Origin of the sequence: Desulfovibrio sp., assembly GCA_016208105.1 — a bacterium.
Lineage (GTDB): Bacteria > Desulfobacterota > Desulfovibrionia > Desulfovibrionales > Desulfovibrionaceae > Fundidesulfovibrio.
Window position 1 is genome coordinate 57,672 of the sequence record JACQYS010000013.1, and the last position, 57,671, is coordinate 115,342.

Genomic DNA, 57,671 nt, shown 5'->3' on the forward strand with positions numbered 1-57,671 from the left:
CTCAAAGTCGAAAAGGGGCAGATCATTTTCTTCGAAGGGGTCGATGCCAAGGGTCTTTACGTGCTTCTTTCCGGTCAGGTGAAAATCTACAAATCATCACCTGAGGGCAAAGAGCAGATACTTCATGTTCTTGGTCCGGGAGAGCCCTTCGCGGAAGTACCCATGTTCCAGGGGTCAAAATTCCCGGCCAATGCCATGGCCATCCAGCCCAGTAGTGTTTTGTATATCGAGAAATCGGTACTTACCCGCCTGATGGAGCGCGATGCGGGTCTGGCCATGGCCATGCTGGCCGCGCTTTCACAGCGCCTGCGGCAGATGTCCACCATGATCGGCCAGCTCACTCTGCGTGAGGTACCGGCTCGTTTAGCTGCCTATCTGTTGCATCAGGCCTCGGAGAAGGAGGCCGACACGTTCATGCTGGATATGAGCAAGGGCCATCTGGCCGGTTTTCTGGGTGCTACGCGCGAAGCCCTTTCCAGGGCTCTGGCCAAACTGGAAGACCAGGGGTTCATCTCCATGGACAACCGGACCATCACCATCACCGACCGCGACCGCCTCGAGGACTTGTCCGAGGGCGACACCAAGCTCAAATAGACGCCTATCCGGGCTTCAGCCACTCCGTCCCGGAAGAGGTAGAGTATTCCCAATCTCGCGCGTTCGAATACAACGAAACCCTGCCTCTTCCCCTCCCACTATGTGGCCCGGTTGTTGCTAACCACGTCTTGTCATGCCCAGAGCGTTCCGCTTCAACCTGCAGAAGGTTCTCGACTACCGGTCCCAGCTGGAAGACCAGGCCAAGCTCGCCCTGACCAAGGCCCAGCAGGCGCACCAGCAGCAGATTACACTGATAGCGGAGATCAACCGGAATCTGGTGGAGCACCTGGAAAGCATGGCTCACGCCACTGATCTGACAGCGGCCGACATCTGGCTGAGCCGCAATTATGCCAACAGGCTAGCGGGTGATCTGTTCCAAGCCCGACAGAGGGAGGCCCAACTGGCCCAGGATGTGCAAACGCGTAGGCTGGAGCTGGTGGAGAAGGCCAAGGAACGCAAGCTCTTAGAAAAACTCAAGGAAACACAGGCCATACGTCATGAACGAGAAGAGAACCGCAAGGAACAGGCTGAATTCGACGAAATGGCAACACTTCGCTACCAGGCTCCGGCTTTCTAAGCTGGCCATTGGCGTCGCCATTCTGGCGGGCGCGAAGCTTGCGGTTCTTTTGGTCATGGGTTTTGGCACCCCTGCCCCTTCGATGAACCAAGCCAAAACGACGAACAGCCTTCAGCCGCAAACCGTGGTCTCCCAGGCCCCGGGCAGGGCCGCCGAAGCGGTCAAGGCCGCGATTTTAGACACTCCGGCCCAGGCCGCCCAACAAGCTCCGGCTCCGGCCCCGGAGAAGAAAGCCGCGCCGCAGTCTCAGCCGGAGTCCGTGCTTTCCATCCAGCAGCTCAAGACTCGCGCCGAAGCCCTGGACCGCCAGGAGCAGGCCCTGAAGACCATGGAAGCTGACTTGAACGCGAGGGTAGCCAAGCTCCAGGAATTGGAAACCATACTCAAAGGGATGCTGAGCGAAGCCAAGTCCATCAAAGAAGAGAAGATGCGCCACCTGATCGACGTGTACACCAACATGAAACCAAAGCAGGCCGCATCTGTGCTGGAGACCCTGGACGAGACCATTGCCGTCAAGATTCTGGCGGGAATGAAGGGTCGTCAGGCTGGCGAGATCCTCACCGGGGTCACTGCCAAAAAGGCGGCCAAGCTTTCAGAAGAACTTACAAAGCTTCAGATCGGACCAGAGCTTCCCGAGAAACCCTGACACGCCGGGTTCGCTTATCCCAGGCGCACCTGCTACAACACCACAAGACTCTTCTCCCCGGGCTCTCCGTTGAGCCCGGGGATTTTCTAGTTCGTAGTATTATCGGCCAGGTCGCACCAGATGGTCTTCCCTCCCGGCCCGCCCCGGTGTAGATGGCGGCCCATGAAAGACACCGTCCGTCTGAAAATCACCCTGGCCTACCAGGGAACGGACTTTGCCGGCTGGCAGATACAGGCCAAGGGTCGCGGCCGCAGCGTCCAGGCCTGCCTGGAAGAGGCTTTAACCGAACTGGCTGGGACCTTCGTACGCGCCCATGGAGCCTCGCGCACCGACTCCGGGGTTCACGCGCTCCATCAGGTGGCCCACGCGGACGTACCGGCTTCCCGGGCCCACCTTCCCTGGCACCGGGCCTTGAACGCCATCCTCCCCCGAGACATCACCGTTATCCAGGTGGAAAAGGTGTCCCGCGATTTCCACGCCCGCATCTCAGCCTCATCCAAGACATACACATACTGTCTCTGGCACGAGAACACCTTTCTGCTACCGCAGCGCCGGCCGTTCGTCTGGGCCGTGGGTCCGCTCGACATTGAAGCCATGGAGGAAGCGTCCCAGGAATTCGTGGGGACTCATGATTTCGCAGCTTTTCAGAACACCGGGACTCACGTGAAAGGGACGATACGCACCGTGGACTCCATCTTCCTGCGCGAACGTCCCTCTCCTGAGGAAACTCTCTGGGCGGTTACCGGCGAGGGGTTCCTCAAGCAGATGGTGCGCAATATCATGGGCTGCCTGGTGGAGGTGGGCAGGGGTAAAGCAAATGCCCAAACCATCCGATCACTCCTTTCGACGAAGGACAGGACCCTTGCTCCGGCAACCGCGCCGGCAAGCGGACTGTGCCTCGAAAAGATGGAGTTCGGCGCGCGTGAGCAACGACCCGGTAAAACCGGTCCAGACCGAGGGCCTTCAGGCAACCGTCCAGGCAAAGAGGAACTGGGCGGCGCAGGAGGTATTGGGCAGGACTGAAGAAGCCCTCAACCGCCAGTTACGCAACAACTGGTCCACGCCCGTACTGGAGGGGCTCGACCGCAAACTCGCCGCTTTCGAAAGCGCCTTGGGTTCCTTCTCCTGGCCTACGGATCCGCCTCCCTGGTTCCAGGCCCGGTTGGTGACCGGATCTTCCGAGACTCAAGGAAAGGTGAGCGGCACTGTACGCAGCGCCGCCCGCTCCACTCCGGAAGTGAAGATCGTGTCCGGAGGGTTCGACGCTTCCTCGCCCACAAGCATCTCAGCCGGAGACTACACGTTCAATCTCTCCAACGGTGGCTACACCGAAGCCCTGTCCGTGAACGTCTCCTCGAGCGATTCCTGGGGTGACGTTCTGGGCAAGGTGAAAAACGCGGTCAATGCCGCACCGCTGGCTGTCAGGGCTGACGTGGTCTACCAGAACGCCGCCTTCCAGTTGAATCCGGACATGGCAGGCACGGGCTCGGTTCTGGCCCTTTCGGTGAACCCGAATCGTCCGGCCCAAGACTTAAGCATTAAGGACACCTCAGGCTCGCTTCTTTCACAGCTGCGGCTGAGGGCCGCCGGGAACCCCATAGGCCCGGCCGAAGAAACCGGTTACCAGGTGACAGGGCTCCAACAGGCCCGGCCTACCATGTTCTCTTCCACCCCCGTGGACCCGCGCGCCGCGACCTCTCTCGCCCTGGGCCGCCACGATCTGGCCTACAGCGTAGGCAATTCTGATCAGCCTTCCACGTACATCTCAAAAGTTTACGATCCGTCCCAGGCCACCACCTTGGCCGCCGGCACCTACAGCTTCACCTCTACATATGCCGGAGAGCAACGGGCCCATAGTGTGACCATAGGCACAGGCTGGACCTGGGGTGATGTGCTGCGCACAGTGGGTGCCGAGGTGAACGCCCATAATTCGTGGGTGAACACGTCCAGCCCGACCTTGGCCGGACCGTCCACCACCTATTCGCAACCTGGAGTTGAGGCGTCCGTGGGGAATTGGCCGATTCCCTCCACCACCCAGCCTGGGGTGAACACCGACGGCCAGTCCCTTACCATCACCGGAGCGGCAGGCCAGGAGTTTTCCTTGTCGGACACCTCGGGCGGGCTGCTTAACGCGTTGGGACTCACCACTAAGCTCACAGGCACTCCCGTGAGTTTCAATGTGAATTCCGGCGACACATGGCAGGACGTCTACGACAGCATGTCCACTTCGATAAACGGCTCCCAGCTCTCCTTCAGCGCCAAAACGATAGACAAGCGCATCCCCTCCACCGTGACTCCGGGGAAGAACCTCTGGCACCAGGGAGTCTCCCTGGCGCTCATCCAGGAGAATCAACGCATCGGTGAGAGAGTAAGCCTCTCTGATGGCCGTACCGGGGCATTGGACTCCATTGGCATACTCAGTAGGGAACGCCCCGGCCAGGATGGAAAGCTCATAGTGAACGGGCGCGAACAGGTCTCAGAGAACGGCACTTTCAGCCAGGGCCAGGGACGGGTACTCTTGAACCTGGAGCAGAATTTCGGAGAGACGCTGCCGCTTTCCGTCACCTCGGGCATGGACGAGGTGGAAAAGGGATGGGGCAGGATAACGGATGCCTGGAACGGTCTGGCAAAATATCTCAGCAACAATTCCGACATGTTGGACCATTCGCTCGGCGCGAAACTGGAAGCGCCTCTGGCAGCCCAGAAGCAGAACCTGGGTTGGCTGGGGGTTTCCTCGGCAGGCAAACAAGGACAATTGTGGACCAACCTGGACAGCTTCTGGAAGTCGCTCTACGCCGACACGGACCGGGCCAAAACCACGCTGTGGGAGTACCCTGACGGGCTTGTTCCGGCATGGCAGGACGCGATGAAATCCGTCCGCTCAGCCGGGCTCGACTCCTGGCTCAAGCCCAAGACCGCCTTCGACGAGTACCGTCCGAACATCACAAGCGAGTTCGAGTTGGAGCAGAAACACCGGCTGGTAAAACTGCTGGGATAGACAGTCCAGGACCCGCGGGGTAGAAAGCCTTTCACTACTTTTGTACGGGAATACCATGCAAATCATCACTTCTCCCAAAGAATTCCAATCCTTGTGCTGGTCCTGGCGCGCCCAGGCAATAACAAGCTCCTTCGTGCCCACCATGGGTTCGCTCCACCAGGGCCATCTTTCCCTCATGGAATGGGGACGTTCCAACGCGCAGAAACTCGCGGTGAGCATCTTCGTCAATCCCACCCAGTTCGGCCCAAACGAGGACCTGGCCCGCTATCCCCGCGACCCCAAGGGCGACGCAGCCAAGGCCGAAGCGGCCGGAGCGGATGTGCTGTTTATGCCCGAGCCCGGCGACATGTATCCTGACGGATTCGCCACCTCCGTGCGCGTTTCCGGGTTGACGGGCGGGCTGTGCGGACGCTCACGGCCCGGACATTTCGACGGAGTGGCCGTGGTTGTCACCAAGCTCCTCATGCTCTCCATGCCCACCGTTGCGGTTTTTGGCCAAAAGGACTGGCAACAACTGGCCGTGATCCGGCGCATGGTCCGCGACCTGGACATCCCCGTGGCCATCGAAGGACTCCCCATCCACCGGGAGCCGGACGGATTGGCCATGAGCTCGCGCAACATCTATCTTTCGCCAGGGGAGCGGGCCCAGGCTCCGCACATCCACAAGGGGCTGCTCTTGGCCCGCGACATGGTAACCGCAGGCGAACGATCGCCCCATAAAGTCCTGGCGGCCGTGTCCGATTATTTCCGGAAGAACATCCCCGACGCGAGCGTGGACTATATCGAATGCGTCCACCCCGAGACCACTCAGCCCGTGGGCGACGTGAGCGGCCCGGCCCTGCTGGCTGTGGCGGTGCAGTTCCCAAAAGCCAGGCTCATCGACAACATGCTTTTGGGCTAACTGGCTTCACCTCCCGGAAATGACCTGCGGCTGTTTGAGGCTCACAGACTACGAAATGTGTTGTTTATACAATTCCAGCCGCGAATCCGCATGCCGCGGCTTACAAAAACCAGGAGTCGGTGTTTGACAACCCTTCCCGACTTGTGACACATGGCCTAGCGGCCTTTATCGGCCGCAAATCGCATTTGCATCAATCGCCGGATCGGCGAATTTTCTTCCCTGGGAGGAACCTTCATGGTCGCTGCTTCTAAAGGCAAGTATCTCTTCACTTCCGAATCCGTCACCGAGGGACACCCCGACAAGGTCGCGGACCAGATTTCCGACGCCGTCCTGGACGCCATCTTCAAGCAGGATCCCAATGCCCGCGTTGCCTGCGAAACCCTGGTCACCACGGGTCTGGCCTTCATCGCCGGTGAGATCACCACCTCCGCCTTCGCCGATTTCGCCGGCATCGTGCGCGAGACCGTGAAGAACGTAGGCTACAACAGCTCGCAGATGGGTTTCGACTGGGAGACCTGCGCCGTCATTTCCTCCGTGGACAAGCAGTCCGCGGACATCGCCCAGGGCGTTGACCGGACCAAGCCCGAAGAGCAGGGCGCTGGCGACCAGGGCATGATGTTCGGCTTCGCGGTCAACGAGACCGACACCCTCATGCCCGCCCCTGTCTACTACGCCCACAAGCTGTCGCGCCGCCTGGCCTACGTGCGCAAGGAAGGCATCCTCGATTTCCTTCGCCCCGACGGCAAGACCCAGGTCTGCGTCGAGTACGAGGCTGGCAAGCCCATTCGCATCGACAACATCGTGGTTTCCTCTCAGCACGACGAGCATGTGGCCTATGACGACCTTGTGGACTCCATCAAGGCCGAGGTCATTCACAAGGCTCTGCCCGAGAACCTGGTGGACAAAAACACCAAGATCTACATCAACCCCACCGGCCGTTTCGTGATCGGCGGTCCTCTGGGCGACTGCGGCCTGACCGGACGCAAGATCATCCAGGACACCTACGGCGGCATGGGACACCACGGCGGCGGTGCCTTCTCCGGCAAGGACCCCTCCAAAGTGGACCGCTCCGCGGCCTACTTCGCCCGCTATGTGGCCAAGAACGTGGTTGCCTCCGGAGCCGCCCACCGCTGTGAAGTGCAGCTGGCCTACGCCATCGGCGTGGCCGAGCCGGTCTCGGTGCTGGTCAGCTCCGCCGGGACCTCCGATTTCTCGGACGAGGCCCTGACCCAGGCCGTGCGTGCCGTCTTCGACATGCGCCCCTACTTCATCACCAAGCGCCTGGACCTGAAGCGCCCCATCTACGGGCTGACCTCCTGCTACGGCCACTTCGGCCGCGAGCTGCCCGAGTTCACCTGGGAAAAGACCGACGCCGTGGCCGACTTGAAGACCGCGCTGAAGATCTAGTTTATTGCTACAAGCTACCAAAGGGGGGCATTTGCCCCCCTTTTTATTTGTGCACTCAGACTGTTTGGCGCTGACAGCGCTGCCAGATGCGACCCCGTGTTTTCGTCTTCTATTCCCGCGCGCTCTCGACTGATTAAGCATCGCAACCGTCACTTCGAGTCTTGTTTCTGACTTTCCACTCTCACAAGGTGACTCCCGGGCGCCCGACCCTCAGCTTTGACTTTTCCGCCAAACCGTCTAGTTCTTCCCCATGCAGCCCAAAGTGGTCATCCGTGAACGCTACGACGTACTGGAAGAGGACAAATCCCTGACCTTCAGCCACGATGTGGCCCACGCACCCATTGGCGGAGCTTCGGGCAACCTCTTCTTCATCGGCATGGAGGGCAGTGGGCGAAGGACACTGGCCCGGCTTAGCGCCGAACGCCTTGGCCTCACCCTGGCCGAGGCCGATAACTCTGAAGCTCTTGGGAGCATCCTGGCGGGATCGAACCAGGCCGTTGCCGTCACCGGAAAAGACCTGAACGACCCGGATATCCTTTCGTCTCTTCGCGCCTCGGGCAAGGTGTTCTATCTCATGAGCCTGGCCCCCCTCCTGGCCGAGCGGTTGGGAGCCCCCTCCAGGCTGGACGAGCTGGCTGAATCCATTGTTCGCCTCGAGCCCCACTTCATGAGCGCCTCCCATTTCATTCTGCCCATTGACGCCACTTTGGATGATATGCTCCTGGACATTGCGGAAAAGGCCAGACTCTGATGCGGCCCCTGGGCGAGTTGATCATAGGCTTCGCCAGCCGATCTGACGCGGCCATGGGCTTTCGCCTGGCCATGTTGTGGCCTCGCTGGCGCGAGCTTCTGGGCGACATCGCCCCCTATGCCCACCCTATGGGCCATCGCCGCAGCACGCTGCTCTTGGCCGTGGACGACCCCATCGCCATGCAGGAAAGCCATTACGACGCCCCGCTCGTGCTGGAACAGGTCAATGCCTTTCTCGGCCAACAAGTCTTTGACAAGGTCCAATTCGATCTGCTACAGGGCAAAACCCCACTGGACACCACGACCGGCGAGGCCCCCACGTATTGGCGGCCCCCACCGCCGCGGATAGCCAGCCTGGGTGGCCTGAACCTGGACCCGAACACCGCCGTGGGGCGCTCGTATGCGGCCTACATCCGCCAGTTTGGCCCCGGCAGGTGATATCAATTCCCCTTTGGAGGCGGACACAATGGCCGAAGAGATCACTATCGAACTGAAAAAGCCCCTGGACAAGATGACCGCCAAGGAACTGCGCGATCTTGTCATCAACCAGCTCCCCATGATTCAGGGCGCTTCCGGCATGGACAAAGACCAGCTGGTCGCCGCGATCAAGGAAGTTCTGGGCATCACAGAGGAAAAGGACAGCGTGAGCCCCTACAAGGCTCAGATTCTGACCATGAAGGCTCAGATGAAGGAGCTGCGCGCCAAGAAGGCCGCCGAAGGCACCTCCCGCAAGGAAAAGGACATCATCCGCCGCAAGGTGAACCGCCTGAAGAAGCGCAGCCGCAACCTGGCCCAGGCTTCTTAAGCTGGCAAAACGGACGTTTTTTTCAAGCCCGGGTGAATCGATTCGCTCGGGCTTTTCGTATTACATGCCGACAGGCTCACTCCGTAGCTTGTCGAAAGCGTCAGGCTCGCCCTGAGTGCTACGGCAGAAGCCCCTCCCCCTTAAGCACCGCCATCATCACGTCCTTGCGGGCCTTGGCCTGCTCGGGACCAGCCATGTCGATGTTCAATGCGAAGAACCACGCCTCGCCCTTGCGCTCAAGCCACCCAACCCACCAACCAACGTTAGGCTCGACCCTGGCCGCCCAGCCGGTCTTGGACCTGATGACCCAGTCCTGCCCTTTGTCCTGGGCCATCATCTCCTTCACCACGTCCATGGACTTCTTTGAGAACGGCAGCCGCTCCTCATAAAGACGCTGCAGAAAATCGACCTGCTCCATCGCGCTAATCCGGAGATTCCCCTCCAGCCAGAACGTGTCCACTTCAATGCCTATGTCCGCATTGCCGTACTTCGCCGCCTCAACGTAGTGTGCCATCCGCTCCTTGCCCAACGCCCTGGCGATGTGCTGGTAAACAGGCACGCTGGAAGCCGCAAAGGCTTCGCTCAAAGTGAGGTCCTTGTTCCAGGCGGCCAAAGAGCGCTGCTTGCCATCCCAGGGAAAAACGGTTTCCGGCCCGGTGGCCACCCCGGTTCCAAGGCAATCAGGCTGTTCAGTATCTTGAAGGTGGACGCTGGCAAATACCCTGTGCGTGCCCGGGCTGTATTGTAAACCTCCATTTTGCCGGCCCCTTGCTTCATGAGCACCAGAGTCCCGTCCACCCCGGCCGCCTGAAAATTGCGACCCCAGTCCTCCCGGACGGACACGAAGGGCTGACTGTTGGCGGGGATGGCGCTGACGCAGGCAAGAAACAAGAAGGCAAGGAACAGAAGCAAACGAAATGGCATGGACATCCTCCAAAAAATTATCGCCCCGAATGGAGCGCTTTCCACAGGCAACCTCGATGCCAATCTAAAAAATTCTGTAGATTCAGATTTATAGACAGACGACCTTGATTGTCAGTGAGCCAAACGTCTTTGAAATATTGGCATTTCCATGCGATATCAGCACCAATTTTCGTCTGCTCTTTTATTCCACCATGTATCGGATTGAATCCGAACGTCCCCGGCTGTCCACCACCATAAGCCGGTGCTGCCCCGGCGTAAGTTCCAGGAAGTACGGCTCCCCAGCCTCCTTGGAAGCCACAAGAACCCCGTCCTGAAACCAGTGCAGCTCGCCCGCGTCCTGCCCGGCCTGAGCCGCAATCCCAACCCGCTGGAACTGGTCCGGGCTGCCCGGACGAAGCTTATAGACCGCCTGAGCCTTGGGAGAGGTGATGCGTGGCCCCATACCAGCCATAGCTTCCGGACAATCCGGGCTTGGTTCCGGCATCTCCGGCACGGGCATCCCCCCCAGGCGCCACCAGGCGGTGAGTTCCGCTGGATATTCGATGACCGTTTCCTGGCGGACCTTGCGCCCGTCCAGACACGCCCCGGCCACTCGCCGGCCGGTGACCGCGTCCACCAGTATGCGCTTGTGCACCGCGCACTCCCCAATCACCGTCACCCCGGGTATCACAGTCATCTTCACTCGTTGGTGGCAGTCCGGACCCGGCAGCTGTCTGGACAGGGCGCACACCTGCGTTTCAGCCAAGTTGAGCCCCTCTGTACGCGGCAAGCCAGAACCATCCGGCTCTATGGCCCTGAAGATGTCGAAAAGAAGCGGTGCGGCTTGGCGGGCCCCGGAGATCCCCTTCACCGGTTTGCCGTCCACGTTGCCAGCCCAGACCCCCACTGCATAGCGGGCCGAGAATCCCACGGCAAAGGCGTCGCGGTGGCCAAAGGAGGTGCCTGTCTTCCAGGCCACCACGGGCAAGCCCGAGGCCCGATCCGCCCCGCCCGGCAGATCCGGGCGCTCCAGACGTGAAAGAATGTCCGTGACCAAGGCGCACGATTCAGGCGAAAGTAGCCGTCTCTCCCCGCCACGGATGCGGTCTAAAATCGAGGATGGACCGTGCATGCCTCCGCGCGCCACGGTGGCGTACAGGTTGGTCAGATCCAGAAGGCTCACTTCGCCTCCTCCCAATATGAGGGAGAGGCCGTAATGGGTTGTTGGCTTGCTCAGGCTCTTGAGACCTCCGTCCAGGAGCAGCTTGTGGAACCGATCCGGTCCAGCCTGGGCCAATAGACGCACTGCCGGCGTGTTGAAGGAATATATGAGCGCTTCCTGGGCCTCCACACGGCCCCGGTATGAGCCGTCGTAGTTGTGCGGATCGTAGGCACCCAGGGTAATCGGAATGTCCAGGAGAAGGCTCTCCGGGGCGACCAAACCGTCCTGGAACGCCAGGGCGTACAGGAAGGGCTTGAGCGCCGAGCCTGGAGAACGGGGGGCTGTGGCCGCGTTCACCTTGCCCCGGCGCGATTCGTCCAGGAAATCAACTGAACCCACCAGGGCCAGTACGTCCCGGGTCTTCACGTCCAGTACAACCACGGCCGCGTTCCCGACTCCCTGGGTTCGCAGTTCCACCAGCCGGGACCGGGCCGCCTGCCGGGCCAACTCCTGAATGCGAGAGTCCACGGTGGTGCGGACATATGGGGCGCGCCCAACCTGAGCCAAAGCCATCTGAGCCAGGTGTGGCGCCACCAGCGGAGGACGCATGAATTTTTCGGGCAAGGGCTGGCCCGCAGCTTCCAGAGCCTGTTCCCTGGTTGCAGCCTTGGAAGAAACCATGGCCGCGAGCACCCCAGCCCGGGCCTGACGCGCTTCCTGGGGATGGCGTACCGGCTGGAAGCGGCGTGGAGAACGGGGGATGGCGGCAAGCAATGCCGATTCTCCCAGGGAGAGCTTGTCAGGCGACTTGCCGAAGTAGAACCAGCTGGCAGCGCCCACTCCCACTATGTTGCCCCCGAACGGGGCCAGATTGACGTAAAAACAGAGAATCTCCCGCTTGGAATAGCGCAGCTCGAGCTGCAACGCCCTGAAGCACTCGATTGCCTTGGAGGTGAAGGTGCGGGCCTTGGGTTCGGCCAAACGGGCCGTCTGCATGGTGATGGTGGAACCGCCCCGGACGATCCTGCCGGCAGCCACGTTGGCCGCCGCCGCCTTGATAAGCGAAAAAACATTCACCCCGGGATGGCTGAAGAAATGCCGGTCCTCGCTGGCCAGCACAGCATCAAGGTAGATGTCGGCTATATCCGTAAGATTCGCTGGAAAGCGCCAGTATTGGTCCCTGGCCAGAAAGAAGCGGATTGGTTCGCCCTTGGAACCAGTTACCACAGTGGCATGGGGTGGCGACAGACGCTCCACAGGGAAGGGATACAGCCGGTCCAACAGGAAAAAGACGCCCGCTGACGCACAGACCGCCAGACACGCCGCGCCGCACAGACGCGTCATGATTCTCTTGGCCTTGGAGTGCGATTGCCTCCCTTCCGGCTGGAGCTTGCCTCCAAAACCAAGGGGCTTAAGGGAAACAGACCCGGCCCCTCCCTCATGGTCAGCGGAGAGGCCGGGCCGAATATCACGCGACAAGCCGCCGTCTCCTTACTCGCCCCCGCCCTCCACGGCGAGGGTTCCAAGCCCGGTCGAGGCCTTTATCTCGGGATAGTACATGGCCTCGGCCTGAACCGGCGGCAGGGCGTAGTTGCCCGGTATCACAGCCCGGCAGAGTGTGTAGATGTCCACGGTCTTGTTCTCGGGCAGGTCCAAAAACACGTTGACCCTGTCCGCGCGGAAGTCCGCGTAGGTGGTGGCAGCGGGCTCATCCGCCATCCAGGGCAGGCGGTCCGTGGTGGCCAGGCGAGGGTTCTCCACCTCGAGCCCCGAAGGTATAAGTTGCGACACCACCACATGCGCCAGTTGCCCGGAGGTGGACCGGACGCTGGTCTTCACGACCACCACCGAACCTTGGGGCAGTTTGGCCATGTCCAGGGGTTTGCCGTCGCGGCTCAAATACTCACGTTTAACATCTATTCCCTGGGCAAAAGGCTTGTAGCTGGCAAGCTCAGGCACGCCACGGGTGTCCAAGGTGTAGAACAGCGAACCGGGCTGACAACCCTGATCCAGCGACAGGCGCAGCCCGCCCTGGTCCTTTATTCCCTTGAGAGCCAGGGTTTTGGCTGTGTCGAAACGGGCCAGGGGCTTGCTGTCTGAGACCACCTGGCCGCCGCATGCCGGCGAGGCCTGCTGCCTGGCGAAGAGCTTGCCCAGGGCCATGAACGCCATGCCGGATTCCTGGGTGGAGCAGAACTTAGCGGAATCCAGTAGCCTCGTAAGTTCCCTGGCGGTCTTGGCCGTTTCCTGGCCGGCAGGGTCAGCATCGGCAAGTGCCGCAAGTTTCAAGGCCTGGGAACGCAAGGTCGAATCAAAGATGTCGTCCTGGCGTGGTGCCGGGACCGGTTCCCCGAGACCAGTCAGCAGCCGTTCGCCTCCCTTGGCGTTTCCGGCGGCCACATAGGCCGCGCCCAGAAGGGCCTTGGCGTCCGCCGTGAGCTGCCCGGCCAATTTGTCGCGCATATGATCCATCATGCCCCGGTCTGGCTTTCCGGCCCTGGCGATCACGTAGAGTCCGTAGGCCTGGGTCTTAAGACCTCCGCCCTTGTGTTCGGCCTTCACCGCGTCCGCGATCCAGGCCAGAGCCTGCTCAAGCATCTTGCCCGGCACTTGGTACCCGGCCTTCGAGGCCTCCAACAGGAAGTGCGAGGCATACACCGAGGCCCACTCCTGTTCCGTGGAACTGCCCGGCCACATGCCGAAACCGCCCGAAGGCAGCTGCATGGAAAGGGCCCGGCTCACTCCGGCCTGGGCCTGGGCCTCGGGAGAGGACTTGGCCAGGGCCTCTGGTTCAAGCTCCCGGGCCAGATTGGCGAAGTACAGAAGCGGGAAGGATTTGGACACGGTCTGTTCCATGCAGCCGTACGGGTAGCCCAGAAGCGCGTCGAGCTTGCCCGAGTAGCGCACCAGCGGGAAGCGCCCAATGCGCAGGTCCCTGGTAACGGTCCCAGGCAAGAGACCCTGGGCGCTTGCGGCCGGGAAGTCCACTTCCTGGCCTTGGTTTGCACCATCGAGTATGCTGCTGACCGCCGGCAGGGGAGAGCGCACGAACAACTCTGTGCGTGCGTCCGTTGTCTCGCTGTTACCCGATGCCGCAACCGAGAGCGTAGCCACTCCCTCAGTCGAGCTGGTCTTCACCGCCACGAACACGGTCCGTTCCTTGCCCTTGGGGATGGCCACGGGTTCAGGAACCTTGGCAACAGCCATGGCACCGGATGCCTCAAGCCGTATACTGAATGATCCGTCGGAACCGGTGTCGTTTCGTATGGTCATGGGCAGACGCATGGTCTCACCGGTCTGGGCGAAGCGCGGGAACGTCGGCAGGAGCACCAGCGGACTGCGCACCCGTGTTATGTGCTGGGACGAGCCGAAGCGGTTACCACTGACAGCCACGGCCATCACCCGGAGCGCGCCCTGGAATTGCGGAACGTCGATGGTCCACTGCACCCGACCGCGCGCATCAGCCTTGAGCGGACCGGACCAGAAGGCCACGGACTTGTCGCCCTGGGGTGATTCGGTTCGCAGATAGCGGCTCCAGTCATCGCCGCCCGCCGGAGACTTGGCGACCTGGGATTTCACTTCCGGCAGGAGCATGGCCCAGGTGTCGAAGGAGGATACTTCCAGGCCGCGCTTGGCGTAGAACGACGCCCAGGGGTCCGGGGTCTTCTGGGCGATGAGCTGCAGGATGCCTTCGTCAACGGCGGACAGGGTCACCACGGCCCCGGGATCAGCCTGGGCGATGATGGTCAGAGGTGTTTTGGGGCGTATCTGCTCTGGCGCGAGAATGGCCACCTTCTGGCGCCCGGCCTCGCGGCCGACGCCAACAGAGATTGAGCCGAAAGCGCGCCCGGTTTCACCGGGGCGCACGTCCGCGCCCTTTCGGACCAGAACGCCCGTTACATACACGTTGGGGCTGTAGCCCGCCTTGATGGGTACGCTCACCTCGCCGGTATTGGCCGGCAGGTCCACCAGGATCACGTCCTGGACGCCGGTCGACTCCACGGTGAGCAGCAGCTTGCCGGGAAATGGCGCCCTGACCTGGAGCTTGGCCGTTTCGCCAGGCAGATAGTCGGCCTTGGCCGAGACGAATTCCAGTTTGGCCGCGTTTTCCATGGCCCAGGGGTTGTACCCCTGTCCCTCGGCCCAGAAGCCGAGCTGTGCGGCCGCACCGGTTGCCGGCTCCTTGAGCACCAGACGGTAACTGCCGAATTTGGGCGGTGTCAGGCTCACCTGCCCCTTGGACCCGGCATTGGCTATCTCCCGGCGCTCCACCAGTTTGGCGTCTCGCTTGGTCTCGTACTTGAATCCCTGGCCGTCATCGGAACGCCTGAGCACGGTCTGCCAGCGATCTTCGTAGAGTTCCGCCACCAGAGTGGTCGCCTGCGCCTCCTGGCCCAGTCCGTCCACCACCACATACTCGAACACCTGGGGCTGGCCCGGTTTGAGACCGGATTCACCAAGTTTCTTTATGCCAGGATAGCGCGGATAGGCGTCCACCAGCATCTTCACCCTGGCTGCCACACCACGCCCACCTGCTTCGCTCACCCGCCCGGATATCACCGCCACCAGCGCCGCCGGAGGCTTAAGCCCTTCGGGGATGGCAGCCTTGAACGTCGCCCGGCCTTCGTCGTCCAGCGAGCCGTTCTCTCGGGGCATGGTGATGGGATCAAAAGTCCGTTCGGGATCGCCGAACACGTAGGCTTCGTATCCCTTGGGAGTGAACGGCGCCGGGGTCAGGCTCACCTGGGTCTCCACAGCGAGCCCGGCAGCCGGAGCACCGAAGAGGTAGCGCCCCTCCACAGCGTAGGCCAGATCCTTGCCCGGCGAGGCCCTCTCCGTTTCCGGCTTGACCTCGGTGGAGATGCGGTCCGGCTTGAAGTCTTCCACTTCGAACCGGTATTGGCCGATTGGTTCGTCACCGGCCAGAGCCTCGAGAATATACGGCCCGGTCAACTGATGCACCGGGATGGTCCGGCTGAAAAGCGCCATTCCCTGGGTGTCGGTCTTCACGTTCTCCACGGCCAGTTCCCGCCCCTGGGGATCCGTCCAGCGAAGCTTGACAGGCATGGGCGGAGGGGTGGCCAGTTTGGTGTCCCGCACCGCCACGGCCCCGGATACGGTCTCTCCGGGGCGGTAGATGTCGCGCTCACCCCAGAGGAAGGCCTGGTATCCGGCCTGGGCCACTTCCACTCCCGAGATGTCATACCCGGTCATGTCGGTCTTTAAGCGTTCGAACTGCATGAAGGCGTAGTCGGTGTCCTTTTCCACAGTGACCATGAAGAGCTGCTTGTCCTCGGGCAGGTCCGCGAGGCCCGTGGCACGCCAGACGCCCCGGGCGTCGGTGACGCCCTGGAAGAGAACCTGGTTCTTGGTGGAGACCACCTTCACCCGGGCCCCGGCCACCGGAGACGCATCTTTATAAGATGCAACCCAGACCAGAAGGTCGTCGTGGCCCAGCTTGGCTGCGATTCCCAGGTCCGTGACCAGCATCCATTTCTGCCCGCCGGGACCGCTACGTCCCTCGGCTGAAACCGTGATCTTATACAGGCCAGGCTCCTGGCCTTTGACGTGCTCCTCCACGTTCAGGGGGGTCACCTGAGGAAGATTGCGAGGGGCTTTCAGCGGCATGCTGAAGTTGTCCAGGGTGTCTCCCAGGTAGGGCAGGACCTCTTCGGGATAGCCTTCGTCGTTGTAGAACGAGTAGTCGTAATAGTTGAGGGCGAAGAAGATGTTGTTACGGTACACCCTTTCGATCTGAACTTGAGCGGCTTTGACGTTCACCGATTCCACGGCCACGTTGCGCGAGCCGCTGCGGGGCAGATACATGCCCTGTTGGGCGAACTTGGCCGAGGGCGCGAGATCAGGGATCTTGAGGCTGAATTTGGCGTCCTTTTCCAGGGCTGCGCCGCTTAATGCCGTGAGCCCCTTGGGCAAGGTGACCGAATAGGCAGCCCCGGGCTTGAATCCGCCGGAAACCAGAATACCCGCGCCTGACTCTGAGCTGATCGAAAGATTCTCCACGGCCGGTTCGATCATCACGCGCCGCTTGAACTCCTCCGGATCGGTCTTGGCTGAGAAGGTGAACAGCCAAGCCTGCGATTCCCGCTCCTGCTTCTTGGGAGCAAAGGCTTCCAGCGCCATGGAATGGACCACTGGAACGGACAGGACGATAGTCTGCTCGAGCTTGGACCCTTCCATGGAGACGATCTTGTCCTTATCGCCAAGCAGGGTGAACGTCCGCGCCTTGGCCTCGCCCACCACCGGGGCGCTCACCAGCTTGAGCGAGCTCGAGCCCTCTTCGTCTTCCTGGCTCGCTGTCAACGCCACCGGCGACGCGTCCCCGAGCTTGGGGTCGATCAATTTGAAACCCTGCAGGACGTCCTTGGGCTTGACCATTCCGTTGAAACGAAGCGTCCAAACGATGGAGTACTGCCCAGGCTTTCCGGATACCGGGTCCAGCTCGACGTTCCATTCGTAAACGCGCAAACCGTATCCCTTGATGTCAAATACCGTGCGTCCTGCAAGTGTTTCGCCCTTGGGCAGGAACCGCTCGGACCTGGCCGTGAAGGTGTACGTGGTGGATCGGTCGAAGGCGTTCTTGCCGGACGGCTTGAACTTGAGCACGTAAGGTCCCATCCAGTTCCACTGTCCGGGCACCGGCGGGTCGATGTCGAAGGGCGGGTTGGAAATGTCACCGGAGGATTCTTCCTCGCCAACGGGCTTGTTGAAGGCGATGAAAACCTCGTCCCGCCGCTGCTGGAAGGAAACCGCTTCCACCGCTCCGGAATTCGCGGATTGGCCCTTTTCCGGCGCCTGAGCCTTCTGCCCCGATGCTGGGGTGCTAGTCTGACTCGAAGCTTGTTCCTGCTTCGTCACTTCAGGGCTTTTCAGAAGAAAATACCCCTGAATCCCGACGATCAAGAGCAGTATGGCGATAACGAGGTTTTTTACAGAGGAGGGGTGACCGCTTTGGCTCATGGGGAAGCTCCGGGAATACTCTAGTGATATGCAGTGTGTAGCATGACCGCATGGCGTTGGCAAAGACCAGGCGACGCGCCGAGCTTGACGAGGGGCTAAGATTCACCCATAGACTTCGCCTCATGAGCGATACCCGCATGACTCTCTCCGTGGTGATCCCGGTCTACAACGAAAAAGCCACCATTCTGGACATACTGGACCTCGTGCTTTCCCAGCCCGACGTGGACGAGGTGGTGCTGGTGGACGACTTCTCCACCGACGGCACCCGGGACATCCTTACGTCCCTGCAAGGCCGGGACAAGGTCCTCGTGCACTTCCATCCCTTCAACAAGGGCAAGGGAGCCGCGCTGAGAACAGGCTTCGCGGTCGCCACCAAGGATGTGATCCTTATCCAGGACGCAGACATGGAGTACGATCCGGGCGACTACCCTGCCCTGCTGGCACCGATCTTTTCCGGCCGGGCCGACGCGGTGTTCGGCTCGCGCTTCCTGGGCGGCACGCACCGGGTGCTCTACTTCTGGCACTACCTGGCCAACCGGTTCCTCACCCTTTTGTCCAACATCTTCACCGGGCTTAACCTCACGGACATGGAAGTCTGCTACAAGGTCTTCCGCAAGGATCTTCTCGACCGAATAGATATCGTTTGCGACCGTTTCGGCATCGAGCCGGAACTGACCGCCAAGGTGGCCAAATTGAAGGCCAGGGTCTACGAGGTGCCAGTTTCCTATTATGGCCGCACCTACGACGAAGGCAAAAAAATCGGCTGGAAGGACGGCATCGCCGCCATCTACTGGATCGTGCGCTTCGGTGTGTGCCGCTAGTCCATTGCCAGACGAAAACTCTCTCGACTCCTACTGCTTCGAGCTCCCCGACGAGCTGATCGCGCAGGCGCCCGCAGACACGCGGGACGCCTCGCGCCTTCTCGTGGTGGAGAAAAATCGCTGCGTTGTACGGGATGCCTCCTTCACGGATCTGCCCGAGTTGTTGCCTCCGGGAGCCTTGCTTGTGGCCAACAACTCCAAGGTGCTTCCCGCGAGGCTACTGACGCGCAAGCAAACAGGGGGAGCCGTAGAGTTTCTGCTGCTCACGCCCTTGCCGCTCATCGAGCCCCCAGGCCGGGCGGAGCTTTCCCACGAAGAATCAGATGTTTGGAGAGAGGCCCAGGCAGAAGGCCTTTTACGCGCCTCCAAGAAACCCAAGCCGGGAGAGCGCATAACGTTCTGCGATGAGCTGGAGCTTACCGTCCTTGAACGTGGCGAGTTCGGCCGCAGCCGGGTGACTCTTCGATGGCAGGGAAGCCTCAAGGCCATATTCGAACGCATCGGTCACATGCCCCTACCTCCCTACATCCGCCGCCCCGATGGCGCGGACGACCGCTCGCGCTACCAGACCCTTCATGCCAGGGACGACAAACAGGGGTCCGTGGCCGCCCCCACGGCCGGGCTGCACTTCACCCCAGAACTTCGCCAAACCCTCGCTTCCAAAGGGTTCGGATGGGCCGAAGTGAGCCTGCACGTCGGATATGGTACATTCAGCCCTGTTCGCGCCAAGGACATCCGCGAACACCGGATGCACGCTGAATACGTTGAGGTACCCGAAGAGACCGCCCTGGCCGTTGCCCAGGCCAAGGCAGAAGGGCGCCCGGTGTTCGCGGTGGGCACCACCTCGGCCCGTGCCCTGGAAGGGGCGTACGCGGCAACTGGCCGCATCGGGGCCTTCACCGGCTGGACCGACATCTTCATCCGCCCCGGACGCCCGTTCGCCGTCCTGGACGGGATGCTCACCAATTTTCATTTGCCCGGCTCGTCGCTTGTGATTATGGTTGCCGCCCTGGCCGGAGGGGCTGTTATTTCTCAAGCTTACGCCCATGCCGTGCGTGAGCGTTACCGGTTTTTCTCATACGGCGACGCCATGCTCATCCGCTAACCGGGCCGGGTTTGCCTTCAAGGAGACCAATCCTATGTCGCGAATTGTCATAGACGAGGGACGCTGCAAAGGGTGCCTGCTGTGCACAACCGTCTGTCCGGAAGACATCATCCGCGTGTCTTCGCGCATGAACGCGCAGGGCTACAAGGTGGTTGAATCCGATCCCGAGCGCCTGGCTTCCTGCACCGGGTGCACTGCCTGCGCCCAGATGTGCCCGGACCTTGCCATCGTGGTCTGGCGCACTCGCAAGAGCAAGGAGGCCGCGTGATGGAAGGCGGACGTATTTTCGTCAAGGGCAACGAGGCCGTGTCCATGGGGGCCATCGACGCCGGGCTCAAGGGCTACTTCGGCTACCCCATCACGCCCCAGAACGAAATTCCGGAATTCATGAGCAAGCATCTGCCCAAGGCAGGCGGCGCCTTCGTACAGGCCGAGAGCGAAGTGGCGGCCATCAACATGGTGCTCGGCGCGGGAGCTTCCGGCGCGCGCGCCATGACCTCCTCTTCCGGCCCGGGCATTTCGCTCATGCAGGAGGCCATCTCCTACATGGCGGGCAGCGAGATCCCATGCGTCATCGTGAACATGATGCGCGGCGGCCCTGGCCTTGGCGACATCAACACCGCCCAGGGCGACTACTTCCAGTCCACCAGGGGCGGCGGACACGGCGACTACCGCACCCCCTGCCTGGCCCCTGCCACCTGCCAGGAGGCCTACGACATGACCCGTGAAGCCTTTGATTGGGCCTTCGCATACCGCACCCCGGTCCTGGTGGTGGGCGACGCTATCCTGGGACAGATGAAGGAACCCCTTGTCCGGCGCGAACCGCGTCCGGCCGATCCCAACGAAGCCGCCGACTGGAGGCTCGACGGGGCCAAAGGCCGCAAGCAGCGTATCCTCAGGTCCCTGTATCTGGCCGAAGGCATGCTGGCCGATGTGAACCGGCGTCTGGCCGCCAAGTACCTGGACATGCGCTCCCGGGCCAGGGCCGACCAGTTCATGACCGAGGATGCCGATCTGGTGGTGGTTTCCTTCGGTTCCATCGGGCGAATCGTCAAATCAGCCGTCCGCAAGCTCAGAGCCAGAGGACGCAAGGTTGGCCTGTTCCGGCCAATCACCCTGTACCCGTTCCCGGATCAGGAGCTCAGAGACCTGGCCTATTCCGGCAAGCGCTTCCTTACCATCGAGCACAACCTGGGCCAGATGGTGGACGACGTGCGTCTGGCCGTACGCGGCCACTCGGATTCCGACTTCTTCGGCGCCCTGTCCGGCACCATCCCGACCCCGGACTATTTCGAAGATGGCATCGAACGCGCCTGCGCGGGAGAAACCCTATGAACGAATCTATCGTTTTTGAGCGCACCCCGTCCGTGGCCGACGTTCCCACCCACTATTGTCCCGGGTGCCAGCACGGAGTAGCCCACCGGATCGTAGCCGAATACCTGGACTCCCAGGGCCTGGCAGACAACACCCTCATGGTCACCTCCGTGGGCTGCTCGGTGCTGCTCTACAACTATCTGCTCTTTGACGCGGTGGAGGCAGCCCACGGGCGGGCTCCGGCCACGGCCACGGGTTTGAAGCGCGTATCCCCGGACAAGGTGGTCTTCACCTACCAGGGCGACGGCGACCTGGCCTCCATCGGCATGGCCGAGATCATGCACGCTGCCAACCGGGGCGAGCGCATCACCATCATCTTCGTGAACAACACCTGCTACGGCATGACCGGAGGCCAGATGGCCCCAACCACGCTTATCGGCCAGAAGACCACCACCTGTCCTTCAGGACGGTGCTCCTCCACCGAGGGTTCGCCCATACACATGGCCGAAATCATGGCTTCCCTGCCCGGAGTGGTCTATTCCACCCGGGTGGCGCTCAACTCTGTCAAGCACATCGCCCAGGCCAAGAAAGCCGTGCGTCATGCCTTCGAAGCTCAGCTGCAGAACCGGGGCATGGGCTTCGTGGAGATGCTGGCCACCTGCCCAACCAACTGGAAGATGACCCCTGTCCAGGCCAACGAACGCATAGAGAACGAGCTTATCCCCTGCTTTCCCCTGGGTGTTTTCAAGGACCTCAAAACCTCCGGAGCCTGCTGATGTACGCCGATGTGATCGTCGCCGGATTCGGCGGCCAGGGCGTGGTCCTGGCCGGAACGCTGCTGGCCCAGGCAGCCATGGAGCATGGCCTTCACGTCACCTTCATGCCGGTGTACGGCCCGGAGATGCGTGGCGGCACGGCCAACTGCACCGTGGTCCTCTCGGACGAGGACATCGGTTCTCCCATCATCAGGAGCCCCCAGGGGGTCATAGCCCTGAACCGGCCGAGCCTGGAGAAGTTCCAGCCGCTCCTGGTGGATGGCGGGATCATGGTTATCAACTCATCCCTGTGCGATCCGTCCCTGGCCGACACGCCTCGCGTGAAGGCCTACTCCGTTGCCTGCAACGAGATCGCCGAGAAGGTGGGCAACTCCCGCATGGTGAACATGGTGGCTCTGGGCGCCTACGCCAAGGCCACCGGGGTGTTGCCCTTGGAAAGGATCAAGGAGGCCCTGTCCCACGTTATACCGGGGCACTACAGCCACATGATCCCAAAGAACGCCGAGGCCCTGCAGGCCGGCTACGACTCGATTTGACTTAACAGGGGCCGCGAGGCCCCTTTCGTTTTCAGACCGCCCACGCGGGGTCCAAAGGGAACCCATGACAGCCTCCACCGAGACGTCTCCTTTGAAAGATTCTCCCCTGATTCCCGAGCGCGTCTTCGGCATCATCGGCCATCCGCTGGGGCACACCATGTCCCCGCTTCTGCACAATTGGGGGTTCACCCGCATGGGGATCAAGGCTTCCTACGTGGCCTTCCCCACACCGCCCGAACGCCTTGAGGCTATCATCCAAGCGGTGCGCACCCTGCCCGTTTCAGGACTCTCGGTCACCATCCCCCACAAGGAGGCTGTGATTCCCCTGCTGGACTCGGTGTCGCCGCTTGCCACCCAGACCGGAGCGGTAAACACCCTGGTCTGGGAGGACCACGCCCTTGTCGGCCACAATACGGATGTGGCCGGATTCGTGTCCCCGCTGCTTGAACGCGAGCATATTCCCGCATCGGCCCTGGTCCTGGGAGCGGGCGGCGCGGCCAAGGCGGTGCTGGCCGGACTCTTTGACATCGGGGTGCGCAACGTCACAGTGGCCAACCGGAACGTCGAACGGGCGACAGCACTTGCCGCGCAGTTTGGAGCGCACGCTGTGGGATGGGAGCGCCGCCACGGAGTGGAAGCGCATCTGGTGGTGAACACCACGCCCATGGGCATGGCCGGCAAGGCCCAGGCTGACTCTCCCTTGCCGCAGGAATATTGGACCCCCGGGCATCTGGCCTACGACCTGGTGTACAACCCTCGTGAGACGGTCTTTTTGCGCCAAGCCAGGATCGCTGGGGCCGTCACCATCGACGGTCTTTCCATGTTCGCGGCCCAGGGGGCGGCCCAGTTCAAACTCTGGACCGGGCTCGACCTGCCAATGAGAGAAGTGAAGGAACTTTTGGCAAGTGCCTTGGGGGTATAACCCTCAGAGAACATGCCTGCGGGCCAACACCTACCAAGCTGTTCTGCTGGACATATTTCTTTTACAGGCCTCAATACAAAAAGCCCCGAATGTTTCCATTCGGGGCTTCTTCACTATCCTTCCTTCGAAACTTACGTCCCGGACCGCTTGATAACCTTGTACTTGGGGTTTGGATTTAGCTCGGTCTTCTCCACAGCCTTTTCGGCCGTCCTGTCGACCTGGGCCTCCTGCACGGGCTGGGACTTGCCAGAACCCGCCGCCTGGGCCTTGCCTGGGATCAGAAGGGGGGTCCCAGGAATCAAGGACTCCTTGGGGTTGGCCTTGTTGAAGCTTATAAGCTCCTGCACGCCGATCCCTGTCTTCTGGGCCACTGTCTCCAGGGTGTCCCCCTTGCGCACAATGTACAGGGTGGGCTGAGCCAGCCCAACCGGAGCGCTCTGCGGGCTCGATGCCTGTGCGACAGCGGCAGGGGCGAACTTGCCGGGCTTCACCGGGTCATACGTTGCTCCGGCGTCCTGCGCGCACGCGGCCAGAGGAACCATGAGTTTCTTGCCGGGCATCGGGGCATCGAGGCCCTTGTTGGCGTCGCGCAGGAGATTTGCCGGGATGCCAGTCTCGCGCGAGAGCGTCCACCAGGTTTCACCGCCGCGCGCCAGACGCGCACCAGCGCTTGCCTTGCCCAGCGACGGATTGTCGACGAAGGCCAGGGCGGGCTGGGCCAGGCGCTTGGGCACCCAGGCCGCGGTTACTCGGTCCGGAGGGCTCACCTGGCGGCGATAGGCGGGATTCAAGGCGTGGAACTGTTCCCAGGTAAGCCCCAGGTGATCGGCCAAGCCGGCCAGATCGGTCCCTGCCGGGATGCGTACTTCCTGAAGATCCTTGGATGCCCTCATGTCCGGAGCGGCAAAACCCAATTTTTTGGCGCTCTGGGTGATCTTGAGCATGGCCAGGAACTTGGGCACGTAGTGGCGGGTTTCATCCTTGAGCGGAGCCGAGGACTTGACCAGGGTCTTGAACGACTGCTTGCCTGTGGCGGTCATGGCCCGGGAGATGGTTCCCTCGCCCGCGTTGTAGGCGGCCAAGGCCAGCTGCCAATCCCCGAACTGCTCATGCAGGGCTTTCAAGTAACGGGCCGCTGCCACTGTGGCCAGATAGGGGTCGCGGCGTTCGTCCAGCCACCAATCCACGGTGAGGCCGAAACGCCTGCCTGTGGCTGGCATGAACTGCCACATTCCCACCGCACCAGAGCTGGACACGGCCATGACGTTGTATCCGGATTCGATATAGGGCAGGGCCAGAAGGTCCTGGGGGAGTCGGTGGCTGGCCAGCACGGCGCGCACGTATTCGAGGTGGGGCTCGCTTCTGAGCATCCAGCGCTGCACGGTATCGCGCTTGTCGCGGGTGAAGCTCTGGAAAAAGAGTTTCACCTCTTCGGATTCTTCGGGACTTAAGTGGAAGGCGATGCCCACCTTGGAGTCAAGGGCCTGACGTTCGGCAGGAGTCAGAGGGCGGCCGCGGCTCTGTTTCAGGGCGCTCAGTTCGCTGATGTCCGGCTCCATGTTGGAAACCGGCTTGTGTTCGCGCGTGTTCACGGATGGACTCGCGCAGCCGGCCAGGATGATGAGGCAGAAGATCGGAAGGAGCCGTGTGAGCATTGTCTTACCCTCGTCCTTGAGGTTGATTCGCAAGGATGAGCATGCAATAGACAGACCAGTTATTACATTTCAGCATGTTACATGCATCCGCTTTCTATTTTTACCGTGGTTCCCCTTAAACCGTTGGAAAACCGGCGGAACCCCCTCGAACGGCCGAACTCCTTCACCGAGAAGCACGTTCCACCTCCCAGGGAATCCCTGTCCAAATAAATCCGGCGTGCAGGAAGGTTGGACTCAGCCCTCCCCCATTGGCGCCACGCATTGGCTTAGGCCTTCTCCTCACCCGGGGGGACTCCCCTTGAGCCTCCTGTAAAAGTTATCACCCCCAATTTATGAGCCACCCCAGAGAGTGCCATGTTACCAACTGGAGCCGGATTTCCCTTATGGCAAAAGGCATCTCCGAGATTCGACATCACAAACGAAACCGCCGCCCTCTCGGGCGGCGGTTGTGGGTAAGAGCGTTCACGCTCTTCAAGCTGTGTCTTGCAACCTATTGGGCCATCTTCCTGATCTCCAACGCGTACGCTTGCTGGAGGTCGCTCAAATACTGTGCGTCAATGGGCCCCTTCCAAGTAACCACTTCCAGGTAGCGTTTGGGTATCTTCACCTGGTCCGGGTCGAAACCGGTTGCGAACTTGGTTTTCCAGCGCAGCCTTTGCACAGCTGCCGCGGCCGAATCCACTTTGGCGGCTGCCTCGGGATAGCCCATCACGTCCATGGCCTTGCCCAGGGCTTCCTCGGTGTAGGCCGAGCGGGCGAACAAACAGGAAACCATGCACGTAAGAGCGCAGCGCTGGCGCTCGTCGTCCAGCATGAATTGCACGGCCTTGCCCACATCCTTGTCCTGGGACTTCTGGTCGTAGGAATAGCCCGCACTGTCCAGGTGGGAGTGGCGCATGCCCAGGGCCGAGGAGACGAAGAACACCTCGCCTGTGGCGTAGCCGGCCATCTCCTGGCCCAGAACGCAGGCATAGTCCTCGCCCTTGTAGCGCTTGGCCGCAGCCATGGTTCCTTTAGCCAGGAGCGTATAGAATTCGTTTGGCGGCGAACCCAGATGGACCAATGCGTCGCGGTAAGGCCCGGCGTCCCCGAACTTGAGCGGAACCAAGGTGTCGTCCTGGGTGACCGCGCCCTTTTCCATGGCCTCCGTGGCCCAGGCCAGGGCCACTCCACCGGAAATGGCGTCCAGACCCTGGCGTTCGATTTCGTCCAGCACGGACAAAACATCTGATGCGTTCTCCATGCCCAGCATGGAACCGGTGGCAAACACCGGTTCGTGGTCGTAGGCCACTTGCCGGTAGAGCACGTCGTTGTCCTTGGCGAATTGCTCTCGCAAAAGCCCCACGTGGATGCACCCCACCGGACAGCCGGTGCAGGCGGTTTTTCTCAGCAATAATTCCCTGGCGAAAGTCTCGCCGGATATCTTGTCGATGCGCTCGTCGTCGTGGGTCGTCTGAAGGTTGCGCCAAGGAAGGGCCCGCATGCGGTTCATCACGGCCATGTTCTCGGCTGTGCCCAAATCGTGGTACTTCTTCATCATGGAGGTTGTGGTGAGCTGCATGTGGATGTCCTTATACAGCTCGGAGTAGGCCTTGCCCTCGGGCGCGGGCATGGCCGAACCACCCTCAACCATAATGCCCTTAAGATTTTTTGATCCCATCAGTGCGCCAGCTCCCAAACGGCCGAAGTGGCGATAGGAATCAACGTTGATGCAGGCGAAGCTCGAGAGGTTCTCTCCGGCAGGACCTATGCGCATGAAGCTGCGGTGCCCCGCCCCCCCCGTGAACATCTTGCGAAGCATCTTGCCAGTGGTGAATACGTCCAAACCCTTGAGGTAATGAACATCCCGCAGCTCGAACTGCCTTATTCCTGCCCCAAGGCACGAGAGCGTGGGGGCCCGCCCTATCACCACCAGGGCGTCGATGTGCGCGAAACGCAGGGACAGGGCCAGGCGCCCGCCGGCGTGGGATTCGGCGTAGCGTTCGTTGTATGGCGATTTGAAGCCGCACACTGTCTTGCTCATCATTGGGAAACACCCGGTAAGGGGTCCGATGGCAAAAATCAGGGGCTGGGCAGGGTCCAGGGCTGGAGCTTCGGGCTTGCCGAACTCGCCGTACAGAGCTGCCGCCAGGCCTGACCCGCCCAGCACTTCGCGTTTGTCGCCAAAGCGGCGAAACCCACCCTTGCCAGTGGAAAGGTCGGCCAGAAGGATGCGGAAGGAGTAATCAGTCTGCATCGGCGGCCTCCTGAGCCTCTGCGGCTCCACCCGTCTCGTGGGGGGATTTCACCAGTTCCAGGCAGTTGTGCGGGCAGAACGGAATGCAGCGGCCGCAGTGTATGCAGACATAGGGCAGGTTCGATTCCGGCTCCATGAAGATGGCATCCACGGGGCAGGCCTTGGCACATTCCCCGCAGCGGATGCACAGGGACTTGTCCACCTTCACCCCGCCCGACTTGCGCTGGGTGTAGGAGCCCGTCGGACAGGCCTTGACGCAGGGCGCCGGATCGCACGCCAGGCAAAGCTTTGCCTCAAAGCCCGTTGAAATTCCTCCGGAGGATACGATCCGGATGCCTGCGGTTGACCAGGAAATTCTCTGATTCACCAGTCGCGCACAGGCCAGCGAGCACGACTGGCAGCCTATGCAGCGCTCGATGCGCGTTGGTCGTAGTATTTTCATTCGCTTCTCCGGGTTGGAATACTTCAGTCTTGTAGGCTTCCACGCCCGTGCGGTCAATGTATCGGATATGACACAACGTTGACGTTCCCCAACTCCATAGCCTAGAAGTTCCACAGACTTGCCTGAGGAGATAGCCATGAAAATCCTTCGCACAGCACTGCTGATCGCCGCCGTTGCCGCCCTGTCCGCCTGCGCCAGCCCACCTTACGCCAAGCAAGGCACTGCCCGGGGAGTAGCCATGGCCGACTACCAGGACTGCTATTCCAAGGGCTGTCTCGAACACTTCACCCCAGAGATCAAGGCCAGTGCCAACAAGTCCACCCGGGCTTGCATGAAGGCCCGCGGCTACTACGAAGTAGGCGATTTTCCTTGGTGGTAGACCAGGGCGCACCCACCTAGAAGCACAGGATCCAGACGAGGTTCCCCATCGCCAGCAAAGTCCAAGGCAACACAGAAGGCCTGAAACCCAGCCAGCTTAAGGCCCTGGAGCGTCTCTACTCCAGGCGCTATCCTGTTCTTGGCGGATACACGTCCGACCAGGCTCGCGAGTTGGCCGCCATCTCCCACGGCATAGGGCGGCAAGTCGGCCTGCTGATCGACCGCAAGGGCCGCCCGGACATGGTCCTGGTGGGCGAACCACACGCCATCTATATCCCGGAACTGGCGCGCTCCCGGCTGGGCTCTGGCCGGCTGCGCGGCCTGCGCCTTCTCCATACACATCTCCACGACACAGGCCTCGACCAGGAAGACTTAACGGACATGCTTTTTTTGCGCCTGGATTCCGTGGCCGTACTCACCGTGGACGCCATGGCCTCTCCCGCTAAGCTCCAGGTGGCCCACCTGGTCCCCAAAACAGCGCCCGGAGACACCGGCAAGCCTTGGACAGTTTTGCCACCCGTAGCCTGGGACCACTCCGAAACGGATTTCGAAGCACTCACCCAGGCCCTGGAAGATGAATTCACCCGCACGGACCAGCCCGTGGCCGGGGCCGAGGAAGGGGTGGCCGGCCGAGCGCTGCTGGTGGGCGTGGGAAGCGCCCCGCGCATGGACCTGGAGTCCTCCCTGGATGAGCTCGAGGCCTTGGCCGAAACAGCCGGGCTCTCCATCACCGGCAGGGTCATCCAGCGCGTGCCGCAGGTGAACCCGCGAACAATCATCGGCAAGGGCAAGCTCTCCGAGCTTGAGATTCTGGCGCTGTCCACCGGGGCGTCAGTGCTGCTCTTCGACGGGGAGCTGACCCCGGCTCAAATGAGAAACCTTGCCGATCTCACCGAACGCAAAATTCTCGACCGCACCCAGTTGATCCTTGATATTTTCGCCCAACGGGCGAACTCGCGCTCTGGCAAGCTCCAGGTGGAGATGGCCCAGCTCAAGTATACCCTCCCTAGGCTGGTGGGAAAAAACCTGGCCATGAGTCGGCTCATGGGAGGCATAGGCGGGCGCGGGCCTGGCGAGACGAAGCTCGAGATCGACCGCAGGCGCATTCGCGAGCGGTTGACCCGCATAAAAAGGGAGCTGACTGAACTGCGCAAGCAGCGCGCCCAGATCCGCGACAGGCGGGCCAAGGCCGGACTGCCCATCGTTTCCCTGGTTGGCTACACCAACGCGGGCAAATCCACCCTTTTAAACACGCTCACACAATCAAGCGTCCTGGCCGAGAACAAACTCTTCGCCACTCTTGATCCGGTAAGCCGTCGGTTGCGCTTCCCGGAGGAGCGAGAACTGGTCCTCACGGACACCGTGGGTTTTATCCGCGAGCTTCCCAAAGAGCTCAAGGAAGCCTTCCAGGCCACCCTGGAAGAGCTGGCCAGCGCGGACCTGCTGGTTCAGGTGGCTGATGCCGGGCACCTGGAACTGGCCGCCCAGGTCGAAGCCGTGGACGCGATTCTCAAGGACATGGAGTTGGAAACCGTGCCCAGGCTTTTGGCTCTCAACAAATGGGACACCCTGGACGCCGGGCGCAGGGCCTGGGCGCTGGGCCGCTATCCTGAAGGGATTCCCATCTCGGCAAAAAACCGCGAGACCCTGGAACCCTTGGTCCTGGAAATAGTCCGCTGCGTCGATTGGGAAAAAGGGGTTGCCAAGTCCTGAGAAAGGCGGTAGGGCACTCTTCCTCGCGCCGAGGTAGCTCAGTTGGTAGAGCAGGGGACTGAAAATCCCCGTGTCGGCAGTTCAATTCTGTCCCTCGGCACCACGAGTTTCAAGGGGTTACGGCAAAAAAGCCGTAACCCCTTTTTCGTGGCAGCTCGTTTTTCTCCCCACGCAGTTTCTCGCCATCCCATGATCTCATAGTCAATGTGTCTTTTCAGACCACCCTCCCCGTATGGCGGTACACTTCGAATAGCTGGAAAAGGAGCAGCCCCCACATGTGCCTTCCTCAGCTTCGATGTGCTGCTTACCCTTAGTGCATGCAAATAATTGCTTTGGCATCCAAACCGGGGTAACTTAGAGTATGAACTTCTTTTACTCACGGGGATGAACTCCCGCTGGAGGAAATATGAGCAAAATACTTTTTCTCATTATTGCAACAGCACTAATTCAAGGGTGTTCAGCATCCAGTAAACATGTCTATTTTCAAGACGGGTCCGAAGGTTTTAGGATACAGTGCGAAGGTGTAACTCCGTGTTACGACAAAGCTGGGACAATATGCGGAAAAAAAGGATTCACAACACTCGTACAGACAGTTGATGGAATGATAATTAAGTGTAGATAATTTATTCATATGTCTTTAACAAGTTCAACAAGTAGATTGATTAATATTGAGCACTTTCCTGCGAGCCCAGATCATCAGGGCAGTAATCCTTCTGTTGAGGTGTAATTGTTCTGACAGATGTCAGACAACTATTATTGATTTTAAAGCAACCCCTTTTTCGCGGGTTCCAAGGCGTACCCATTGAAGCCTGCACAATTCCGGGCTACCTCATGCCCCTGACTCTCACTTCATCCAGGCGGTCCGCTTCGTGCTCAAACAAGCCTACAAGAAGAACAAACAACTGATCATCACGGTCCTGCTGGTGGGAATGCTCGTCGGTGGCGGACATTTGCCCCAGCAAATCGAAAGCCTCCTTTTTTATCTGGTGGTTTTCGGAGTAGCTCTAATCGCTCATGCCAGGAACAAATCTCTCAACATCCTGCTCGGATGCAGCACCGTGTTTTACCTGCTCGCCTGGTTCAACGCTTTTCATGACGTGCTCTTCAACATCCTTTTTTGCGTTTCCGGGCTTATCTGCCTTTCATACGGCATAATCTCCTCAATACGTTTTGTGGTGAAATCCAAGGAAGTCACCATCGGGGAGATTTTCGCACTCATTAACTGCTACCTCATCATGGGTTTCTTTTGGGCCCTGCTCTATACCCTGGTGGAAGGCTTTTCGCCCGGAGCGTTCAGCATGAACGCAAAGCCGGCAAGGGACATGGACAGCTTCATCTATTTCAGCTTTTCGACCATGACCACAGTTGGCTACGGAGACATGGTGCCCCATTCCACTCTGGCCCAGCGATTAAGCATCACCCAGGCCGTCTTCGGGCAGTTCTACTTCGCCCTTGTGGTGGCCTATCTTCTCAACAAGCTGTTCCAGCAACGGACTGAGCCAACCGAAAACACCACCCCGAAATAGTCTTTCGTGCACTGGGCCTCCGGCCAAACTGAAACACCTCATTGCTTTTGCCCTGTCCCTCGGCTACGCAGCACGCCGTCACTTCATCCGCTTACGACAAGGCACTAGCTATGCGATGGATGCTTAAGCTCATTTTGCAGACAATTCTCCTCTGCGCCATCTACTGGGGAAGCAGGTGGCTCGTTGATGCCACAGGCCTACCTCTTCCCGGAAACGTGGTCGGCGTGGTCGTGCTGTTTACTCTCTTGTGTCTTGGCGTGATAAAGCTTGAGCACATCGCAGGAGCGGCAGATTTCCTGCTTAAGCACCTGGTGTTTTTTTTCGTCCCCATCACTGTTGGGCTGATGGAATGGGGCGGCGTTTTCAAAGAGCACTGGCTGGTGCTGCTCACGGCTGTTGTGGTCAGCTCCCTTGTTCCTCTCTGGCTGGTGGGATTCGTGACGCAGTGGCTGCACAAAAGGCGTGGGCCGTGCGACATCTGATGCTCCTTTCTTTCATCTGGCTCACGGTCTGTGCCTATTGGGTGTTGCGTAGATTGTCTCTGCGCTATCCCCACCCCCTGCTCAACGTGGTGGTGCTGAGCTCGGTCCTGGTTGCCCTGGTGCTCATTGTTCTGGACGTGCCGTACAGCGATTACGCACCAGCCCGGGACATCATGACCTTTCTGCTCGGCCCGGCCACGGTTGGGTTGGCGGTCCCGCTCTACCGCCACAGGGGCCTCCTAAAGATTTATGCGCTCCCCATCGTGGCCAGCGTCGCCCTGGGGGCGTTCACTGCCATGGCCCTCGCCGGGGGCATCGCCAGGCTTGGAGGCATGCCGCGCGAAGTGGTGATGTCCATCCTGCCCAAAGGCGTTTCCATTCCTTTTGCCGTGGAGATAGCGCGCCTGTACGACGGCATCCCTCCGCTTGCCGCGGCCTTCGTGGTGGCAACGGGCACCCTGGGGTCGCTTATGGGAGCATTGTTCCTGACGCGGATGAAGATTAAAAATCCCGTTGCCCGCGGCCTTGCTCTCGGGACCGTTTCACACGCCCAGGGGACAGCCGCCGCACTCCTCGAAGGCGAAGAACAGGGATCAATGGCCGGCCTGGCCATGATCCTCGCGGGTGTATTTACAGCTCTTTTCGCCCCAGTGGCCGTTCTGCTCCTCAACGAATAAAAAATTCAAAAATAATGCTGGACCGACAAGCTCCCCTGTAACCTCTTTCTCATCCCTCCCCTCTTATTTCTCGAGGAGGTGTTTGTAACACCCGCCAGCCCTTCGATTCCGAGTATCCCCTCAACAACCGGCGACACAAATGGCACCATGCTTGCTTCATTCCCATGGGGAAATGTTTTCCCAGCGCGCCACGCCTCAGGGCAAAACGGCGCAACGCACGGAAAAACACATTATTCCAAGGTGTTCTGGAATGTCATGCATACATAGCCTCGCCGAGGATGTCGAACTCGACAAGGTAATCTCAGGGGAAAAGGCTGCCTGGGATCATTTTGTGGAAAAATTTGCCGGGCTGCTTTACAGCGTCGCGTTCAGGACGTTGCGCAGACACACCTGGGTCACGGACACCGAAGACGCGAAGGATGTGGTCCAGGACATTTTCCTGCGCCTGGTCAAGGACGGCTTCAAGCTCCTGCGCTCCTACGACCGGAACCGTGCGTCGCTTCCCACCTGGCTGACAGTCGTTGGCAGATCCACGGCCATCGACTTCCTGCGCCGCCAGGAAAGCCAGAATACAATTGAACTAGACGACACCATTCCCGCGGACAAAGACGTTTTTTTCGGAGGCCGCCTCGAGCTGCCCCCGGGCCTGCTCTCCGATCGGCAGCACCAGATACTGCGCATGCTCTTCGACGATGACATGGACGTTTCCGATGTGGCAGGCGCCCTCAAGGTTCAGGCCCAGACCATACGCAGCCTCAAGCACCAGGCCCTGATGAAGCTCCGCGAGCATTTCGGAACCGCATCCGAGGCGTAAACGCGTTTCTGCCCTAAAGGTTTTTCCACATCCTGCCGATTTCTCTTCCGGTTTTGGCTTCTTGACCGTGGATTTCCCGCGGGCTATTGAGCCACAACGTCTTACCGACCACGACTCCAAAAACACCGGAGCATGCATGCCCAAGGATGGCGGCGCGAACAAAGGGATCCCCATGGATGGGATTCGTCCCGAGGACCTGGACAGTTGTCCCGACGCACTCACCCTGGCGTCCTATCTGGACGGGAAGATGGAGGACAAGGAGCAGGCCCTTTTGGAATACCATCTCACCCGGTGCGCCAAGTGTGCAAAGGACGTGTCGGAACTGCGCGAAATCATCGCCCAGGTCGAACTCGGACCGGATCATTCGCAGCGAGTGAGGGAAGTGGTTGAGCGCGGCAAGAAGATTCTCGACAGTTAAGCGTCCCCTCCCATATCGACCCCGTACACTGGCTCACCGGGTCACCCGTCAGCAGGCAATCGGCATTCACTCACCGCGCCCAAGCTCTTAATCACTCGAGAGCTGCGTAATATATGAGGACAAACTGTCCTGGATGTCGCTGTACGTGCCCAGCAGCGTGTCCAGACGGGAGAATTTGTCCTTCAGGTGCGTTGCCAGGGTGGCTATGCGCACGTTCTCATTATCGATCTTCTCCTGAATGTTATCCTGAATGGTTGCGTAATTGTCCTCCAAGATTGCCAGCGGCCCGGTTTCGGAATTGGTGAGGTCGCCCAACTCGTCCACAAGCTCCGCAGCCTTTCCCAGCCTGACGTTGACGGTATGGCTGTAGGAACCGTCTGTCATGTTGTTGACCGTGAGCACCATGCCGCCCTCGTCGTACCCGTAACTCCCGGTGAGGGTGGATGCATTCGATGAGAACATGGCTTGATGGCCGTTGATGGACGCAGAGGTCAACTTGCCGCCCGAAACCGTATAGCTGACATCGTACGTTCCCGCCTTGGTGATGCCGTCGACGAAAGACGTATACGTCACGTCCGCGCTGTCCGTATCCCCCAGGTATTGCGCCGCGAAGATCTTGCCCGCCGCATACGCGTTGGAGGAGAGCACCGCCCGTAAAGTGTCCTCGTCAAAGAGTATCTGCCCGAACGTGTCAGACCCCTCGTCGGCATCCGTGGAGAGCCCCAGCGGGGAAAGCGATGAGTACGTATCGCGCTTGTAGTTGAAGCCAAGCCCTGTGGCTGCCGTGATGTTCTTCATGACCGAATCGATTATTTGTACTCCGTAGTTTCCCGTCAGAAGAGACGCCGTTTCCGTCGTTGAGTCGTAGGCGGTCAGTTCCTTTATGGCCGAGCGAACTTCGTTCACCTGGTCCACGAAGGACTGGACGTTCTCCACCACCGCGTCGATGTCCGTTTCCACGGTTATGGTTCCGGCGCCGGACGATTTGAGCAGCATGGTCACCCCGTCTATGACATCCGTCACCGTGTTGCTTGCCCTGGCGATGTAAGCGTCGCCCAGCGGCCAGCCGTTTATCTTGAGTTTGGCGTCCTGGTTCTCCTGCGTGGTCACGAAATCCGAGGCGGTGAAACCTGACAAGGTCGTACCGCTGGCGATGATCAGGCTGTTGGCCGCACCTGTGTCCATTCCCCGGAACTGGAGATAGTACTCACTGCCGTCGTAGATGGTGGACGCGCGCACACCCGTGTTGGACGACTGGGCGTTTATGATGTTGACCAGGTCCGTAAGCGTTGCCGATGCGGGAATCGTGTTGGAAACCGTGACACCCGCATAGGTGAAGATGAACTTCCCCGAGGTGTCGAGCTGGTTGATATCCTGGCTGAGAGACGAATACCCGGAAGCGGTGACCATCATCTTGTTCTTCGCCAGCTGCTGAACGGTGTAGGTGTAGGTCCCGGCATCCGCGGAACCGCTGGCCGTGGCCGAGACCACATCGCTGTCCGAGGACGTTGCCGACTTCTGCAGGAACTCGCTTATAGTATCCATGCTTTGCAGCGTTGTTCTGAGGCTCAAAAGTTTGGTGTTGAGCGCCTGAAACGCCGTGACCTTGTCCGCCCAGGTCTGCTGCCAGGTCTGGTAGGTGGTGACGCGGGTCTGCTCGACAGCAACCAGCTGGTCGATCATGGTGCTGAAATCCGTACCGCTTCCAAGGCCGGAAAAATATATGGATCCAGACGTGCTGACGCCGGATGTCGCGTCTCCTATGGCCATCTTTTCCCTCCACTTTGGTTCGTTACCGCTTACGAGGCAACGCGCCAATTTCTCACGAGCGATGCTGCCTCTCGCAGGTACATCAGATGTAATCCAACAGGCTCATTCCCATTATCTTGGTGGATGACGCCAACACGCTCTGATAGGTGTACTGGTATTTTGACAGATCTATGAGCACCTGAGTGATGTCTGCGTCCTCCACGGCACTCAGATTGGTTTCCGCGTTGTCGCGCAGGACTGATATCGTGTTTTCCGCGAAATCAAGCCGGTTCTCCCTGGCTCCAACGCTGGCGGTGCATGTCTCCAGATACGCCTGGGCAATGGTCAAGCTCTCCAGGTCGTCGCCCACCCCGTCCATGTCGTTGGTCTCAAGATGGCCGATGAGTGAGCCTATGGTCTCAAAGATGTTTTTGGAGGAACCGGATCCGAAAACCACCGAGGCGTTGCTGGCACCGGCAGCCTTGTAGAGCCCTCCGAAGACGTCTTTTCCAACGCTGTTGATGACCACCGCTCCAGAGGGCGAGATCCCCACATTGATATCGGCTGTATTGGGCACGATGGTGAGCTGGTCCCCTGAAGCGAGTGTGCCGCCCCCGTTGGAGGCCAAGACAAGGTACCCGCCGGGCACGAGCAGCCTGGAGTTGCTGGCGACATTGCCGCCCACCCAATTCATTCCTCCATCCAGACTGTATGAATAGCTGATGGGGCCAGGCAGGCTGGAATTGCTGGCTATGCGAACGGTGACGTTGCCCGAGAATTCTCCGTCGGCCGTGGCGTTCACCAACGAGGCCCCGTATTTTCGGACCGTGGCTCCGTCCTGGTCGTCCCCCAGATACAGGGCCGATGGCCGAAGCGTCAGTGATGTTCCGCCCCCGGTTCCGCTCGCCGTGACCACTGAACCGTTCTTAAGCGTCACGGAACATCCTCCCAGATCGAGCGTGGTGCTGCCAGCAGCCAGTGTGCCCGAGGTCCAGGTGGTGCCCCCGTCGCTCGAATACGCATAGGCGATGTCCGCCGTTCCTCCGATGGTCCCGCTGTTGGAGAAGTGCACCAGCACGCTGGTGTCGCTCCCGCCCGCAACGCTGATCACGGCGTCCTGGGTCAAGGTGGAATCCTCCACCGTGGCGTAGAGTATTTCGGTGAACGCAGCTCCATTCGTTTTCTGCCCTGCGAAGATACTGTTGCCGCTGACCGTCGTGTTGGCCAGAGAAAGCACCTGCGAAAAAAGAGCCCTCACCTGGGTGGCTATCTCCTGCCGGTTCTCGGCGCTGAGAGTTCCCGTGGCCGCCTGTTCGGCCAGTTCCCTGATGCTGGTCATGGCCGTACTCACTTCCAGCAGGCTTGAATCGGCCTGATTGAGCCAGCTTTTGGCCACATTGATATTGTCCGAATACTGGTCCAGGGTTTTGATGATGGTGTTTAAGTTCCTCGCTTCCGCGTACCCGGCGGGATCATCCGAAGGGCGATTGATTTTTTTCTGCGACGCGCTCTGCTCTTGTGCGGCCGCCAGGTTGCTCAAGGCGCTGTTCATGTATTGTATCGAACCGGAGTAGATCATGTTTTGCGATATTCGCATGGCGGCCTCCTATTTCAGGCTGAGAATCGTGTCGAACATGTCGCTCGACGTCTGTATGAGCTTCGCGGCAGCCTGATAATTCTGCTGATACTGCATGAGCCGTGTGAGTTCTTCGTCCAGGTTTACGCCGGACACGGATTCGCGTTGTGTTTCCAAGTCCTCGGACAGCGTGGAAGCGTAAGTGTAGCTGGCCGACGCCGTGGAAGCATCCGCCCCAACCTGGGCGGAAAGAGCGGACAGATACCCGGAAAATGTGTTGTTGGCCGTGCCGCCTGCGGCGTTGAACGTAACGCTTGAACCTGCCAACGCAGCCAGAGCCAGGGCCGTCTCGTTGTCACCGGCATTGACCTCACCCGCGCCGTTGACATGCCCGGCGCATAGCCGTGAGGAATCGTTGGCCACTGCGGCGGACACTGCGATGCTCTCCGCGTCCGTCCCGGAAAAGAGCGTGTTGATGCCTAGTCCGGCCAGGAGCCCGGAAGTGTCCTCGGCGAACTGGAATTCCACTCCGTCCGTAGCGCTGATGGACAGTTTCCCGTCCTGGATCGTGGCTGAGAGCTGACCCGGATAAGTGGCGTTGATGGCGTCCCGGACGTCCTCCAGGGAATGCACCGAGGGATCAAAGCTCGAGGTGCCCGGCGTGATTGAACTGAAATCCAGGGCCGTAATCGAGATGCTCTCGCCGGTCTCCTCGTCGTAGAGGGCGATGGATATGTTGCCCGCCTGGAGTTTGTCCGCCCAGTAGAGGCCGCTGTTGCTGAGGGCGGCGGCAGTGTCTTCCGCCGCATATTCCCCGGTGGCCTGGGACATGTTCGTAAGCCCTGCCCCCTGGCTGTGCGTTCGGTTCATGTTCCAGATGAGACTTTCGGCAAATGAATCCAGCTTGTCCTGGTATTCGCCCACGTATTGGTCGCGAACCGCGAAAAGCCCGGCCAGCGTGCCCCCGCTCAGGCGGTTACTCGAATCGCTCCCGGCCAAAGGCGTGACGTTGACTTCGCCGCCCGTGGCGGTGATCCAGTAGATACCGCTTTTGGGCATCACATCGAACTTGTCCCCGGCGCTTATGGATGTGGTTGGCGCCACATCCGGATCGTCAGCCGTGCCGAACCAGATGGAGACCCCGTCCACCGTCTCCTTGTTGCTGGAATCACCCGCTTTGAAGACCTTTGTCTGGCCGTCCTCGTCTGTTACCCAGGTTTTTCCTCCGTCCAACGACACCTGGTATGTGGCTGCAGTGGCACCACCCGAACAGTCGCCTCCGCTAACGAACTTGACCAGAAGCTCGTTGCTTGAGCTTCCCGAAAAGTAGAGCTGGCCGTCGAATCCTGAATCCGCGCTCAAGGCCGCGGTGCATTTGGGTCCTTCCACTTTGAACGAGTAAGCGGCTTCACCGTCAACCAGCGTCTGGCCTTCACCGGTCAATATCCTCAGTTGCCCGTCGTCTTCGGTGATCACGCTCACGTCGATATAGGTGGCCAACTCCCGCACCAGTTCGTCGCGCTGGTCCAACAGACCGCTGGAACTCGTGGTGGAGCTGGCCACCCTGTTGAAGGCAGCGAGTTGCTCGAGCAGTCCGTTGACCGTGTCCACCTGGCTTGAGATGAACGAATTGACCGAGGCAACCTCGGAATCCAGGCTGTCCTGAAGCGAATTGAGCAGCTGCGCCAGCGACGTGGCCGACTCGATGACCTCCGTCCTGACCGAGGCATTGGACGCGGTGGACGAAAGGCTCTCCAGGCTGGTCATGAAGCTGTCCAGGGCCGAGGATATGCCGGAGCTGTCGGTGCTGTTAAAAAGCTCCTCCACCTGGGCAAGGTTGGAGTAGATGACGCTCTGGCAGGAACTGGTGGAGGACTGCTCCAGGCAGCGCCGCTCAAGATACTCGTCGAACTGCCTTATTATGGCCTGGATAGTGCTCCCGCAGCCAACCCCGTTTACGGAGACGCCATCCGTGGCGAATTCCACCGTACGGCGGGAATAACCCGTTGTTGAGGCGTTGGTGACGTTTCCGCCGGTGACGCTCAAGGCCACCTGGAAGTTGGAAAGCGCCGTCTTGCCTATGCTCAGGAGATTGTTCAACATAGTATATCCTTCCCGTTCTTGCCGCTCGTCCAGTCGCGGTAAGGACGGCCGCTACCTCTTGAGCTGAATGACTTCCGACAGCATCTGGTCCACCGTGCTGATGACCTTGCTGTTGGCCTGGAAGCCCCTCTGGTAGGTGATCATGTTGACCATCTCCGTGGCCGTATCCACATTCGACTGCTCCAGTTTTCCAGAGGCGATGCTGCCCATGCCGGAGTTGTTGGCGGTGCCGATGCGCGGTTCCCCGGAATCCGTGGTGGCGCTGTAGAGGTTGCTGCCTTCGCGCTCGAGCCCCTGGAGATTGGTGAAGTTGGCCAGCCCGACCACAAAGAGGCTTTTGGTCTGGTTGTTGGAGTAGGTCCCCGTAACGATACCGTCTGAATCCACCGCGATGCTTTGGAGATACCCGGAAGTGTAGCCGTCCTGGGATTGGTCCACTATGCTGAAGGCGCTGGAGTAGGCGGTGGTTGTTGTGTCGTCCGCCTTGGCGCTGGTCATGACGGGCAGGTTGTCGAAGTCGGTTCCCACCAGCGAGGCGTTGGCCACACCGCCGGTCCATCCTCCGTTCTTGGTGGTACTGTGCAGGCCGAGATCAAGCTTGATGGTGCTGGCGTTTGACGCGGTCGAAACGCTGGCGTTGGAGGATGCGGTGAAGTTCGCCGTGAAAACTGGGTAGCCATCGGAGGAGAACGTGGCAGGAACCCAGTTGGTCAAATCCTTGTAATTGCCGGTGGCGTTGGAACTCAGGGTGAAGGCGCTCATGCTCTTTACGCTTCCCGAGGAATCGAAGGTGATGGTTCCGGCCATGAGAAGGCCCGCCGAGGAGGTCGAGCTCACTTTCACTCCGTTGATGGTCCGCCCGTCCTCTGTCGGGTCGCAGGCCACCACGTATTCCCAGACATTCGCCCCAGAGGCGTTGCTCACCTTGTCGTAGTAGACGGTTACGTCGTGGGACGCTCCGGCGCTGTCGTAGACCTTAATGGTGCCCTGGTAAGAGTAGCTGGTGTCGGACAGGGCCGTTTCGGATTGCCCGGCCCAGGTTTTGAGCAGGGCGAAGAAGGGGTCGGTGGCGTCCGTGGTCTTTTCAGTGGCTGATTTGTTGAGGTTGGTGACCATGCGCATCTTGGTGGTGGCCGAGGGGCTGATCTGGAAGCTGGAGAGTTTGATGTCTCCCAGAGACCCGATATTGGACACCTGTCCGGTGGTGGAATTGGTATAGGCCTTCCAGCCCTGGACCACGTAGCCGTTGGGGTCCACCAGATAGCCGTTGTTGTCGAATTCGAAGTTCCCGGCGCGGGTGTAGTAGGTCTTGTCGGTATTGGGGTTGTTCACCATGAAGAAGCCGTTGCCGCTTATGGCCAGGTCCGTGGCGGAGCTGGTGGTCTCGAAGGCCCCCTGGGAGAAGTCGCCGTAGATGCTGGCGATGTCCGCGCCGAGCCCCACCTGGCCGTAGGTGTTGCCCGTGGAAATGTTCTGGTAGAAGAAATCTTCGAATTGTGTTGCGGAACGCTTGAACCCCATGGTGCTGGAGTTGGCCAGGTTGTTGCCCACAACGGACATGGCTTGGCTGTGGACGGTGAGGCCGGCTATCCCGCTGTACATGGCTGATATGAGACTCATAGGAATTCTCCTTTCGTTGGGCGGTTAGGCGTCGGTGTCGGTCACGCTTTGGATATTGGACAGGCTCACTTCCCTTCCATCCTTGAGCGTGAGCATGATGGTCCCGCTCGACACGGACACGCCGGTCACCACGCCGGAAACCGTAGTGCTGGCCGTCACTTCGTTGCCGTCCGCGTCAGACCCGGCGATTGCGATGGAGTATGTTCCGTCGTCCACAACCTTCCCGTCGCTGTCCAAACCATCCCACTGGAAGGTGTAGTCGCCGGCCTCCTTGCTCCCGATGTTCACTGTTCTGACGAGGTCCCCGTCGGAACTGTAGACGTAGGCTTTGAGCGTTGTGACGTCCGAATCCAGGGTGTAGGTGGTCGAGGAAGCCGTGCCGTCTTCCACCGAGAGGGAATAACCTGAGGCCATGACCGTCTTTCCTATGTAGGAGGCTGCACTCGTCGCGGTCTGGAGGTTCAGCGCGGTGAGAGCGGAGGTGAGGGTCGTATTCATATTGGTCATCTGTTCCAGCATGGAGAACTGGGTCAGCTGACCGATCATCTCGGCAGGGTCCGTGGAGTTGAAGGGATCCTGATTTTCGAGCTGAGCGACGAGAATGCTCAGGAAGTCGTCCTTGCCCAAGGAGGACGATACCGTGTCCGTTGTGCTGCTGGCAGTAATGCTGTTGAGATACGAAGTGGTGTCGATATACGTCATGGCGACTGTCTCCTTGTGTTCTGCACGTTTCCCTACCAGCCGCCATGGACGTACCATGGCGGAGATCCTAGCGACCGGGAATGCGAAGAAGACAATCGGCGTAAAATCTATCTTTGCTTTGTCGCGAAATAATTGGCGTATGCTTTTCTAGATGAGTGTCACATCCATATTATTAGTTATATCTCTCAATTGTAAGAGTCGCATGACTCCCATACACATTGCGTAAACGTGCTTTGCGCTGCGTATCTCCCCCCCATACAATGCTTTTCCCCTTTTGCACGCAAACCGGGTCCAGCTCCAGACCACTCACATCCATCAACGACCGCAACTCATCCAGGGCCCTCCGGCATTTCTCACACCGCCGGATGTGTTCCCTCCACCTAGCATCCTCGTCCTGGGTGAGCGCGCCATCCAGGAAGGCGGCCATTCCGTTGGATCCAGGGCACTTCATGCCCAAACCCTCATCCACAGTTCCATCACTGGTACGCGCCACCTGTCTTCAAGAAGCGCCACTCCTGCTGCAGCCGCTCCATGGCTTGCCATTGCAGCGTCAGCACCTCATCCGAAGAGACCCCGAGCATGTTCGCCGCCTGGTGGACCGTGCATCCTTCTCCGTACAAAAGACGCAACACGCACTTTTGCGAAGGAGAGAACATGTCATCAAGGCCATCCAGGTATTCCTCAGCACCTGACACGTTAACATTCATGCACCGGAATATATCTGACACTGATGATCGCGAATAATGAGCATTCCGAATATAATCCAATGCGATCTCTCTCGACAAAACGACAACGCATGTCTGCACCGAGCAACGCTCTAAACTGTCAAAATATGTCGGAACAGCTATCTCATCGCGCAGTTTATTCATAATGATTTTCTTTATCATGGAGACATCATTCTCTTTATCGTGACCAACATGTTTACATAAGCATATCCTGACTACACTGTCCACCATGTTCCATATGTCGTGAGCCATGTTCATATTCAACATGAACATCTCCGCCACAAGATCCACAGCACATTCGAAATCATCACAAGTGGAATACATGATTTTCTCCACATTCTTATGGATGTCCGTCATAACTTCAGCAACGCGCAAGACGCCGATTGTCTTTTTCGCATTCCTTGCCAGAATATACGGAGGCGCCAGACCAAACATCCATGGCCGGATCAAAAAAGTGTGGAAAAACCCTAAAGTCGAGGATTTGACAAAAAATAACAGCGCTATTTCAGGCTGTTGTCTCCATGAAGAGTGTGAGAAAAACTTCGTATGACTCGCAGGTTTGCCTGAATATGAACCCAGACCACCTTAATAAAATCATCCCGGCGCACCGCTCGCCAAACACTCAGGGCAACAATAGGGCTCCGTGACACTTTACTCTGCATCCGATCGGAATTTTTGGCAGATTTTCGGCTTCTATTGACCTTGGCTGGTCAAACTCTGCGTATTAGCAGAATGCTCTTCGCATCAACGAAAGATTTTTAGGAGGAAACTCTCAAAATCACAGGGGGGAGCACAACTCCAAGACACTTGGATCACGCAGTGCTCTCGCCATAATCAGCCCTTTTCCTTGCGCCCGCGCGGTGTCATATGCTATGCTTCTAAGTGGGAGGATTTCATGATGAATAAGGCATATCTCTCACCGGTATTATTTTTATTGATCTTCACGTCTCATGCGTGGGGGCAAACGACCTACAGTGGCGAAATGATTTCTTACCAGGGCGATTTCAGGCAGTTCGACGTTTTCGGTGCAGGCCCCGTGACCGGCTCTGTTTCCGGGAACACCCTGACAATAACTTCTCAGGGCGGGAAATATACGTATAACGGCTACCAGGACCCAAAATATACCTTCGATTGGTCCATCAGCCTTGACAAAAATGTAGCTAGCGCCATGACTACAGGAAGCGGGGTCACAACCTATCAAGGAACCTTCACATACGGCCAAGTGAGCGGTTCGCAATCGATCAATGGGTCAGGACAGCTGAACGGCTCAACCAGCAACGGCACCTTGACTCTGCAGACCTACAACGGCCGCATGGGTGTAAACGGAGTCAATCCCGCAAATACTACGGTCGACGACTGGAACACGGCAGCTTTCAACTGGAACATGTCCATGCCCACCAGCGCCGTTCGCTCTTGGCTTGGTCTTTAATTCAAAGCGAAAGAACCCATCCAAAAGCAGACAGCCCTAGTCACATGACTAGGGCTGTCTGCTTTTGGATGAACACTCACCAACAACCTGAAATATATTTTAAAACTTAGATTTTGCGGGTCATACACGGCATTCGCTCAACCGCAAAAGGACTCCGGTACGTCCCTTCGTGCGGAATCATTGTATCCCTACTCCATCAAATAACTCTTAATACCCATCATCTTCGTCCGTTTCCGCGAACATGGCCTTCTTGACCGGCACCAGTTCCTCCCAGGACATGTCGGCAAGCCCCAGGCGCGACACGCGGCTTGGCGTCACCACAACCTCGCGTGTTTCACCATTACGAGTAAGCGACACACGCACCGGGATTCCCGTGGCAACGGCCTTGGGACAATAAGACACAACAAGCGCAGCAGCGTCGCAAAGCGACTCCTCGTTCCAATCCGCACCCGGAAGCGGACGCACCAAGCCGAACGGGCCCGGGAAATCGACAACATCAAGGACCCAGTCGCCGGTTTCGGCCAACCCAAGGAGCGATTCGTTATCCACCTGGTTGCGCCCCATGGCCAGCCAATAAGGCCCGGACCAAAACTGACGGCCCACGTTGGCCAGCAGGAAGTCCTCCGCGCGAGCTGGCTTGGCGTGTTGAAAAATGAGCACATATCGTTTGGCGGATTCGAACTCGGTGAGCTTGCACCCCCCGGCGGGCTGGGGAATCTTTTTGAGGCCCATCTCTCTGGCCAATCTGAACTGCGGTTTTCGGGTTCGCCCTCCAAAACTATGCAGCTTTTCGCGATCCACCAGGCCTGAGTCTTCCATGGGCGTGGGTTTCATGTTCTTGGCGCACAATGGGCGCAGGAGCACGTCCCGCACACCTGCGTCCCGGCTGATGACGTCCAGGGCATCCCGCCGCTGAGACATCGGGCGCTGTCCTTTCACCTCGCCGGTAACCAGAAACTTAACCCCGTACGCCTCCATAAGCTCTCTGCATTGCGATAGCATGAGGATCTTGCAGTCCACACACGGATTAAGCCCCTTGCCAACGCCATGTTCCGGCCCTTGGAGCATCATGGCCACATACCGGACGCTAACGTCCACCGGTTCAATGTCCAGACCGTAATCCGCGGACCACTGCGCGATTTTGTCCGGATGGCCGAAAAAGGGACTCACGAAATGCAGACCCAACACGGAAAGCCCCTGGGCTTGCACGGTCTTGGCCGCAAGAATGGAGTCCAGGCCCCCGGAGAACATGGCCAGCGCGTCGTATTTTTTCATGAATCCGATGGGTTTTTCCTTGGATGATTTTGGCAATTGGAGTGCCACAAAGCACCGGCTCTCCCGAGCCGCCGCCATGCCCTACCAACGATGGTCGCAAAAGGCGATACTCGTGTGATGTCCTCGAAATGCAGTGATGCGAAGCCTCACTGCATTTCGAGGAGGATCGTCCGCCGGAAAGTGTGATTTCCGGCTCTCTCACGGAGCCTGCGGCTCCAAGGCCGCCTTCCGGCGGCCCTGTGTCGCGTCTTTTTCGTGGACACTTTATTCGTGGATGCGAAACTAGGGCTGCCGCGCTTTGAGAAGGTCGCGGATTTCCATAAGCAGCGCTATATCCGGAGGCGGCGCTGCGACATGGTCTTCAGGCTGTGCTCCTCTGCGCTTGAGGGCGTTTATTCCCTTGACCATCATAAAGATGGCGAACGCGACAATTGTGAAATCGACGAGTGTCTGTATGAAGTTGCCATAGTTCAACGTGGCGCTTTTCATTCCCTCAAGTGGCGGGGAGAGAGTAAGTTTTAGACTGGTAAAATCCACTCCTCCGAGCAGCATACCTATCGGCGGCATCACCACATCCGCCACCAGCGAAGATACTATCTTGCCGAACGACGCACCGATTATCACACCCACAGCGAGGTCCATGACATTGCCCCGCATGGCAAATTCCTTGAATTCTTTTAGAAAGCTCATATGTCCTCCTCGTGATAATTTGCCAAGAGCGTACTCTTGCCACTGTATCATGACAACAATTTCGGCATACGGAACGATCCGGAAATGGCCGTTGCCCCTTGGCGGAGCTTTTGCTATGCCCCTTGGGCATTTCCCACTTTCCACAAGGATGTTCCCCATGGCCAAAAAAGCCGCCGGTTCGCCCCAGGACGCCCGCCTGGAAGCCCTGACTACCGCCCTGACCACCATCGAGCGCAAATACGGGCAAGGCTCCGTCATGCGCATGGACGAGGAAACCCACGCCGCCATCCCGTCCATCCCCACCGGGTCCATCGCGCTGGACCTTGCTCTGGGCATCGGCGGCATCCCAAAAGGGCGCGTAGCTGAGATTTACGGGCCAGAATCCTCTGGCAAGACCACCCTTGCCCTGCACCTCATCGCCCAGGTGCAGAAACTGGGTGGCACCGCGGCCTTCATCGACGCCGAACACGCCCTGGACATCAACTACGCCAAGCGTTTGGGTGTTAAGACTGATGAGCTGCTCATCTCGCAGCCCGATTATGGTGAACAGGCCCTGGACATCACCGACCTCCTGGTCCGGTCCGGTGCCGTGGACGTTATAGTGATCGACTCTGTGGCCGCGCTCATCCCCCAGGCCGAACTGGAAGGAGAGATGGGCGAGACCCAGGTGGGCTCACAGGCAAGGCTCATGAGTCACGCCCTGCGCAAGCTCACCAGCACCATCCACAAGTCCCATGCCGCTGTGGTCTTCATCAACCAGATTCGCATGAAAATCGGCGTCACCGGTTACGGCAGCCCCGAGACCACCACCGGCGGCAACGCCCTGAAATTCTACGCCTCCGTGCGTTTGGACATCCGCCGCATCCAGACTTTGAAGGACAAGGAGGAAGTCTACGGTTCTCGCTGCCGGGTGAAAGTGGTGAAGAACAAGGTGGCCCCGCCCTTCCGCGAAGCCCAGTTCGACATCCTTTACGGCACCGGGATCTCACGCGAAGGCGAGATCATCGACATGGGCGTGGAGATGAACATCATCGACAAATCCGGGGCATGGTTCGCTTACGGTACCGAGCGCCTGGGGCAGGGCAAGGAAAACGTACGGGCCTTCTTGCTGGAACATCCTGAGATAAAGCAACAGATTGAAGACAAGATATACGAGCACCTGGGTTTGAAAGAACCCAGAGCTGCAGAGCAAGAATAGATTCCTTGCGGGGCTCTGCCCGCACCCCGCCAGGGGGAGGCTCTCCCCCTGGACCCGGCAATGGCTTCGCGTCGCATACTGCATTGCCGGTGTACGACGCGAAGCTCGCTAAAGTTTTTGAAGGAGAGCTCGAGAGGGAACTTTTTTCAAAAAGTTCCCTCTCGAAATTCTTGAGGAGACACGTGTGATCACTGCTACTGAAATCCGCCGCAGATTCCTGGATTATTTCGTCGCCAACGGCCACGCCGAAGTCAAAAGTTCCTCCCTGGTTCCGCGCGAGGACCCGAGCCTTCTCTTCACCAACGCGGGAATGGTGCAATTCAAGAAAGTATTCCTCGGCCAGGAAAAGCGTGACTACTCCCGGGCGGCCACCTCGCAGAAGTGCCTGCGCGTCGGCGGCAAGCACAACGATCTGGAAAACGTTGGCCGCACCGCGCGCCACCACACGTTCTTCGAGATGCTCGGCAATTTCTCCTTCGGCGACTACTTCAAGGAAGAGGCCATCCGCCTGGCCTGGGGGTTTCTGACCGAAGAGATGAAGCTCCCCAAGGAACGCCTCTACGCCACTGTATTCCGCGACGACGACGAAGCCATAGAACTCTGGAAAAAAATCTCCGGGCTTCCAAGCGAACGCATCTTCCGGCTGGGCGAGAAGGACAATTTCTGGTCCATGGGCGACACCGGCCCTTGCGGCCCCTGTTCCGAGATTCTCATCGACCAGGGCGAGCACATGACCTGCGGCCCGGACTGCGGCATTGGCAAGTGCGACTGCGACCGTTTCCTTGAGATTTGGAACCTGGTGTTCATGCAGTACGACCAGATCGAACCCGGAAAGCGCGTCCCCCTGCCCAGGCCCTCCATCGACACCGGCATGGGCCTGGAACGCATCGCCGGTGTATGCCAGGGTGTGTACTCCAATTTCGATTCCGATCTTTTCACACCCATCATCGCGGCCACGGCCGAACTCGCCGGAGTGACGTACAAGGCTGACGACGAAACCGACACCGCCCTGCGTGTCATCGCTGACCACAGCCGCTCCATGGTGTTTCTCATCGCGGACTCCATCCTTCCTTCCAACGAGGGGCGTGGCTATGTGCTCAGACGCCTTATCCGCCGGGCCTTCCGCTTCGGGCGGCTCATGGGTCTTAAGGACCCGTTCCTCAACCGGGTGGTGCCAGCCGTGGTGGATGTGATGGGCGTTCAATACCCCGAGATCGTGGAAGGCATGGACTTCACGGTCCGCGTGGTCCGCGAGGAGGAGGAACGCTTCTCCGCCACCCTGGACAAGGGACTGGAGATTCTCGAAGAAGAGATGGCTGCCGCGAAGACGGCCGGTTCCTCTGTCATCTCTGGAGAGGCGGCTTTCAAGCTCTACGACACGTACGGGTTCCCGTTGGACATCATAACGGACGTGGCTGGCAAGCAAGGCTTCACTGTGGACGAGGACGGCTACAAGGTGTGCATGGCTGAACAGAAAGCAAGGGCCAAGAAGGCCTGGAAGGGCTCGGGCGAGTCAGACATCGCCGGGCAGTTCAAGAAACTTCTAGAAGCAGGCGTGAAGTCGCGTTTCATAGGGTACGACACGCTGAAGTCGGAATCGCGCATCATAGCGTTACTAGGAGAGGACGGTTTGCCGCGCGAGCGGTTGGTCCAGGGAGAGGGCGGCTATGCGGTGTTCGCAGCAACACCGTTTTATGGCGAGTCCGGCGGCCAGGCCGGTGACCGTGGCTCCGTGGAGACCATGACGGGTTCCGCCGACGTGCTGGAATCCCTGAAACCCAGCACGGAACTGACCACCCACCGGGTGTTCGTGAACGAAGGCGAGCTGCTTTTGGACCAGGAAGCCAAGCTCATGGTCAACGAAGAGCTGCGCCAGGCTTCGGCGCGCAACCACACCACCACACACCTGTTGCACGCGGCCCTGCGCAAGGTACTGGGCGAGCATGTGAAGCAGGCAGGCTCACTGGTCACCCCTGAGCGTCTGCGTTTCGACTTCACCCACATCTCCCAGATCACCCCGGATGAGCTCAAGCGCATCGAGGAAGAGGTAAATCAGGCCATCCTGGCGGATATCTCTGTCCAGCGCGAGATCATGGATATCAAAGCCGCTCAGGCCAAGGGCGCCATGGCCCTGTTCGACGAGAAGTACGGCGACGAAGTCTGCGTGGTGGAAGTGCCAGGAGTATCAGCCGAGCTCTGCGGCGGTACGCATCTTTCAGCCACCGGACAGGCAGGCGGATTCACCGTGCTTTCCGAGACCGGGGTTGCTGCGGGAGTGCGGCGCATCGAAGCGGTCACCGGCTGGAACATGCTCGAACATTTCCAGGCGACCCGGCGAGAAATGGACGAGGTGGCCGATATTCTTCGCGCCCGCCCCGGAGAACTTGCTGAAAAGCTCAAAGCCCTGCAGGCTCAGGTGAAGACCCTGACCAAGGACAAGGAGCTGCTCCAAGCCAAGCTGGCCTCGGGCCAGGGCCGCGACCTCATGGACTCCGTGGAAGAAGTGGCCGGGGTGAAAGTGCTTGCGTCACAGGTGGAAGGCGCCACCATGAAGTCGCTGCGCGACACCATGGACGACGTGCGGTCCAAGCTGCCTTCAGGCGTGGCCTGCCTGGCTGGCGCTGGTGAAGGCGGCAAGGTGGCGCTCATACTCTACGTGAGCAAGGACCTGCATGGAAAGTTCACCGCACAGAGCCTGATCAAAGATGTATCCGCCCTGGTGGGCGGTTCCGGAGGAGGGCGTCCGGACCTGGCTCAGGCCGGAGGCACCGATGCTTCCGGTATCGACGCTGCGCTTGCCAAAGTGAAAGAACTGGTGAGCAAAGCTTAGAGCTCCTGCCGGCCCCGAAACGACTTCTCTATCCGGGCGTTCCGGTTGCGCCTGTGGCGCAACCGGAACGCCCGCTGTATTTCCCCCATAATTCCTGAACTCGAAGGAACTCCCCATGCCCATCCTGTCCCTAGCCCCAAACCTCATGGTGGAAGACATCCACCGCTCGGCGGATTTCTGGTGCGACCAACTCGGTTTCACTTTTGCCGGGAGCGTGGACTCGGAGCAAAACTTCCATAAGGAGCGCCATGACTCCCAAACTGGGCCGGACCTCATATGGGCGCAGTTCATCAGCAACAAGGCCGAAGTGATGGTGCAGCGCCGCGACAGCCTTACGACCGAACTGCCGCTGTTCAAGGACGAACCCATCGGGGGAACAGCCACCCTCTACCTGGGCGTGGATGGCCTGGACGACCTCTACAGGCGGCTCAAAGACGTCGTACCCACGGTACGCCCCCTGCAAACCGCCTTCTACGGCATGCGCGAGTGGTACATTACGGATCCAGACGGCTATGTGGTCTGCCTGGCGCAGACGGCGGAACTGGCGTAACCGAACCACGCCCGACTTTCCCCGCACTTGCCCCCCCGTCATCCTCCGGGTATGGACGGGTCTTCCAATTTCCACAAAGGAGCACCCTCCATGTCCCGTTCTTCCACCCTCTACGCCAAGGCACAAACCATCATCCCAGGTGGGGTGAACTCGCCCATACGCGCATGCAAAGCCGTGGAGTCCGACCCCCTGTTTATCGCCAAGGCCGAGGGTTCGAAAATCTACGACGTGGACGGCAACGAATACGTGGACTACGTCATGAGCTGGGGGCCCATGCTCCTTGGCCACGCTGACCCAGTGGTCCACGCCGCGGCCAAGGCCGCTCTGGACAACGGCTCAAGCTTCGGAGCCCCCTGCCCGGCCGAGGTGGACTTGGCCGAGAAGATCACCAACCTCATGCCTTCGGTGGAAATGGTGCGTATGGTCAATTCCGGCACCGAAGCCACCATGAGCGCACTGCGCCTGGCCAGGGGATTCACCGGGCGCGACTATGTGATCAAATTCGACGGCTGCTACCATGGTCATGCCGACGCCTTTCTGGCTGCGGCCGGCTCCGGAGTGGCCGTGCAGGCCGCCCCAGGCACTCCCGGCGTCCCGGCAGCCACCGTGGCCTACACCATCGTTCTTCCCTACAACGACCTGGACGCGGTGAAGGACGCCTTCCGCCAGAAGGGCAAGGACATAGCAGCCATCATCGTGGAGCCCGCGCCCGGCAACATGGGGCTGGTGCTGCCTGGCCCCGGTTACCTGGAGGGTCTTCGTAAGATCTGCGACGAGTACGGCGCCGTGCTCATCTTCGACGAGGTCATCACCGGATTTCGCTGGGACATAGGCGGTGCGCAGAAGCGCTACGGCGTTCGCCCCGACCTGACCACCCTGGGCAAGATCATCGGCGCGGGTTTTCCTGTGGGAGCCTATGGCGGGCGCCGCGACATCATGGAGAAGCTCTCGCCCTGCGGTCCGGTTTTCCAGGCCGGGACGCTCTCAGGCAACCCCGTGGCCATGGCCGCCGGGCTGGCTAACCTACAGGAGCTGGAAAAACGCGACTACGCGGCCCTGGAAAAGCGTACCGGGGAATTGGCCGAGGAGTTCGCGGCCATAATCCGCTCCAAAGGCGTACCTGTTGTCCTCAACAAGGTGGCCTCGGCTTTCACCATGTATTTCACTGATGTACCAGTGAACAACATGGCCGCCGCACGCACCTCGAACGGGAAAATCTACACCGTTCTCTACAAACAGATGCGCGACCAGGGCGTGTATCTGGCCTCGCTCGGCTACGAGTGTACGTTCACGTCCTTTGCCCACACCGAGGCGGACTACGAGCTGACCCTGGAGGCAGCCAAGCGGGTCGTTTTCTAATGTCAGCTCGACCCATGGCTCGGCGGAACACATGACCGGGCGTACGGCGGTCTACGCCCTGACACCTCAAGGGATACGCTTGGCCAGAGCTTTGGCCCAGGAACTTGGGGCGGACCTCCATCTGCCGAAGAAGCTGGCCGCTCCCAATGAACCGGGATTTGACTCCCTGCCCGGACGAGTGGCCCATGTCTTCCATGCCTATGACGGACACGTGTTCGTGGCCGCCTGCGGCATTGTGGTGCGGGCCGTGGCTCCGCTGCTCAAGGGCAAGGCGGCCGATCCGGCCGTGGTGGTTATTGATCAGAATGGCCGTCACGCTGTGAGCCTCTTGTCCGGACACCTGGGCGGGGCCAACGATCTGGCCCGGCGGGTGGCGGCATTCACGGGCGGAGAGGCGGTCATCACCACGGCCACGGATAGCGCCGGGCTTCCCTCGCTCGATCTCCTGGCCCGCGACTCAGGCTTGGCCATCGAAAACCTGGACGCGGTCAAGACCGTGAACGCCGGCCTCCTGGCCGGTCAAACCGTCCAGGTGTTCGACCCGGACGGACGCCTGGCAGTCCCGGCCAAACACTGCGACCGCTTCGAATGGGTGGGCGCGCCGCATCTTTTAGATAGGGACTGTCCGGCTGTTGCCGTCTCCTGGCGCAAAGACACCTTTCCTCCGGGATGCCTGGTACTCCGACCCCGCGTCGTGGTGGCTGGCATCGGCTGCCGCAAGGGAACCCCCGCGCCGGAGATCATCCAGGCCTTCTCCGCAGCCTGTTCGGAAAGAGGCGTGGCTCTCAAGAGTCTGGCCGCGCTGGCAAGCATCGAGGCCAAACGGTCAGAACCTGGGCTTTCCGAGGCAGCCCGGGAGCTTGGAGTCGAACTGGTCTTTTATCCATCGGACCGGCTGGCGGCCGTAATAGCCCCCACCCCGTCCCCCATGGCTTTAAAACATATGGGAGTTGAAAGCGTATGCGAGGCAGCCGCCATGTTGGCGGCCGGAACGGACAGGCTCCTTCTGGCCAAGACAAAAACCAAAACCGTCACGGTGGCTCTGGCCCTGGCCGGTTGATCGTGGTTGGGCTAGGCCCCGGCGACCCAGAGCTTACCGCCCCCCTGGCCACGCATGCACTTTGCAACGCCCAGGTTGTGGCAGGGTATTCGACGTATCTGGACCTGGTGCCCAGTGAGCTGCTTCTCGGCAAGCGGATCATCTCCACTGGCATGATGGGCGAGGTGGAACGCTGCACCATGGCCATTGAATCCGCCATTGCCGGTGACGACACCGTGGTGGTCTCTGGCGGAGACGCCGGCGTGTACGGCATGGCTGGCCTCGTCCTGGAACTTTTGGAAGCGCGTGGGCTCCAAGATACGTTGGACTTCCGTGTGATCCCCGGCATTCCGGCCCTCACAGGGGCAGCGGCGCTTTTGGGCGCTCCCCTCACCCACGATTTTGCCTGCATAAGCCTAAGCGACCTGCTCACCCCCTGGGAACTCATTGAAAAGCGCCTCGCTGCGGCTGCATCGGCGGACTTTGTCCTGGTTCTCTACAATCCCCGTTCGAAACGGCGGTCCGGGCTTCTGGCCCGTGCATTCGAGATCATCGCGCCCCACAGGGATTCAGGCACCCCGGTGGGCATGGTCCGCCAGGCTTGGCGCCACGGACAGTCGGTGGAAGTAAATACCTTGGCCAACATTGATCCGGAGGCTGCGGACATGCTCACCATCGTGGTGGTCGGCAACAGTCAGACACGGTTTGCCGGCTCTCGAATGCTCACTCCCAGAGGATATGCCGGCAAGTACGATATGGGCCAATAAGCCGTGAATTTTCCCTCCGTACCTTGACACGGCGCCAGTTCTGTAAGTAGATGCTATGTGAATTTTTTCATTCAACTTTTTTGGTGAGGAGGATGGGAATGAAGAAGCCATTTTTTGTGATGTTGGTTTGTGCCGCGCTGGTGGGCGCTTTCTGCCTGCCCGCACTGTGGGCCGTCGAGGCCCCCAAGGACATGGTCCTCAAGGCGCCTGCAGGTGCTACCATGACCAAGGCTCCTGTGAAGTTCAGCCACGCGAGCGCGCCCCACAAGGCCGCTGACTGCAAGGCTTGCCACCACAACTGGGACGGCAAGTCCGACAAGGGCTTCAAGTGCTCGGACAAGGGCTGCCACGACAACGTGGATCCGGCCGACAAGACCAGCGAGAAGAGCTTCTACATGGCGTTCCACAAGGGCGACTCCACCAAGAGCTGCCTTGGTTGCCACAAGAAGGCTAAGGAAGGCGGCAAGAACCCTCCTATCGCTTGCAACGCCTGTCATCCCCAGCAACAGTAGTAGTACAAGCCCGGGAGCGGATGGCTTAGCCGGTCCGCTCCCGGTCCTGCACCCGCTCGGAGGGCCCCAATGTCCAACTCTCCCGAAGATATCATCGAGCTGACCGACATCTTAGAACACGGACCTGGCGCGTCTAAAAAAGACGCTGCGGGCGACGGCGTCGATCTGAGCTTCGAACGGGAGTTGGAAGACCTCTTCGCCGAATCTCCCGGCGACAAGCCCGCTGGGGCCTCACCCGACCTTCCCGGCCTGGACGATCTGCATCTGCCTGACGAGACGACGGCGCCTGGTGGCGACATCGACCTCGACGGTCTCGACGCATTGCTTGCCGACGCGGACAAGAGCCAGTCTGGCGGAATGGATCTCCCGGAACTGACCGACGATTTTCTCTCCGAACCTTCGGAGAAGCCTTCCTCCGCCTCGGCTACAATGGAAGCCGGGGTTATGGAAGCTGGGGCTGCAGTCGCGGCTGGAGCCGCGGTCGCCGCCATGGCCGCCCCATCCAGTGAGGCTATGGACTCCTTGAACGCCCGCCTGGACGCTCTGGAGGAACAGCTCGCCGGAATGAGCGGTTCACTCACCGATTCCTTCAAGGCCATGCTGGACGAAGCCGTGGAAGGCATAAAGGCCGAGCTTCCCGCCCAGGTGGATACTGTCGATCCCGCCCCCATGATCGCCGAACTCAGGCAGAGTTTGGAAGAGCAGATCGAGGCTTTGAAAGCTGACCTCCCCAAGCCCCTGGACGAAGAGGCTCTGGCCGGACGCATCAAAGAGGAAATCCTGGCCGCTCTGCCTGCCCCCCAGGACACCGGTGAAAGCGCCGCTCCTTTGATAGAGGAAGCCACCGCCAGGCTTCAGGGGAGCATTGACGCTCTCCAGTCCCGCATGGACGCCGTGCCTGCCGACATGTCCTCCCTGGTGGATGAGTTGGCTGCCCAGTTGGAACCGCGCATCGCGGCTGTGGAATCCCAGGCCGGAGCAAACTCCTCAGAGCAGTCTGGTGTCAGCACAGAGGACCTGGACGCCCTGCGCCAGGAGATCTTGGCCGAGATGAAGAAGGCTGTTCCCGCTGCCGCTGCCCAGGTTATCCGCGAAGAAATCCAGGCCCTTCTCCAAGAGCCGGACTAGAGACTCACCACAGGCTTTTGTAGCAAGTCCCTCCTCATGCACCCGCGCAAATCGGAAGCCCTGGGTTTGTGCCTTGGTGCCTCCTCCATCGGCATGGTCCGGCTGGTCCGCTCTGGGGAAACATACCGCGTCGTCCTTGGACTAAGTCGCCCACACGGTGGCAATCCGTCCAAAGTACTGCTTGATCTTCTAGCCTCCATACCGGCGTGGCACGAGCTGCCCATGGCGGCCACCGGCAGAAAACTCCGCGATCTCGTCCGTCTTGCTTCCCTTTCCGAGCCCGAAGCTGTCGAACTCGCCACCGCGTTTGTTCTTGGTGCCGGTAAGTCCGCAACAACGGTGTTAAGCGCGGGTGGCGAGACATTCATGGCCTACCACCTGGACGCGTCGGGCCAGATTCGCGATATCCAGTCCGGAAACAAATGCGCCTCCGGAACCGGCGAGTTCCTCTTGCAGCAACTTGGCCGCATGGGGCTTGGAGTGAACGATCTGCGCGGCATGGATTGCGATGTCGATCCGTATACCGTGTCCGGGCGATGTTCGGTGTTCTGCAAGTCCGACTGCACGCACGCCTTGAACAAAGGTGCTCAGAAACAGGCCGTGGTGGCCGGGCTTGGCCGCATGATGGCCGGGAAATGTCTTGAGCTTATCCACTGCATGCCCAGGGATAGGGTTCTGCTTACGGGAGGTTGCGCTGCCAACCCGTATCTGGTGCGCTTTCTTAAGGAGCATGTCGGCAAGTTGATCGTTCCTGACGCAGCACCCTGGTTCGAGGCCTTGGGAGCTGCCCTCTGGGCCATGGAGCATGCGGCCCCGCCTCCAGCAAGCTTATCCCTGCTCGCGGCCAAGACAAACAGCTTCGTGTTGCTGCCGCCTTTGTCTGATTATCTTGGCATGGTGGATTTCAAGGACCACCTCCGGGGGAAAGCCCACCCTGGCGATGAGGTTCTCATTGGCCTGGATGTGGGTTCCACTACCACCAAGGGAGTTTTAATAAGGCGGAGCGACAAGGCCGTGCTCGCTGGAGAATACCTGCGCACCGAGGGCGACCCGGTGGATGCGTCGAGACAGGTATACCTTAGCCTCGCCCGTCAGTTGGGCGTGCCTGTGCGCATAACCGGCCTTGGGGTAACAGGGTCGGGCCGGGCCATCGCCGCGCTGCACGGCTCAGCCACGGCGGCCATCAACGAAATCGTGGCCCATGCCGCCGCGGCCGCTCACTACGATCCAAATGTCGATACCATTTTCGAAATCGGCGGGCAGGACGCCAAGTACACCTACCTCTGCCAAGGCCATCCCTGCGATTCGGCCATGAACGAGGCCTGCAGCGCGGGAACAGGTTCTTTTCTGGAAGAATCCGCCAGGGAATCGCTTGGCGTGGACACCCTAGAAATCGCAGAGCTTGCCCTAGCGGCGGCATCCACTCCGAATTTCAACGACCAGTGCGCTGCGTTCATCGGTTCGGACATCAAGCGGGCCTCGCAAGAGGGTTTGTCCCTTCCCGACATTCTGGCAGGACTGGTCCACTCCATCTGCCTCAACTACGTCAGCCGGGTGAAAGGTAACCGCCCCACGGGAGAGCGCGTCTTCATGCAGGGCGGCGTGTGCTACAACAAGGCTGTTCCCGCAGCCATGGCCATGCTCACCGGGAGGCGCATCGTGGTCCCGCCCGAGCCTGGTCTCATGGGCGCCCTCGGGGTCGCCCTCGTGGTCGATCGACGGATGCGTCGGGGCATCCTGACAGAAGGAAAATTCGATTTGCCCGAGCTTGCCAGGCGTCAAGCCACTCAGCGAGCCCCGTTTTCCTGCCGTGGCGGAAAAGGCGGCCAGCCCGGATGCGACCTCGGCTGCACCATCGCGAGGGTTGAGATCGAGGGGAAAGTCCACCCTTTCGGTGGTATCTGCAACCGTTTCGAAAACCTGCGCAAAGGCACCTCGCTCGACGTCTCAACCCTGGACTTTGTGCAGGCCCGCCAACGCCGGATTTTTTGCGACCATGCTCAACCCAAGCCCGGGAGGCCCACTGTCGGGCTCTCCCGCTCGTACCTAGTAAACACCTACTACCCTTTCTTCTCAACTTTTTTTCGAGAACTCGGTTTCGAGGTCGTTCTGCCCGACCGTCCGGATCCGGCCGGGATCAAGCGCGGGAGCTCTGCCCTGTGTTATCCTGCCGAACTCTCCCTCGGGTTCATGGCCGACCTTCTTACCAAACGCCCTGACGTTGTCTTTTTGCCCCACGTGCGAGGGCTTCCCTCAGCCGGCGGCCAGGAAACCTCCTGCACCTGCGTTCTTCTTCAGGGAGAGCCCTTTTACCTCAAGAGCGCCTTTCCCGAGCTTGCCGCTCTTGGCCCCCAGTTGCTGCACCCCACGCTCGACTTCACCGGAGGTTTGGCTATGGCACAGGATGCCTTCATGACGATTGCCCGGGGATTAGGAGCTGGGGCGAAAGACGGACTCAGGGCATTCCAGGCTGGGCTTTGCGCGCAGAGGCTCTGCCGGGACGACCTCGCAAAGCTTGGCGTCCAGGCCCTCTCTCAGCTAGGCGACAGTCCAGACCGACTCGGGGTGGTGCTTTTCGGGCGCAGCTACAACGCCTTTGCCCCGGATGCCAACAAGGGCGTTCCCGGCAAGCTGGCCACGCGCGGGGCATTAGTGATCCCCTGCGACATCCTGCCTCTTGGCAACACCCCTGACAATTTCTCAATGTATTGGGCCCAGGGCAGGACCATCATGGCTGCTTCGCGCTTCACCGCAGCCAACCCCAAGCTTTTCGCAACATACGTCACCAACTTCTCCTGCGGCCCGGATTCGTTTCTCCTCGGGTATTTCCGCGACGAAATGGGCTCCAAGCCATCCCTCACCCTCGAGCTCGACAGCCACACC

49 protein-coding genes and 1 tRNA gene (2 of these 50 cut by a window edge) are annotated in these 57,671 nt (G+C 59.9%); 35 read left to right on the forward strand and 15 right to left on the reverse strand.

Annotated features, from left to right (window positions below; translation table 11 throughout):
• From HY795_07495 to HY795_07540, 10 genes are all read left to right on the forward strand, one after another.
• Positions 1–594, forward strand: partial view of a Crp/Fnr family transcriptional regulator gene (locus HY795_07495; protein MBI4805063.1) — the 3' portion only. 105 nt of this gene lie to the left of the window's left edge; the window shows 594 of its 699 coding nt (coding positions 106–699); the start codon falls outside the window, past its left edge; the stop codon is at positions 592–594.
• Between the two features lie 133 nt (positions 595–727).
• Positions 728–1,171 carry a flagellar export protein FliJ gene (gene fliJ / locus HY795_07500; protein MBI4805064.1) on the forward strand — a complete coding sequence of 148 codons (444 nt, stop codon included), beginning with the start codon at positions 728–730 and terminating at the stop codon, positions 1,169–1,171.
• Positions 1,172–1,190: 19 nt separating this feature from the next.
• Positions 1,191–1,817, forward strand: coding sequence for a hypothetical protein (locus HY795_07505; protein ID MBI4805065.1), 627 nt, complete (start codon positions 1,191–1,193; stop codon positions 1,815–1,817).
• Between the two features lie 162 nt (positions 1,818–1,979).
• Positions 1,980–2,840 (forward strand): tRNA pseudouridine(38-40) synthase TruA, encoded by an 861-nt coding sequence (truA, locus tag HY795_07510; GenBank protein MBI4805066.1) that lies wholly within the window; start codon positions 1,980–1,982, stop codon positions 2,838–2,840.
• Positions 2,740–4,815, forward strand: a complete 2,076-nt coding sequence (locus HY795_07515; GenBank protein MBI4805067.1) for a hypothetical protein — start codon at positions 2,740–2,742, stop codon at positions 4,813–4,815. Before truA ends, HY795_07515 begins: the two co-directional genes overlap by 101 nt.
• Positions 4,816–4,870: 55 nt before the next feature.
• Entirely contained in the window at positions 4,871–5,716 is an 846-nt protein-coding gene (locus tag HY795_07520; GenBank protein ID MBI4805068.1) for a pantoate--beta-alanine ligase, read from the forward strand.
• A gap of 234 nt (positions 5,717–5,950) precedes the next feature.
• Positions 5,951–7,123: a methionine adenosyltransferase gene (locus HY795_07525; GenBank protein MBI4805069.1), complete on the forward strand. Its 1,173-nt coding sequence runs from the start codon at positions 5,951–5,953 to the stop codon at positions 7,121–7,123.
• Between the two features lie 250 nt (positions 7,124–7,373).
• The gene (locus tag HY795_07530) at positions 7,374–7,874 is read left to right on the forward strand and encodes a hypothetical protein (GenBank protein MBI4805070.1); all 501 of its coding nucleotides are present in this window, start codon (positions 7,374–7,376) and stop codon (positions 7,872–7,874) included.
• Complete coding sequence (locus tag HY795_07535; GenBank protein ID MBI4805071.1) at positions 7,874–8,311, forward strand: DUF721 domain-containing protein; 438 nt, start codon at positions 7,874–7,876, stop codon at positions 8,309–8,311. The genes HY795_07530 and HY795_07535 overlap by 1 nt, the downstream gene beginning before the upstream one ends.
• Before the next feature lie 28 nt (positions 8,312–8,339).
• Positions 8,340–8,678 carry a hypothetical protein gene (locus HY795_07540; GenBank protein ID MBI4805072.1) on the forward strand — a complete coding sequence of 113 codons (339 nt, stop codon included), beginning with the start codon at positions 8,340–8,342 and terminating at the stop codon, positions 8,676–8,678.
• Between the two features lie 118 nt (positions 8,679–8,796).
• On the opposite strand, the gene HY795_07545 is transcribed toward HY795_07540, so the two are convergent.
• The 3 genes from HY795_07545 to HY795_07555 form a co-directional block, all read right to left on the reverse strand.
• Positions 8,797–9,342, reverse strand: coding sequence for a class D beta-lactamase (locus HY795_07545; protein ID MBI4805073.1), 546 nt, complete (start codon positions 9,340–9,342; stop codon positions 8,797–8,799).
• A 441-nt stretch (positions 9,343–9,783) separates the two neighbouring features.
• The gene (pbpC, locus tag HY795_07550) at positions 9,784–12,222 is read right to left on the reverse strand and encodes a penicillin-binding protein 1C (GenBank protein MBI4805074.1); all 2,439 of its coding nucleotides are present in this window, start codon (positions 12,220–12,222) and stop codon (positions 9,784–9,786) included.
• A 12-nt stretch (positions 12,223–12,234) separates the two neighbouring features.
• Positions 12,235–17,721 (reverse strand): alpha-2-macroglobulin family protein, encoded by a 5,487-nt coding sequence (locus tag HY795_07555; GenBank protein ID MBI4805075.1) that lies wholly within the window; start codon positions 17,719–17,721, stop codon positions 12,235–12,237.
• A 137-nt stretch (positions 17,722–17,858) separates the two neighbouring features.
• On the opposite strand from HY795_07555, the gene HY795_07560 reads away from it, so the two are divergent.
• The 7 genes from HY795_07560 to aroE all read left to right on the forward strand — a co-directional run bounded on the left by HY795_07560 (position 17,859) and on the right by aroE (position 23,195).
• Entirely contained in the window at positions 17,859–18,542 is a 684-nt protein-coding gene (locus HY795_07560; GenBank protein MBI4805076.1) for a glycosyltransferase family 2 protein, read from the forward strand.
• Positions 18,451–19,647, forward strand: coding sequence for a tRNA preQ1(34) S-adenosylmethionine ribosyltransferase-isomerase QueA (gene queA, locus HY795_07565; protein MBI4805077.1), 1,197 nt, complete (start codon positions 18,451–18,453; stop codon positions 19,645–19,647). The genes HY795_07560 and queA overlap by 92 nt, the downstream gene beginning before the upstream one ends.
• Positions 19,648–19,681: 34 nt before the next feature.
• Complete coding sequence (locus HY795_07570; protein ID MBI4805078.1) at positions 19,682–19,915, forward strand: 4Fe-4S binding protein; 234 nt, start codon at positions 19,682–19,684, stop codon at positions 19,913–19,915.
• A complete protein-coding gene (locus HY795_07575; GenBank protein ID MBI4805079.1) occupies positions 19,915–20,982 on the forward strand; it encodes a 3-methyl-2-oxobutanoate dehydrogenase subunit VorB in 1,068 nt (355 codons plus the stop codon). The genes HY795_07570 and HY795_07575 overlap by 1 nt, the downstream gene beginning before the upstream one ends.
• Positions 20,979–21,737, forward strand: coding sequence for a 2-oxoglutarate oxidoreductase (locus tag HY795_07580; GenBank protein ID MBI4805080.1), 759 nt, complete (start codon positions 20,979–20,981; stop codon positions 21,735–21,737). The genes HY795_07575 and HY795_07580 overlap by 4 nt, the downstream gene beginning before the upstream one ends.
• Positions 21,731–22,273, forward strand: a complete 543-nt coding sequence (locus tag HY795_07585; protein ID MBI4805081.1) for a 2-oxoacid:acceptor oxidoreductase family protein — start codon at positions 21,731–21,733, stop codon at positions 22,271–22,273. Before HY795_07580 ends, HY795_07585 begins: the two co-directional genes overlap by 7 nt.
• 64 nt (positions 22,274–22,337) lie before the next feature.
• The gene (gene aroE / locus HY795_07590; protein ID MBI4805082.1) at positions 22,338–23,195 is read left to right on the forward strand and encodes a shikimate dehydrogenase; all 858 of its coding nucleotides are present in this window, start codon (positions 22,338–22,340) and stop codon (positions 23,193–23,195) included.
• 131 nt (positions 23,196–23,326) lie between these two features.
• Here aroE and HY795_07595 read toward each other — a convergent pair whose 3' ends face one another.
• The 3 genes from HY795_07595 to HY795_07605 all read right to left on the reverse strand — a co-directional run bounded on the left by HY795_07595 (position 23,327) and on the right by HY795_07605 (position 27,528).
• A complete protein-coding gene (locus tag HY795_07595; protein ID MBI4805083.1) occupies positions 23,327–24,850 on the reverse strand; it encodes a transglycosylase SLT domain-containing protein in 1,524 nt (507 codons plus the stop codon).
• Between the two features lie 490 nt (positions 24,851–25,340).
• On the reverse strand, positions 25,341–27,086 hold the full coding sequence (locus HY795_07600; protein ID MBI4805084.1) for an aldehyde ferredoxin oxidoreductase: 1,746 nt from the start codon (positions 27,084–27,086) through the stop codon (positions 25,341–25,343).
• The gene (locus HY795_07605) at positions 27,076–27,528 is read right to left on the reverse strand and encodes a 4Fe-4S binding protein (GenBank protein ID MBI4805085.1); all 453 of its coding nucleotides are present in this window, start codon (positions 27,526–27,528) and stop codon (positions 27,076–27,078) included. The genes HY795_07600 and HY795_07605 overlap by 11 nt, the downstream gene beginning before the upstream one ends.
• Before the next feature lie 136 nt (positions 27,529–27,664).
• On the opposite strand from HY795_07605, the gene HY795_07610 reads away from it, so the two are divergent.
• From HY795_07610 to HY795_07645, 8 genes are all read left to right on the forward strand, one after another.
• On the forward strand, positions 27,665–27,907 hold the full coding sequence (locus tag HY795_07610) for a hypothetical protein (protein MBI4805086.1): 243 nt from the start codon (positions 27,665–27,667) through the stop codon (positions 27,905–27,907).
• 80 nt (positions 27,908–27,987) lie between these two features.
• A complete protein-coding gene (hflX, locus tag HY795_07615) occupies positions 27,988–29,619 on the forward strand; it encodes a GTPase HflX (GenBank protein ID MBI4805087.1) in 1,632 nt (543 codons plus the stop codon).
• A gap of 27 nt (positions 29,620–29,646) precedes the next feature.
• A tRNA-Phe gene (locus HY795_07620) sits at positions 29,647–29,722 on the forward strand.
• Positions 29,723–30,488: 766 nt separating this feature from the next.
• Positions 30,489–31,145, forward strand: coding sequence for a hypothetical protein (locus tag HY795_07625; GenBank protein ID MBI4805088.1), 657 nt, complete (start codon positions 30,489–30,491; stop codon positions 31,143–31,145).
• A 110-nt stretch (positions 31,146–31,255) separates the two neighbouring features.
• Entirely contained in the window at positions 31,256–31,627 is a 372-nt protein-coding gene (locus tag HY795_07630) for a CidA/LrgA family protein (GenBank protein ID MBI4805089.1), read from the forward strand.
• The gene (locus HY795_07635) at positions 31,627–32,304 is read left to right on the forward strand and encodes an LrgB family protein (protein MBI4805090.1); all 678 of its coding nucleotides are present in this window, start codon (positions 31,627–31,629) and stop codon (positions 32,302–32,304) included. Before HY795_07630 ends, HY795_07635 begins: the two co-directional genes overlap by 1 nt.
• 250 nt (positions 32,305–32,554) lie before the next feature.
• Positions 32,555–33,118 (forward strand): sigma-70 family RNA polymerase sigma factor, encoded by a 564-nt coding sequence (locus tag HY795_07640; GenBank protein ID MBI4805091.1) that lies wholly within the window; start codon positions 32,555–32,557, stop codon positions 33,116–33,118.
• A gap of 136 nt (positions 33,119–33,254) precedes the next feature.
• Positions 33,255–33,536 (forward strand): zf-HC2 domain-containing protein, encoded by a 282-nt coding sequence (locus HY795_07645; GenBank protein MBI4805092.1) that lies wholly within the window; start codon positions 33,255–33,257, stop codon positions 33,534–33,536.
• Positions 33,537–33,623: 87 nt separating this feature from the next.
• Here HY795_07645 and fliD read toward each other — a convergent pair whose 3' ends face one another.
• The 7 genes from fliD to HY795_07680 form a co-directional block, all read right to left on the reverse strand.
• Complete coding sequence (gene fliD, locus HY795_07650) at positions 33,624–35,306, reverse strand: flagellar filament capping protein FliD (GenBank protein MBI4805093.1); 1,683 nt, start codon at positions 35,304–35,306, stop codon at positions 33,624–33,626.
• Between the two features lie 82 nt (positions 35,307–35,388).
• Entirely contained in the window at positions 35,389–36,882 is a 1,494-nt protein-coding gene (gene flgL, locus HY795_07655) for a flagellar hook-associated protein FlgL (protein ID MBI4805094.1), read from the reverse strand.
• A 9-nt stretch (positions 36,883–36,891) separates the two neighbouring features.
• A complete protein-coding gene (gene flgK / locus HY795_07660; protein MBI4805095.1) occupies positions 36,892–38,964 on the reverse strand; it encodes a flagellar hook-associated protein FlgK in 2,073 nt (690 codons plus the stop codon).
• 51 nt (positions 38,965–39,015) lie between these two features.
• Positions 39,016–40,584 (reverse strand): flagellar hook protein FlgE, encoded by a 1,569-nt coding sequence (locus HY795_07665; GenBank protein ID MBI4805096.1) that lies wholly within the window; start codon positions 40,582–40,584, stop codon positions 39,016–39,018.
• A 24-nt stretch (positions 40,585–40,608) separates the two neighbouring features.
• Positions 40,609–41,286: a flagellar hook capping protein gene (locus HY795_07670; protein ID MBI4805097.1), complete on the reverse strand. Its 678-nt coding sequence runs from the start codon at positions 41,284–41,286 to the stop codon at positions 40,609–40,611.
• Positions 41,287–41,458: 172 nt separating this feature from the next.
• A complete protein-coding gene (locus HY795_07675) occupies positions 41,459–41,713 on the reverse strand; it encodes a zf-HC2 domain-containing protein (GenBank protein MBI4805098.1) in 255 nt (84 codons plus the stop codon).
• Between the two features lie 49 nt (positions 41,714–41,762).
• Positions 41,763–42,446, reverse strand: coding sequence for a sigma-70 family RNA polymerase sigma factor (locus HY795_07680; GenBank protein MBI4805099.1), 684 nt, complete (start codon positions 42,444–42,446; stop codon positions 41,763–41,765).
• 460 nt (positions 42,447–42,906) lie between these two features.
• Between HY795_07680 and HY795_07685 the strand changes: the two genes are divergently transcribed.
• Entirely contained in the window at positions 42,907–43,440 is a 534-nt protein-coding gene (locus HY795_07685; GenBank protein ID MBI4805100.1) for a hypothetical protein, read from the forward strand.
• Positions 43,441–43,647: 207 nt separating this feature from the next.
• Here HY795_07685 and HY795_07690 read toward each other — a convergent pair whose 3' ends face one another.
• Complete coding sequence (locus HY795_07690) at positions 43,648–44,715, reverse strand: tRNA(5-methylaminomethyl-2-thiouridylate) methyltransferase (protein MBI4805101.1); 1,068 nt, start codon at positions 44,713–44,715, stop codon at positions 43,648–43,650.
• Positions 44,716–44,997: 282 nt separating this feature from the next.
• Positions 44,998–45,405: a large-conductance mechanosensitive channel protein MscL gene (mscL, locus tag HY795_07695; GenBank protein ID MBI4805102.1), complete on the reverse strand. Its 408-nt coding sequence runs from the start codon at positions 45,403–45,405 to the stop codon at positions 44,998–45,000.
• A gap of 157 nt (positions 45,406–45,562) precedes the next feature.
• Between mscL and recA the strand changes: the two genes are divergently transcribed.
• From recA to HY795_07740, 9 genes are all read left to right on the forward strand, one after another.
• A complete protein-coding gene (gene recA, locus HY795_07700; protein MBI4805103.1) occupies positions 45,563–46,603 on the forward strand; it encodes a recombinase RecA in 1,041 nt (346 codons plus the stop codon).
• 184 nt (positions 46,604–46,787) lie between these two features.
• A complete protein-coding gene (gene alaS, locus HY795_07705) occupies positions 46,788–49,433 on the forward strand; it encodes an alanine--tRNA ligase (GenBank protein ID MBI4805104.1) in 2,646 nt (881 codons plus the stop codon).
• Positions 49,434–49,548: 115 nt separating this feature from the next.
• Positions 49,549–49,983, forward strand: coding sequence for a VOC family protein (locus HY795_07710; GenBank protein MBI4805105.1), 435 nt, complete (start codon positions 49,549–49,551; stop codon positions 49,981–49,983).
• A gap of 90 nt (positions 49,984–50,073) precedes the next feature.
• The gene (hemL, locus tag HY795_07715; GenBank protein ID MBI4805106.1) at positions 50,074–51,342 is read left to right on the forward strand and encodes a glutamate-1-semialdehyde 2,1-aminomutase; all 1,269 of its coding nucleotides are present in this window, start codon (positions 50,074–50,076) and stop codon (positions 51,340–51,342) included.
• Positions 51,343–51,373: 31 nt separating this feature from the next.
• A complete protein-coding gene (locus tag HY795_07720; protein MBI4805107.1) occupies positions 51,374–52,402 on the forward strand; it encodes a cobalt-precorrin 5A hydrolase in 1,029 nt (342 codons plus the stop codon).
• Positions 52,303–53,148, forward strand: a complete 846-nt coding sequence (gene cobJ, locus HY795_07725) for a precorrin-3B C(17)-methyltransferase (GenBank protein MBI4805108.1) — start codon at positions 52,303–52,305, stop codon at positions 53,146–53,148. Before HY795_07720 ends, cobJ begins: the two co-directional genes overlap by 100 nt.
• Before the next feature lie 98 nt (positions 53,149–53,246).
• A complete protein-coding gene (locus HY795_07730; GenBank protein MBI4805109.1) occupies positions 53,247–53,660 on the forward strand; it encodes a cytochrome c3 family protein in 414 nt (137 codons plus the stop codon).
• 69 nt (positions 53,661–53,729) lie between these two features.
• Positions 53,730–54,788, forward strand: coding sequence for an apolipoprotein A1/A4/E family protein (locus HY795_07735; GenBank protein MBI4805110.1), 1,059 nt, complete (start codon positions 53,730–53,732; stop codon positions 54,786–54,788).
• 36 nt (positions 54,789–54,824) lie between these two features.
• On the forward strand, positions 54,825–57,671 hold the 5' portion of the coding sequence (locus HY795_07740) for an activase (protein MBI4805111.1). The gene runs 1,416 nt beyond the window's last position; only the first 2,847 of its 4,263 coding nucleotides appear in the window; its start codon is at positions 54,825–54,827; the stop codon falls past the right edge of the window.

What these genes read in the sequence shown, in the direction of transcription:
- HY795_07595 (MBI4805083.1), bottom strand. Translation starts at nt 24,850, where the DNA reads ATGCTCACACGGCTCCTTCCGATCTTCTGCCTCATCATCCTGGCCGGC.
- HY795_07530 (MBI4805070.1), top strand. Translation starts at nt 7,374, where the DNA reads ATGCAGCCCAAAGTGGTCATCCGTGAACGCTACGACGTACTGGAAGAG.
- HY795_07735 (MBI4805110.1), top strand. Translation starts at nt 53,730, where the DNA reads ATGTCCAACTCTCCCGAAGATATCATCGAGCTGACCGACATCTTAGAA.
- queA (MBI4805077.1), top strand. Translation starts at nt 18,451, where the DNA reads ATGGCCGCACCTACGACGAAGGCAAAAAAATCGGCTGGAAGGACGGCA.
- HY795_07680 (MBI4805099.1), bottom strand. Translation starts at nt 42,446, where the DNA reads ATGTTTGGTCTGGCGCCTCCGTATATTCTGGCAAGGAATGCGAAAAAG.
- HY795_07605 (MBI4805085.1), bottom strand. Translation starts at nt 27,528, where the DNA reads ATGAAAATACTACGACCAACGCGCATCGAGCGCTGCATAGGCTGCCAG.
- HY795_07710 (MBI4805105.1), top strand. Translation starts at nt 49,549, where the DNA reads ATGCCCATCCTGTCCCTAGCCCCAAACCTCATGGTGGAAGACATCCAC.
- flgL (MBI4805094.1), bottom strand. Translation starts at nt 36,882, where the DNA reads ATGCGAATATCGCAAAACATGATCTACTCCGGTTCGATACAATACATG.
- HY795_07720 (MBI4805107.1), top strand. Translation starts at nt 51,374, where the DNA reads ATGACCGGGCGTACGGCGGTCTACGCCCTGACACCTCAAGGGATACGC.
- HY795_07685 (MBI4805100.1), top strand. Translation starts at nt 42,907, where the DNA reads ATGATGAATAAGGCATATCTCTCACCGGTATTATTTTTATTGATCTTC.
- HY795_07635 (MBI4805090.1), top strand. Translation starts at nt 31,627, where the DNA reads ATGCTCCTTTCTTTCATCTGGCTCACGGTCTGTGCCTATTGGGTGTTG.
- aroE (MBI4805082.1), top strand. Translation starts at nt 22,338, where the DNA reads ATGACAGCCTCCACCGAGACGTCTCCTTTGAAAGATTCTCCCCTGATT.
- HY795_07560 (MBI4805076.1), top strand. Translation starts at nt 17,859, where the DNA reads ATGACTCTCTCCGTGGTGATCCCGGTCTACAACGAAAAAGCCACCATT.
- truA (MBI4805066.1), top strand. Translation starts at nt 1,980, where the DNA reads ATGAAAGACACCGTCCGTCTGAAAATCACCCTGGCCTACCAGGGAACG.
- HY795_07520 (MBI4805068.1), top strand. Translation starts at nt 4,871, where the DNA reads ATGCAAATCATCACTTCTCCCAAAGAATTCCAATCCTTGTGCTGGTCC.
- HY795_07645 (MBI4805092.1), top strand. Translation starts at nt 33,255, where the DNA reads ATGCCCAAGGATGGCGGCGCGAACAAAGGGATCCCCATGGATGGGATT.
- HY795_07525 (MBI4805069.1), top strand. Translation starts at nt 5,951, where the DNA reads ATGGTCGCTGCTTCTAAAGGCAAGTATCTCTTCACTTCCGAATCCGTC.
- HY795_07690 (MBI4805101.1), bottom strand. Translation starts at nt 44,715, where the DNA reads ATGAAAAAATACGACGCGCTGGCCATGTTCTCCGGGGGCCTGGACTCC.
- HY795_07570 (MBI4805078.1), top strand. Translation starts at nt 19,682, where the DNA reads ATGTCGCGAATTGTCATAGACGAGGGACGCTGCAAAGGGTGCCTGCTG.
- HY795_07610 (MBI4805086.1), top strand. Translation starts at nt 27,665, where the DNA reads ATGAAAATCCTTCGCACAGCACTGCTGATCGCCGCCGTTGCCGCCCTG.
- hemL (MBI4805106.1), top strand. Translation starts at nt 50,074, where the DNA reads ATGTCCCGTTCTTCCACCCTCTACGCCAAGGCACAAACCATCATCCCA.
- cobJ (MBI4805108.1), top strand. Translation starts at nt 52,303, where the DNA reads ATGCGAGGCAGCCGCCATGTTGGCGGCCGGAACGGACAGGCTCCTTCT.
- HY795_07730 (MBI4805109.1), top strand. Translation starts at nt 53,247, where the DNA reads ATGAAGAAGCCATTTTTTGTGATGTTGGTTTGTGCCGCGCTGGTGGGC.
- HY795_07675 (MBI4805098.1), bottom strand. Translation starts at nt 41,713, where the DNA reads ATGGCCGCCTTCCTGGATGGCGCGCTCACCCAGGACGAGGATGCTAGG.
- fliD (MBI4805093.1), bottom strand. Translation starts at nt 35,306, where the DNA reads ATGGCCATAGGAGACGCGACATCCGGCGTCAGCACGTCTGGATCCATA.
- HY795_07535 (MBI4805071.1), top strand. Translation starts at nt 7,874, where the DNA reads ATGCGGCCCCTGGGCGAGTTGATCATAGGCTTCGCCAGCCGATCTGAC.
- HY795_07540 (MBI4805072.1), top strand. Translation starts at nt 8,340, where the DNA reads ATGGCCGAAGAGATCACTATCGAACTGAAAAAGCCCCTGGACAAGATG.
- mscL (MBI4805102.1), bottom strand. Translation starts at nt 45,405, where the DNA reads ATGAGCTTTCTAAAAGAATTCAAGGAATTTGCCATGCGGGGCAATGTC.
- HY795_07630 (MBI4805089.1), top strand. Translation starts at nt 31,256, where the DNA reads ATGCGATGGATGCTTAAGCTCATTTTGCAGACAATTCTCCTCTGCGCC.
- HY795_07670 (MBI4805097.1), bottom strand. Translation starts at nt 41,286, where the DNA reads ATGACGTATATCGACACCACTTCGTATCTCAACAGCATTACTGCCAGC.
- HY795_07555 (MBI4805075.1), bottom strand. Translation starts at nt 17,721, where the DNA reads ATGAGCCAAAGCGGTCACCCCTCCTCTGTAAAAAACCTCGTTATCGCC.
- HY795_07640 (MBI4805091.1), top strand. Translation starts at nt 32,555, where the DNA reads ATGTCATGCATACATAGCCTCGCCGAGGATGTCGAACTCGACAAGGTA.
- HY795_07575 (MBI4805079.1), top strand. Translation starts at nt 19,915, where the DNA reads ATGGAAGGCGGACGTATTTTCGTCAAGGGCAACGAGGCCGTGTCCATG.
- HY795_07665 (MBI4805096.1), bottom strand. Translation starts at nt 40,584, where the DNA reads ATGAGTCTCATATCAGCCATGTACAGCGGGATAGCCGGCCTCACCGTC.
- HY795_07600 (MBI4805084.1), bottom strand. Translation starts at nt 27,086, where the DNA reads ATGCAGACTGATTACTCCTTCCGCATCCTTCTGGCCGACCTTTCCACT.
- HY795_07580 (MBI4805080.1), top strand. Translation starts at nt 20,979, where the DNA reads ATGAACGAATCTATCGTTTTTGAGCGCACCCCGTCCGTGGCCGACGTT.
- flgK (MBI4805095.1), bottom strand. Translation starts at nt 38,964, where the DNA reads ATGTTGAACAATCTCCTGAGCATAGGCAAGACGGCGCTTTCCAACTTC.
- fliJ (MBI4805064.1), top strand. Translation starts at nt 728, where the DNA reads ATGCCCAGAGCGTTCCGCTTCAACCTGCAGAAGGTTCTCGACTACCGG.
- recA (MBI4805103.1), top strand. Translation starts at nt 45,563, where the DNA reads ATGGCCAAAAAAGCCGCCGGTTCGCCCCAGGACGCCCGCCTGGAAGCC.